Consider the following 54820-nt stretch of genomic DNA (forward strand, 5'->3'; position numbering starts at 1 on the left):
GTGAGTCACGCTTCTTCACGGACACGCGCCGGGTGCTGGGGCCGCTGGGCGTGTCGCTCGCGGCGATGATGGCGGTGGTGGGCCCGAGCGTCTTCCGCATGGACCTGCGGATGGACCTGCCCAAGCTGGACCTCTTGCGCGCACTGCCGCTCGCGGGCTGGCAGGTGGTGGGCGCGGAGCTGACTGCGTCGGCGCTGATGGTGGGCCTGCTCCAGCTCGGGCTCCTCGCGGTGGGGCTCTTGAGTGGCCCCGGCGCCGAGGACCCGTGGCTGCTGACGTGGTGGTGGCCGGGCGGGGTGGCGCTCGCGGTGCTGCTTCCCTCGGTGTCTCTGGCCGGGCTCTTCGTGCAGAACGCCGCGGTGGTGCTTTTCCCCGCGTGGGTGCCCGCGGACCGGACGGGCAGCGCGCGCGGAATCGAAGCGCTGGGCCAGCGCCTGCTGACGTTGATGGGCTCGCTGGTGGTGTCGCTGGTGGGCCTGCTGCGGGCGGCGCTGGCGGGCGCGGTGGTGGGCTTCCCCCTGTGGTCCTCGCTGGACGTGTGGGCGCTGCCCCTGGGCGCGGCGGCGGCGTCCGCGGTGCTGGCGGGGGAGGTGGTCCTGGGCGTGCTGCTCCTGGGCCGCGCTTTCGAACACCTGGACGTCTCCGAGGACCGTCCGGAGTAGGGCCGGGCGTTTGCTCCTGGACGCGCGGGGACAGGGTGCTTGCGGCGCCTGGACGCGAAAGCGCAGGGTTGCGCGGACCGAACGGACGGGAGCGCGACATGAAGCTGGGTTTCGTGGGACTGGGCAACATGGGACTGCCCATGGCGAGGAATCTGCTCTCCGCGGGGCACGAGGTGGCGGTGTGGAACCGCTCTCCCGCGCGCGGTGAGCCCCTGGTGAAGCAGGGCGCCCGCGCGGTGGCCTCGCCCGCAGAGGCGGCGAAGGACGCGGAGGTCGTCTTCAGCATGCTCGCGGACGACCGCGCGGCGGAGGGCGTGGCGCTGGGCCCCCAGGGCATCATCTCTGGGCTTTCGAAGGGCGCCGTGCACGTCTCGTCGAGCACCATCTCCGTGGCGCTCTCCCAGCGCCTCACGGACGCGCACGCGAGCGCGGGGCAGGGGTACGTGGCCGCGCCCGTGTTCGGCCGTCCCGAGGCCGCCCAGACGAAGCAGCTCTGGGTGGTGGCGGCGGGAGCGAAGGCGGACGTGGAGCGCTGCCGGCCGCTGCTGGAGGCGCTGGGGCGGGGGCTCACCGTGCTGGGCGAACAGGCGTCCATGGCCAACGTGGTGAAGCTCTCCGGCAACTTCCTCATCGCGTCGATGCTGGAGGCGCTCGCGGAGGCGTTCGCCTTCACGCGCAAGTCAGGCGTCGAGCCGAAGCAGTTCATGGAGCTGTTCCGGGCCGTCTTCGCCAACTCGCCCATCTTCGAGCGCTACGCGCAGGCCATCGCCGAGGAGAAGTACTCCCCCGCGGGCTTCGCGATGCGGCTGGGGCTCAAGGACGTGGGGTTGGTGCTGGAGGCGGCGCGCGCGGCGGAGGTGCCCATGCCGCTGGCCAGTCTCGTGAGGGACCAGTACCTGGGGGGCGTGGCCCAGGGGCATGGAGACCTGGATTGGTCCGCGCTGGGGGCGCTCGTGGCGGAGCGCGCCGGGCTGCCCAAGGGCCGCTGAGCTGAAACGACGAAGGGCCTCCAGGTTTCATCCCTGGAGGCCCCTTCTTGCGTCTGGCTTGCTACCGCGTGCTACTGCCGCGCGTTGATTTCGGCGACGGGGATGGGGTAGCGCTCGTGCGGCCCGTAGCTGTCATCCAGGTTGCGGGGCAGCTCGTTCAGCTTGCCGTAGCGGCGCATGTCGATCCACCGGTGCCCGCCCTCGAACAGGAGCGAGTAGCGCTTCTGCACCAGCAGCTCGTCCACGGCGTTCGCCGCGGTGATGTCCGCGCGGGGCGCGAGGCGGCCGGAGCGGGTGCGGATGTAGTTGAGGTCATCCGCGGCCGGGCCAATCTGGCCCAGGCCGATGTTGGCCTCCGCGCGCAGGAGGATGAGCTCCTCGTTGCGGATGATGGGCACCGGCGACTCCGCCGAGGGGTAGATCGTGAAGGCCAGGTCCGTCGTCAGCCGGCCACCCGCCGCGCTCGCCGGCGCCGACAGCTTGCGCGTCTTGCGCGTCACCCGGTCATCCAGCGCGTCGTTCGCCTGGCGAGGCGCATCCGTCTCGATGGAAGGGTGGGCGAAGATGGTGACGCTCAGGAGGTTGTTGTCCACGTCGCCGGAGGCCGCCCGGAACACGTGGTAGACGCCCACGTTGAGGGACGAGAGCGCCGCCGCCTTCGCGCCGTCGTCCGCGGACGCGGTGGCGTCGATGAACGACTGGCTCAGTGCCGTCAGCGCGTCCTCGTTCCTGCCCATGTACACCGACACGCGCGCCTTGATGGCGCGGTTGAACCGCCGGAACGTGGCCGGCGTGTCGAAGCCCGCGAAGCCCGTGCTCAGCCGGAACGAGAACGCGTCACCCGCGTTGTCCAGGTGTCCCGCCGCCTCGTCGAGCAGCGTCGCGATGCGGGTGAACACCTCGTCCTTGCCGACGATGGGCGCCAGCTGGCCCAGGGGCAGGTCCACGTCGATGGGCGCGCCGTTGGTGTCGTGGGTGTTGATGACCACCAGGAAGTCCAGCGCCTGGATGGTCTTCGTGAAGCCCCGGATGCCCTCCTTCTGCTCGTCCGTGAAGGCCGCGACCTTGTCCAGCGCCGCCAGCACCGTGTTGGCGTTGCGGATGTTGGAGTAGGAGGCCGCCCAGAAGTTGCCGCCGAAGGCACCAGCGCCCGGGTCCAGCGTCGGCCCGAGAATCTCCTCCACCGTGCGAGGGTCCGCCGGGTCGAAGACGTACGCCTCGCGGCCGATGGTGCCCAGCTGCGCGACGTAGCCGTTCTGGATGGCCACGCCCGCGCGGTGTCCGATGAGCAGGCCCGTGGACGCGCTGTTGACGGCGGAGCTGGTGGGGTTGTTCTTGAACTCGTCCAGGCTCGGGTTGTTCAGGTCGCCGATGTCCAGGCTGCCGCAGCCGCCCAGGCCCAGCACGGCGCAGAGCGCCACCACGGTCTTCTTCGTCTGGTTGATATTCATGGCCTAGAACCCGACGTCGAGCGACGTCCAGAAGCTGCGGCTAGGGGGGAAGGGAGCGACGTCGATGTTGCGAGCGATGGCCTGGTTGCCGAAGTTGCTCACCTCGGGGTCCAGACCCGAGTAGCTGGTGAACATCAGCAAGTTGCGGCCGCTCAGGCTGAGGCGCGCGTTCTGCAGCTTCGGAATCGCGGACACCCAGCTCTTGGGCAGGTTGTAGCTGAGCGTCACCTCGCGCAGCTTCACGAAGGACGCGTCCTCCACGTAGATGCCCGCGTTGTTGCGGCGGTCCTGCAGGCGCTGACGGCCGGCCGTCTCGTAGTCCACGGACGTGCCCGCGCCGTCATACAGGAAGCGCGTCAGGTTGATGACGTCGCTGCCCTGCTGCCAGTGCCACAGGAAGGACAGGGTGAGGTCCGAGTAGCGCAGGGTGTTGGCCCAGCCGAGCGTGAAGGTCGGCTCGGTGTCGCCAATCTTCTTCACGATGGGGACGCCGTTCTCGTCGCGGCCCACGTTGCCGACAATCTGCGTGGCGGACGAACCCTCCTCGATGAAGAACGCGCCCAGGGAGTTGCCGAAGCCACCCGCCTGGAACGGCCCCGCGGGCAGGCTCGTCACCTTGCTGCGGTTGAGGGCGAACGTCGCGGAGCTGGTCCACTCGAGCGCCCCGCGCACCGGCGTCACCTGGAGCATGGCCTCGATGCCGCGGTTGCGCAGCGAGCCGCCGTTGACGAACTGGGTGGTGAAGCCCGTGGAGCTCGGCAGGGCGCGCTGCAGCAGCATGTCGCTGATGGCGCGCTGGTACACCGACAACTCCACCGTGACATCGCCGCCGAACATCAGCGCGTCGATACCGGCCTCGATTTCACGCTGGCGCTCCGGACGGATGTTGGGGTCGCCCGCGACGCCCGTGCCGACGAGGCCCGGCGTGCCCTGCACGTTGCCCAGCGCGCTCATTCCGCTGAACTTCATGCCGTACAGGGGCTGGTTGCCCGTCTCGCCGTAGGCCGCGCGGACCTTGAGCTCGTTGAGGGCGGCGATGTTCGTGGGGATGCGGTAGGCGGACGCCAGCTTCGGGTAGAAGAAGAGCTTGTTCGGGTTGCCGTTGGCGCTGCTCTGCTCACCGCGGATGGCGCCGACCAGCGTCAACCGGTCATCCAACGTGACGATTTCCTCCTGGACGTAGTAGCCGCGGTCCCGGATGTGCGTCGACTGGTCGCGCACGCCAATCACGGTGCCGTTGTCCACGCCGGGCTGACCGGCGTTGAGGTTCTCGGAGACGACGTACGTGGAGTCGATGCGGCGCTCCTCGAACTGCACACCGGCCGACGTCGTGGCGGTGAGGAACTTCGAGGCGGGCTTGTACGAGTGCACCAGGTTGATGCCGCTGTTGATGTTGCGCACCTGGCTGGTGCCGAACAGCGACGTGCCCGGGAAGGTGTCGTCCACCGGCTCGAAGTTGAGCTCTGGCGGGAACAGCAGCCGGTTCTCCTGCTGGAAGCGGTCCACACCCGCGTTGGCGAGCAGGCGCAGGTGGTTCTCGTCGTTCTTCCACAGGTGGAAGGTGGCGTCACCGGAGCCGATGAAGCGCCACACGTCCTCGTCGTTCTTCACCAGCGCGGACGTCTGCAGCGGGTTGGCGCCGTTGGAGAGGAACGGGTTGACGGGGTACACGCCTTGCGCGTTCGGTTCCATGTTGAGGAACTCGGGCACGTTCGGCAGCACCATGTAGTTGGTGATGGTCTGGTTGTCGTTGTTGGTGAGGCCGCGCTGGCCCAACGTGTGGATGAGGTTGGTGGCGACGTTGATCTCCACCGCATCGCCCAGGGACTGACCCAGGTTCAGGCGGAACGACTGCTTGTCGTAGCCCGTGTTGGCGATGATGCCCTCGTCGCTGCGGAGCATCGCGGAGGCGAAGTACTTGGTGTTGCCCGACGCGCCGCTCACGCTGGCGAGCGTCTCCGTGGACAAGTCCCGGCGGCCCGCCAGCTTGGCCTCGTGGTCGTACGTCTTGCCCGTGTAGTACTGGGCCGCGTCGGGGCCGAACTGCTCGACGGCCTCTTCGACGGTCTCGAAGCGGCGGGTGCCGAGCTTGTTGGCGAGCGTGTACACGCCCACGCGCTGCGTGATTTCGAACTTGGGCTCACCGGCGCGGCCGCGCTTGGTGTTGATGATGACGACGCCGTTGGCGGCCTTGGAGCCGTAGATGGCGGCGGCGGACGCGCCCTTGAGGACCTCGATGCTCTCGATGTCGTTGGGGTTGATGTCCGCGATGCGGTTGACCTGGTTGTCCTGCGTGGGGTTCGGGTTGGAGCCGCCCACGGAGTCCGTCACCACGTACACGCCGGACGCGATGGCCACGTCGCTGACGAGCACGCCGTCGATGACGTAGAGCGGCGCGGTGGAGCCGTTGATGGTGGACACGCCGCGCAGGCGCATCTGGATGCCGCCGCCCGGGGCGCCGGAGTTCTGCTGGATGTTGGCGCCGGCCACCTTGCCCTGGAGGGCCTGGTCGATGGTCTGCGCGGGGGCGCGGTTCATCTCCTCGGCGCTGACGGAGGCCACCGAGTTGGCCAGGTGCTTACGGGCCAGCTCGGAGGCGCGACCGACGACGACCATCTCTTCCGAGAAGATGTTGTCGAGCGCCACCGTCACGTTGTTCTGCGTGGCGCCGACGCGCACTTCCCGCTCGCCGTAGTCCTGGCTGGAGAAGAGCAGCGTGATGGAGCCCGGAGGGACGTTGGGCAGCGAGAAGGTGCCGTCCAGCTCCGTCTCCACGCCCTGCGTGGTGCCCTTGATGATGACGCGGACGAGCGGCAGGCCCTCGTTCGTCAGTCGGTCCGCGACGCGCCCCTTCACGGTGCGGCCCATCGCGGGCGTGGCGGCGGGAGCGGGAGTCGTCGGAGTGGTGCTGGCCGGGGCCGCCTCCGCGGGCGCCGGTGTCGCGGGAGCTTGAGCCGCGGGTGCCGGCTGCGGTTCCGCGGCGGGCGGGCTCGCTTCCTGCGCCATTGTTTCCAACGAGAAGAGTGCGATCACGCACCCCGGAATCAACGCTCTCTTAAGCGTCATTCGGATCTTTCCTCGCAACGTGGGAACGGCCCCCCCAGCAGGTGCCGTGGGCGCGAATCGTCACCGTCTGAACTGAACCAGTCAATGGCGAGACTTGTTTTTCAAGAATGTTGGCCAAATCCATCCAAACGGAAATATTCCGATCTCGTACCGAGTCAGCGATGACGCGGGGCGCGCTACGCCTCGCAACCCGGTGCAATCAGGGCCCTACCTGCCTGGGGACATCGTGGATCTCCCGGAGGCCGACCCCACGAATCGGGTGGTGGCCTGCCCGCTGGCGCGCCCGCACGTCGGTTCTTGCCAGCCCGCGTTGGCGAGAGCAGTCAGGCGTGGGCGGCACGGGGGCGGGCGGACGGGGGCTCGCGCGGGGACAGAAGTGGCCGGGCCCAGCGGTTCTCTCAGGTCAGTCGGAGGAATCTGGCCCCGTCGGCCTGAGACGAGGGGCCTTGCTCACAGGGGCAGCCCTCCCATAAGAGGCGCAGCGGACATGGCGATGAACGAGCGTTACGAGCCGCAGTCGATTGAAGGTAAGTGGCAGGCCCGTTGGGACGAGGCCGGCATCTTCCGGGCAGGCAGGCGCCCGGGCGCACCGAAGAAATACGTGCTCGAGATGCTGCCGTACCCCAGTGGCAAGATGCACATGGGGCATGTGCGCAACTACCTCATCGGGGATGTGTACGCGCGGTACTTCCTGATGCGCGGCTTCGACGTGCTTCACCCCATGGGCTGGGACGCCTTCGGTCTGCCGGCGGAGAACGCGGCCATCAAGGACGGCGTGCACCCGGCCCTGCGCACCGCGGAGAACATCGTCTCCTTCAAGCAGGAGATGAAGAGCCTGGGCTACAGCTACGACTGGGAGCGCGAGGTCAACACCTCGAACCCCGAGTACTACCGCTGGAACCAGTGGTTCTTCATCAAGATGCTGGAGCGCGGGCTCGTCTATCGCCGCTTCAGCAAGGTGAACTGGTGTACCGGCTGCCACACCGTCATCGCCAACGAGCAGGTGAAGGACGGCGTGTGCGAGCGCTGCTCGTCGCCCGTGGTGGACCGGGAGATGCCCGAGTGGGCGTTCCGCATCACCCGCTACTCGCAGGACCTGTTGGACAAGCTGGACACGCTCAAGGAGTGGCCGGACCGCATCACCTCCATGCAGCGCAACTGGATTGGCCGCTCGGACGGGGCCGAGGCGGACTTCCGCGTCCAGGGCCATGAGGCCTCCTTGCGCGTCTTCACCACGCGCATCGACACCATCTACGGCTGCACCTACGTGGTGCTCGCGCCGGACCACAAGCTGGTGGCCCAGGTGACGACGCCCGAGCGCCGCGCGGACGTGGACGCCTTCGTCAAGCGCATGGCGGCCCAGTCCAAGACGGAGCGGACGGGGGAGGACACGGAGAAGGAGGGCATCTTCACGGGCGCCCACGCCGTCAATCCCTTCACGGGCCAGCAGGTGCCCATCTGGATTGCCAACTTCGTGCTGAGCGACTACGGCACGGGTGCGGTGATGAGCGTGCCCGCGCACGACGAGCGGGACTTCGCCTTCGCGCGCAAGTACGCCTTGCCGGTGAAGGTCGTCATCCAGCCGGCCACGGGCGACAAGCTGCCCGCGGGTGACGCGCTGGAGGCGGCGTACACCGAGTACGGCGTGCTGGTGGACTCGGGCGAGTACACCGGGATGACGTCCGAGGCGGCGCGCACCGCGATGGCCGCGAAGCTGGAGAAGGACGGCCAGGGCCGCGCGACGGTGACCTACCGCCAGAAGGACTGGGGCTTCAGCCGCCAGCGCTACTGGGGCACGCCCATCCCCATCGTCTACTGCGAGAAGTGCGACCCGGAGCGCCACGGCATCCCCGTGCCCGTGGAGCAGCTCCCGGTGAAGCTGCCGGAAATCGACGTCCAGGAGGTGCTCACCGGCAAGGGCGAGCCCCCGCTGGCGAAGGTCGCCTCGTGGGTGAACACCTCCTGCCCGAAGTGCGGTGGCCCCGCCCGGCGTGAGGCGGAGACGATGGACACCTTCGTCGACTCCTGCTGGTACTTCGCGCGCTACCTGTCGCCGCACTACGACGCCGCGCCGTTCGACCCGAAGGAGGCCCAGCGCTTCCTGCCCGTGGACATCTACGTGGGCGGGCCCGAGCACGCGGTCATGCACCTGCTCTACTTCCGGTTCTGGACCCGGGTGATGAAGCTGCTCGACTTGAGCCCGGTGGACGAGCCCGTCAAGCGCTTGATTACGCAGGGCATCGTCAACGGTCCGGATGGCCGGAAGATGTCCAAGCGCTGGGGCAACGTCGTGGCCCCGGCCTCCATCGTCCAGAAGTACGGCGCGGACACCGCGCGCGCGTACGTCATGTTCGCCGGCCCGCCGGAGCGCGACTTCGACTGGTCCGACGCCCAGGTGGAGGGCGTGTTCCGCTTCCTCAAGCGCGTCTGGGTGCTGGCCTCCACGCACCACGCCTCGTCGGCGGGCGCCACGCATGACGGCCCCTTCGAGGGCAAGGCGCTGGAGATCCGCCGCGCGGCGCACAAGGGCCTGAAGCGGGTGGGGGAGGCCATCGAGCGGCTGTCCTTCAACACCGCCATCGCCGGCACCATGGAGTGCCTCAACGCGCTCTACGACGCGGGGACGCCGGAGACGGCCGCGGAGAAGGCGGCCATGGCGGAGGCGGTGCGCCTGCTGGCGGTGATGCTCACGCCCTTCGCGCCGCACATCGCGGACGAAATCGCGGAGGCCTACGGGAGCAAGGAGTTCACCGTCGCGCAGCCGTGGCCGGACTTCGACCCGGCGCTGGTGGTGGACGACGTCATCCCCTACGCCGTGCAGGTGAACGGCAAGCTGCGCGCGGAGATTCGCGTGGCGGCGGACGCGGGGGAGGCGGACGTGCGCGCCGCGGCGGAGGCGGACGAGCGGGTGCAGTCCGCCCTGGCCGGCAAGACGCTGCGCAAGTTCGTCTTCGTGCCCAAGCGACTGGTGAACTTCGTCGTCGGCTGAGCGGAGACCCGGGTGCCCGCGGAGGTCCTCGTCATGTGCACCGCGTGCGGCCAGCCCCAGAAGGCGGGCGGCGCGCGGTGCCTCGCCTGCGGGGCCCCGCTTCCGGAGGCGCCCGTGCCCACGCCGCTCGGGCCCTTCCTCTCCGCGGACCTGGGCGGAGGCCGCTCTCTTGTCGGTGAGAGCGGGAAGCTCACCTATCGCGCGGCGGAGGCGGTTCCACCCCTCGTCGTGGAGCTCATCCAGCTCCGGGCGTTGACGCTGGAGTCGCGCCCCTTCTTCGAGGCCCTGGTGCTGTGCGGGTTCGCCCTGTTGGGCCTGATGGCCGGGGGGCTTCCGCTGAAGCTGGTGATGTTCGCGCTGGCGGCGCTGGGCGTGCTGCTGGCGGCGGTGTGCCAGGTGCACGCCCTGGTGCTGGAGACGTCGACGGGCGGACGGCTGCGCTGGCCGCTGGGGCTGGCGCGACGGGGCTCCGAGCGGGACGCGAGACTCTTGGGGGCCTGGCACACGCTGGCGGGCGCGATGAAGGCCCGGGGCGTCGTGGTGAGGGACTCGAGCGGGGCGGTGCTCACCGGGCCTGCGTCAACGCCTTCCGAGGGCGAGCCACCCGAAGGCCCTCGCGCTTGACGGAGTGGTGCGGGCGGGTAGGGTGCCGGCCCATGTCGCTTCCCTTCAGGACTGCCTCACGGCGTCTCCACCTGGCCGTGTTGCTGACGGGCTGGGGGGCCTGCTCGGCGTTGCTTTCGGGGTGTGGCTATCGCCTGACGCCGCGCGGCTCGGGACTTCCTCCCGGCGTTGAAACGGTGTGCGCGCCCATCTTCGGCAACGACACGTCGGAGCCCGCGCTCGAGACGGTCTTCACGCGCTACTTCCGTCAGGAGCTGACGCGGGTGGGGCGGCTGGGGAGCGGGGCTTCGTGCGACGCGCGCGTCGAGGGGACGGTGCTGTCGCTGTGGAGCTCGCCCACGATTGTGGGGCGCTTCTTTCGCATCGCCGCCACCGTGAGGCTGCGGCTGGTGAAGGAAGGGCTACCGCCCCAGGAGACGGTCATCTCGGGCACCGAGGACTATCTGCCGGGGACCGGAGACGTTCTGGAGGCGGAGTCCAACCGTCAGGCGGCGATGGACCGGCTGGCGGAAGTGCTCATGCGTGACGGGTTCGAGCGGCTGGCCAACACCTGGTGAGGAGGCGGGTGCCTCCTCCCGGGGAGCCTGCTTCGAGGACGACGGAGGGGACTCCGAGGAGCCCCCAGGTGCATCAGGCCTGACGCGCGCTCTTGGCGGCGGCCTTGGCGAGGCGGGAGATGCGGCGGGACGCGGTGCGCTTGTGCAGCACGCCCTTGGTGGCGGCCTTGCTCAGGGCCTTGGAGGCCGCCTTGAGCGCGTCCGTCTTCTTGGCGCCATCCTTGGTGCCAATGGCCTCCCGGGCGGACTTCACCGCGGTCTTCACGTCGGAACGGACCGTGACGTTGCGGGCGCGGCGCTTCTGGGACTGACGGTGACGCTTCTCTGCGGACTTGGTGTTGGCCAAGAGAAATCTCCAGCGAAAGACAGGCTAAAAAGAGGGGCCGTCCTTACTGCGACGCCTCGAAAGCGTCAAGGCGCGCGTGCTCGTCCAGCCGGGATTTCCGGACTCTGGACGCGGATCAGCGAGGTTCGCGGGGGGAATCATCCGGCGGAGGGGTGTATTCCCAGACCAGCCCGGCGGGATCCTGGAAGGACAGTCGCCCGGCGACGGAGCTTGAGGTTCCTCCAGGGCGGATCTGCTCCACCACCCGCCGCAGGCGCTCCACCGCGAGGGCGGAGGGGGCCTCCAGGGTGAAGGTGGCGCCCGCGGCCGACGTGGGTGCACGCTGGAAGACGAGCCGCAGCGAGCCGTCCTCGTATCGGGCCTCGTCTGGCGTCGGGCGGTGGGTGAGCCACCCCAGGGTGGGGGCCAGCGCGTCCCAGAATGCCCGCTGGGCATCCAGGTCCGCCACTCCCAGCCGCAGCGTGGAGACGGGGGCACGGGGCAGCGACTTGGGGGGCGGGAGGGACTTCTCCTTCGCCTTGGCCGCCTGCCAGTGGCGCTCCATGTGCTCCAGGGTGGCGCCGCCGAAGGGGACTCCCTCGGCGCGCAGGGCGGCCTCGATGTGCTGGAAGCGGGTGGTGAAGCGGAGGCTGGCCATGCGCAGGGCGTCCTCCGCGGGCGTCTTCACGAAGCGCGCGAGGTTGGCCAGGGAGAAGAGGACGTCGCCCAGCTCGTGTTCAATGGCGTCGCGGTCTCCGGAGGAGATGGCCTCGTCCAGCTCCACCAGCTCCTCGGCCAGCTTGCCGCGCACGCCGGCCAGGTCGGGCCAGTCGAAGCCGATGCGGCTGGCCTTCTCCGTCAGCCGCTCGGCGCGCAGGAGGGCCGGCGCGGCGGTGGGGACACCGTCCAGGACGGAGCCCTCGTCGCCCGTCTTGAGCTTGCGCTCATCGGCCTTGAGCTTCGCCCAGTTGGCCAGGACCTGCTCGGAGCCATTCACCCCCCTCAATTCGCCGAAGACGTGGGGGTGGCGGCGGGTGAGCTTGTCGCTGATGGCCTTGCTGACGTCGGCCATGGTGAATTCGCCCAACTCGGCGGCGAGCTGGGCGTGGAAGACAATCTGGAAGAGCAGGTCGCCCAGCTCCTCGCACAGGGGGTGCCAGGGCCCGCCCGAGCCGACGCGGTCCATCTCGTCCAGGACCTCGAACGCCTCCTCGACGAGGTAGGGACGCAGCGAGCGGATATCCTGCTCCCTGTCCCAGGGGCAGCCATCCTGGGCGCGCAGCCGCCGCATGATGTCCACCAGACGCTCCAGCTCCGTCCCGGGGGTGCCTGCTTCGCTCACGTTCGCCTCCTCGCGGGGACAAGTCCCGCGACGTGCGTCCCTGTAACACGCGGCCCGTGCGTCACATCCGGAAACGCGGCGACAGGACGGGGCAGGTGGCGTTCCGTTTCGTGGTTCGGCCGGGCTCGCCTATCATCCGAGCCCTGGATGATCCGCCTCCCGCTTTCCTCCCTGATCCTCTGGGGCCTGTTGCTCCTGACTCCGGCGTTGGCATCCGCTCAGCTCGAGGCGCCCACGCGGCTCCAGGAGGTGGACCCCGGTCCACTGGAGCCAGACCTGCAGGACGAGTCCCTCGACACAGCGGACCCGGTCTATGACGGCCCCGCCGACGACGGTGAAGTCGAGGCCGAGCAGGACGACGTTCCCCGCAGGGCGCCGCGTGGAGGGAAGGAGAAGGCGTCGGCACTCCCGGCGCCCTCGAAGCCCTCGGTGACGCCGCCCCCCGTCGAGCCCCCTCCCGTCGTCATCGTGCCCAGGCCGGTGCTCAGTCCCATCCTGACGCCTCGCGTGTCGGATGAAGAGGTGTTGGCGGTATGGGACCGGTGGCGGCAGGCGCGAGCGACGAACGACACGGCCACGGCGGAGAAGGCCCAGCAGGAGCTGGTGACGCTGAAGCGCGAGCTGCTCGCGGCGGACCTGGAGCCCATCAGCGTCGGCTTCCTGCGCGAGGCGGAGGTGCGCGGGCGCGCGGGAGACCTGAGCGGCGCCATCCGGTTGGCGGAGCTGGCGGTGGAGCTGTCTCCCCGACTGCCGCTCGCGCGCTTCGGGCTGGCGGAGCACTATGCGATATCCTCCCCGGCCGAGCCTGGCCGCTACCTGGGGGCGCTGCGCGCGGCCTTCGTGTCCATGGCCCTGGACCCGCGCTATCGCGGCCCCGCTCTGGCGGACCTTGGCGCGCTGCTGTTGCTGGCGTGGTCCGCCACGGCGGTGGCGCTGGTGGGATTGCTGTTCCTGCGGAGGGTGCGCTACGCGCTGCATGACTTCCACCACCTGCTTCCGCGCGCGGTGGCCCGCTGGCAGTCCGTGCTCCTGGGGGTGTTGCTGCTCGGCCTGCCGCTGACGCTGGGGATGGGGCTGGTTCCCCGGTTGCTCGTGTTGCTGGCGGTGGTGGTGCCCTACCTGACCCGGCAGGAGCGGGTGGTGTCCACGGTGCTGGTGGCGGGGCTGGGCCTGGCGCCGCTGGCCGCGGGACAGCTCACCCGGCTGACGGCCTTCGCCGGAACGCCCGCCGAGGACGTGTATCTGCTGGAGCGCGGCGGCCTCTCCGCCGAGGGCGCCATGGCGCGCGTCAAGGCCCGGCACGAAGCACGCGCGGCCACCTTCCCGGAGCTGGCGGCGCTGGGCCAGTACGAGTCACGCCGGGGCCTGCTGGAGGACGCGCGGGCGCACTTCAAGGCGGCCTCGTCGGTGCGCAGCGGGGATGCGCGGCTCCTGACCCGCTTCGGCAACACGCTGGTGGGGTTGGGGGACGAGGACGGCGCCGCGCAGCTCTACGTGCAGGCGTCCCAGGCGGATCCGAAGATGGCGGCGCCCCACTACAACATCGCGCAGATCTACCGCCGGCGGGCCAAGACGCTGCCGGACGCGGAGGTCGGCAAGGCGATGGAGCGCGTGACGACGGCCACCGCGTCGGCTCAGGCGCTGGACGGTGAGCTGCTCCGGAGAGAGCCACCTCCGGATGATCGCCTGCTGCTCAACCTCCTGATGCTGGCGCCGACGATGCCGGAGTCGGAGTGGCTGTCACTCGCGGACGGAGCGGAGTCGGGGCGCCGGGTGGAGGCGCAGTTGGAGCGCTGGCTGTTGCCGGGGGTGGAGCCGGGGCCGGTGGCCTGGGCGCTGCCGGCCGTGGCGGCGCTGCTGCTGGTGGGCTGGGGCCTGCTGACGCAGCGACTGAAGGCCGCGAAGGTGTGCGAGCGCTGCGGCCGTCCGGTGTGCGTGCGGTGTGACCCCGAGCTGGGCGTGGGCAGTCAGCAGTGCGGCCAGTGCGTGAACGTCTTCTCCCGTCGAGGGCTGGTGCCGCAGCAGCTGCGGCAGCGCAAGGCGGACCAGGTGCAGCGCCATCAGGCGTGGGCGGGCCGGGTGACGTACGCGGCGGGCGCGCTGCTGTCGGGCGCGGGCCACGTGTTCTCGGGACGGGCGGTGCGCGGCGCGCTGTATGCGTTCCTGTTCCTCTTCGCGCTGGCCGCGACGCTCCTGCACCACGGCCTGGTGCGAGCGCCCCATGGGGACGCGCCGCTGTACCTCAAGCTGGTGCCGGTGGTGTTGCTGCTGGTGAGCGTCTACGTGCTGTCGCTGCGCGGCCTGCACCGGCTGCGGCAAGGGGAGGAGTGAGACCATGTCCCTGAAAGGCACGCTCAAGGACTTCGGCATCGGCGACATCCTTCAGCTCATCGGGCAGCAGCAGAAGACGGGCTCGCTCCAACTGGACAACAAGGACCAGGAGGTCCGCATCGGCTTCCGGGACGGCCACATCATCAAGGTCGAGAGCATCACCCGGAAGCGCAAGGACCTCATCGGCGCCATGCTCGTGCGCGCCGAGCTGATCACGGAGACGCAGCTGGAGGCGGCGCTGGAGACGCAGCGGCGCACCCTCAAGCGGCTGGGGGACGTGCTCGTCTCCAGCCAGGCCCTCACCGCGGACCGCTTCCAGTCGATGATGCAGCTGCAGGCCACGGAGACGCTCTACCGCCTCTTCACCTGGAAGGCGGGCACCTACGAGTTCATCCAGGAGCCCGTCGAGCCCGACGCCGAGGCCATCCGCCCCCTGCGCGCCGAGACGGTGCTCATGGAGGGCTTCCGGATGGTGGATGAGTGGCCCGTCATCCGGAAGTCCATCCACCGCGACGACCTCTCTTTCGAGCGCATCAAGGCGCTGCCTCCGCCGCGCGAGGGCGAGGAGGGCGGGGAGCTGGGCGTCATCGCCACCACCGAGCGGCGCGTGTACGACGAAATCGCGCCGGGCCGGGACTTGCGCAAGCTGGTGGACGTCTGCTGCCTGGGCGAGTTCGAGACCTGCAAGGCCCTGCACAACCTGGTTCGGGGCGAGTACGTGCGCGTCATCCACCCGGAGGGGGCTCGGGCCCCCGCGCCGGGGGACGAGCGCCTGCTCTCCCGCATGGGGGGCGTGGTGGGGCGCGTGGTCGCCACCATGGGCGTGCTGGCGGTGCTGGCCGTCGTGGTGTCCCGGGTGGCGTTGGCGGATCCGGAGCGCACGCGCGCGGCCACCGCCTTCGCCGATGCCGCGGCGCAGCGTCATGTTTCAGATGCCCAACGCATCCGCATCGAGTCCGCGCTGGAAGTGTTCCGTCTGGAACGCGGTGAGCTGCCAGAGCGATTGGATGCTTTGGTGCAAGCTGGTTTGTTGAGTGCGGACGAACTCAGATACCCCTGGCGGGAGGAGTACTACTACCGGCGGCTGGCTGCTCGGCGGTTCGTCCTCCTGCCACCCTTGCGCTAGCCTTCACCCAAAGTCGTCTTTCGGAGCCGGGGGGGCGGCGTTACGTTGCAGACAAGCGGTACCGACCGAGGAACGACACGCATTGCGAAATCCCGCCACGTTGGAAGCGACCGCAGCCGTTTCGACGACCTCCGCCAAGGTGGACGTCCGGGACAATGAGACGGCCATGGCGCTGTGCGGCAACCAGAACGAGAACCTCAAGCTGATGGAGCGACGCCTCGGTGTCCGGGTGGGACAGCGGGGAACGGAGTTCCATCTGTCCGGACCTTCCGACGCGGTGGCCTTCGCCGTGCGCCTCCTGGAGAACCTGGAGGGGATGATTCGCGCGGGCCGCCCCCTGTACCGCGAGGACGTGGAGCAGGGCATCAAGGTGCTCGGACGGGGCGCGGAGTCGCTCCAGGAAGTCATGCTCGGCACGGTGCTCAAGAGCTCCGGCAACCGGCAGATTGCTCCGAAGAGCATCGCCCAGAAGCGCTACGTGGACGCCATCCGCGCCCACGACATCGTCTTCGGAGTGGGCCCCGCCGGTACGGGCAAGACGTACCTGGCCATGGCCATGGCCGTGGCCTTCCTCCAGGAGCGCAAGGTCAAGCGCATCATCCTCGCGCGTCCGGCTGTTGAGGCGGGTGAGAAGCTGGGCTTCCTTCCGGGCGACATGCAGGAGAAGGTGAACCCCTACCTGCGTCCGCTCTACGACGCGCTGCACGACATGATGGCCGTCGAGCGCGCCGCGGCCCTGGTGGAGGAGGGCGTGGTGGAGGTGGCCCCGCTGGCCTTCATGCGCGGCCGCACGCTCAACGACGCCTTCGTCATCCTCGACGAGGCGCAGAACACCACCGTGGAGCAGATGAAGATGTTCCTGACGCGCCTGGGCTACAACAGCAAGGCCGTCATCACCGGCGACGTGACGCAGGTGGACCTTCCCACCGGGAAGATGTCCGGCCTGAATCATGCCCGGACGGTGCTCAAGAACATCGAGGGCATCCACTTCGCGGAGTTCTCCGACGTGGACGTCGTCCGCCACCCGCTGGTGCAGGAGGTCATCCGCGCCTACGACAGGGCAGAGCTGGCGCAGAGCGAGGCGAAGCTGGCTCGCGAGGCCGCCCACGCCGCTCAGGCTCCGGACAAGGGCGCCGCTCCGGTGCCTCCTGAGGCCCCTGTCGGCTGATCCTCGGGCTCTGGCCTACCTATGCCCACCCGCCCGTACCCTGGCGGGCGGGCATTCGTATTTCCGCCCCCGTGAATTTTCCGGGGCGCTGCGGCCTTGATGGAGCCACGGCCCCTATCTAGGGTGAGGACCTCCATGGACGAACCGGAACCGCAGTCCCCCGCGCCCAGTCCCTTGGACGCGCTCGCAGCACGCCTTGGGTTGGGAAAGGGCGTCTGGGGGCGGCGTGCGGTCCAGGTGTTCCTCCTGTTGACCGTCTCGGTGGGCGCCGGCTTCGTCATCTCCCCCGGTCTCTACAGCCAGCAGATTCCCGCGCTCTCGGAGGAGAACCTCGGCAAGCCCTTCCGGGCCAGCTCTCCGGCGGGCTTCAAGGCCGCGCGCGACTACGAGGTCGTCCACCGCGCCATGACGACCCAGCGGCGCCAGGACGCCCGGGCCGCCGTCAAACCCGTCTACGACTTGAACCCCGCCGTGGTGGGACATCTGCGCACTGTGGTCCGCGCCTCGTTCGCGACGATGCGGGAGCGGCTGGCGGAGCTGGCGGATGCGCAGCCAGAGGTCGAGCCCGAGGAGGGCAAGAAGCCGCGCCGTCACCCCGCGCCCACGCCGGAGCAGGTGGAGCGTGAGCGCCGGGGCCGCGAGTCGATGCAGGCGGAGCTCCAGGAGCTGCTCTTCGGCCAGCGCGACGCGGGGCTGGAGGCGGAGGACTTCCTGGCGCTCTACGGCAAGGGCTTCTCGGAAGAGGTGGAGGCGGCGACCCTGGTTCTCCTGGAGCGGGCCTACCGCTCCGAGCAGGGGCCGGTGCACGTGGCGGGCTCCCGGGAGGAGCTGGCGCGCGAGGCGCCCCAGGGGCTCACCGTCAGGGACGTGGTGAACAAGGGCGAGGACACGCTGCCCAACGGCGCGCCGCAGGTGGTGGACATTCGCGAGGCGCACCAGGAGATGGACCGCTTCGCCTCCATCCCCGGCAATCTCCTGCCGGACGCGCCCGGTGTGCAGCGCCGCGCGGTGCTGCGGCTGGCCAAGCGGCTGGTGCGGCCCAACCTCACCATCAACATCGCGGAGACGGACGCGCGACGTCACCAGGCCGCGCAGGCGGTGAAGGACGCGGTCATCTCCATCAAGAAGGGGCAGCGCGTCATCGGTGATGGCGAGCTGGTGAACGAGGGGCACCTCGTCGTCCTGCGCGGCATGCGCGCGGAGACGGACCGGTTGGACCTGGTGCAGGTGCAGCTCGGTGGCACGGGGCTGGTGGCGCTCCTGGTGGTCGCCTCGTACTTCTTCTGCCTCAGTGCGTTCCGGCGCTTCCGGCCCACGCGCAAGGACGGGCTGCTCCTGGGCATCCTGCTGGTGGGGACGCTGGCCCTGTTGCAGCTCTGGGTGTCCATCGCGGACGCCATCCAGGACCGGTACACGGCGCTGCCCATCGAAGCGCTCTACTATGTATTCCCGGTGGCGGCTGGCGCCATGCTGGTGCGCTTCATCCTCACGCAGGAGCTGGCGCTCTTCTTCGCCATGGTCTTCGCGTGCCTGGCGGGCGTGATGCTGGGCAACTCGCTGGCCTTCGGCATCTACACCCTGGTGGGCTCGCTGGTGGCGGCGGACCGCATCGTCAAGGCGAAGGACCGCGTGGGCATCTTCCGGGCGGGCCTGGTGACGGGCGCGGCCAACACGGTGGCCGTGCTCTTCCTGTTCCTCGTCGAGGGCAAGGGGCTGTCTGCGGACACGGCCGTCACCGCGGTGAGCGCGTTCATCGGCTCGTCCCTGGCGGTGCCCGTCATGGTGATGGCGCTCACGCCGCTCATCGAGATGACGTTCGGCTACGCGTCCGACATCAAGCTGTTGGAGCTGGCGAACCTCAACCACCCGGCGCTCAAGGAGCTCATCGTCCAGGCGCCCGGCACGTACCACCACTCCATCATCATCGGCACGCTGGTGGAGAACGCGGCGGAGACCATCAGCGCCAATCCGCTGCTGGCGCGCTCGTGCGCGTACTACCACGACATCGGCAAGGGTCGGAATCCGCTCTACTTCGGGGAGAACCAGAAGGGGGAGAACCGGCATGACGCGCTCGCGCCCGCGATGAGCGCCGTCATCATCAAGCGCCACGTGACGGAGGGGTTGGAGATGGCGCGGCAGTACCGGCTGCCGAAGCTGGTGGCGGATGCGATTCCGCAGCACCACGGCACGCGCACGGTGGGGTATTTCTACCACAAGGCCCTGAAGGAGCAGGAGGGCAAGGAAGGCGCGCCGCCCATCGACGAGAGCATCTACCGCTATCCGGGACCGAAGCCTCAGTTCCGCGAGGCGGCGCTGGTGATGATCGCCGACGCGGTGGAAGCGTCGACGCGGTCCATGACGGACCCCACCACGACGAAGCTGCAGGCGCAGGTGCAGAAGATCATCAACCTCATCTTCTCCGAGGGGCAGCTCGACGAGTGCGACCTGACGCTGAAGGACCTGAATCTCATCTCGCAGTCCTTCCTGCACACGCTGGAGGGCATCTACCACACGCGTCCCGTCTATCCGGCCGGCGCGGTGGGGGGTGGCAAGGCTCCGCCGCTGGTGGTGGCGGGAGGCAAGGCCGTGGAGGCGAAGGACAAGCCGCGCTCGGCGGGGGCGTTGTGAGCGGGACGCGAGGGGTGACGGCGTGAGACTGCGCAAGGGCAAGGTCATCCCCCGGGATGACGGCAAGCGCATCGAGGAGTTCGTGGGCGCGGCGACGACGGGGACGGATGCGGCGTCCGTGGCGCGGATGCTCGCGCCGCCGGGCTGGGCCGAGCCGGCTCAGCGTCCCGAGTTCGACGAGATGGTCATCGTCCTCAAGGGAGAGCTGACGCTCGTGGTGGAAGGCCGTCGCGAGCGCATCTCCGAGGGCGAGGTGGGCCTGGTGCCGCGCGGCAAGCGCGTCGTGTATCGCAACGACGGCAAGGGCGCGTGTGACTACTGGTCCATCTGCGCGCCCGCTTTCCGTCCAGAGCGCGCACACATGGAGGCGCCTGCGCCCCGCGAGCAGGAGAACGTGGTGACGGTGCAGCTGGCGCACGGGCAGGGCAAGGAGTTCGGCCGGCTCCTGACGACGTGGGCCCGGGACTACCTGAAGCGCCTGTCACTCACCCACTGCGAGCTGTCGCTGTCGCTGGTGGATGACCGCGCCATCCGGCGGCTCAACCGCACCTGGCGGGACAAGGACAAGGCGACGGACGTGCTGAGCTTCCCCGCGGGCGACCAGCCCCGGGGCACGCCGGGGCCCCGCCCCCTGGGCGACGTGGTCATCTCCCTGGACACGGCGAAGCGGCAGGCGAAGGAGTACGGCCGCACGCTGGAGTCGGAGATGGCGCGCTACCTGGCGCACGGGTTGCTCCACCTGCTGGGGCACGACCACGAGCGACCGCGCGACGCGAAGCGGATGGCGGCGCTGGAGGAGGAACTCTTGGGGGAGCGGGGCATGGTGGCGGACTCGCTCCAGGTGGACGCGAAGGCCCGCCGGGCTCGCAGCCTGATGTAGGGGCCTCGCACGGCACCCTGGCGGACAATCCGGCATCCTGTCGATTGAGTCGGCCGACGTGCATGATAGGTAGGCCGCCTCCCGCGTGTTGGACAAAGCCATGCCTCGCTTGTCGCTCATCGCCCTCTGCCTGCTCGGCCTGTTGCTCGCGGCCCCCGCGCGCGCGGCCTCTGACTTCGTGCCTCCCTGGGGAACGGGCGAGAGCCAGGGAGACGACCTCGTCATCTCGCTGGCCACCTTCAGCCCCGGCGACGACGTGCCGTCCTGGTGGGGACATGGCTCGCTGGTGGTAGAGGACCGCCGGCTCGGCGTGGCGCGCGTCTACAACTACGGGATGTTCTCCTTCGACGAGGCGATGCTGGCCCGCTTCGCGATGGGACGCCTGGAGTTCTGGGTGGGGCAGGCCCGCGTCGAGAACACCTACCGCTTCTATAAAATGGAGGACCGCGACGTCCGCATCCAGGAGCTGAACCTCACCCCGGAGCAGCGCCAGCAGGTCGCCAAGCGGCTGGCCGACAACGTCCTGCCGGAGAATCGCGAGTACCTGTATCACCACTACAACGACAACTGTGTCACGCGTCTGCGGGACATGATTGACGGGGCCACGGGTGGGCAGCTCCGCGAGGCGGACCGGGCCCCGGGGCGGATGACGCTGCGCGAGCACACGCGGCGCTACACGTCGGTGAATCCGCCGATGAGCGTGCTGCTCGACTACATGATGAACGACGAGATTGACCACCCCATCACCCGCTGGGAGGAGGCCTTCCTCCCGGACGAGCTGGAGACGCAGGTGGCCACGCTCCAGCTCGTGGACGGGCAGGGGCAGACGCGGCCGCTGGTGGCGAAGAGCTGGAACTACTACGCCTCTCCCGTCCGCGCGCGTCCTCCCGCCGAGCCGCCCCCCTGGGGGCCCTGGATTCTCGCGCTGGGCCTGACGCTGGGCGGTGGGGCGCTGGGACTGGCCGCCTGGGAGCGCAAGCGGGGGAGCAAGGTGGCGCGGGTGCTGCTGGGCCTGGAGACCTCGGTGCTGGGGCTTGTGCTGGGCATCCCGGGCACGGCGCTCTTCGTGATGTGGCTGGTGACGGACCACACGGTGGTCTACCGGAACGAGAACCTGTTCCTGGCCAACCCGCTGACGCTGCTGGCGGTGCCCCTGGGCGTGTCGCTGATGCGGGGCACCCCGAAGGCGCGCACGCGGCTCTTCAAATTGTGGGGCGCGCTCACGGTGACGGCGGTGCTGGGCATCGTGCTCAAGCTGCTGCCCCCGTTCGACCAGGACAACTGGCGCCTCATCGCGCTCATCCTGCCCATCTCCCTGGGGATGGCGGGGGCGTTCGGCCTGGACCGGGTGCTCGCGCGCTTCACCGGGACACATCGCGCGTCAGCGGAACGACGCGACACCGTCGCTCGGCTCAAGACGCCCTGACGCACTTCGTTTTCAACCTGCTTCCACGCGGTGGCCGCTGACGGCACCGCGCGCCCTCAGAGGAACAAGACATGGCGAACGATTCGATGGAGAAGATCAACGGCCTGCGGGAGCGCGTGTTGGCGCTCCGGGGGCATCTTTGACCTGGACCGCAAGCGGTCCCGCATCGCGTTGATTGAGCGTGAGAGCACGCTGCCCACCTTCTGGGACGACAACACCAAGGCGCAGTCGATGTTGAAGGAGAAGTCCGCGCTGGAGGCGGGCGTGGCCTCCTACGACAAGGTGATGCGCGGGCTCGACGACGCGCAGACGCTGCTGGAGCTGGCGGCGGAGATGAGCGACGAGGACACGGCCCGAGAGGCGGAGGCGTCGCTCGCGGGGCTGGACGGCGACGTCGCCAAGCTGGAGCTGGCGCGCATGCTGTCCGGTGAGCAGGACCGCAGCAGCTGCTTCATGGACATCAACGCCGGCGCCGGTGGCACCGACTCGATGGACTGGGCGGCCATGCTGTTGCGCATGTACACGCGCTACTGCGAGACGAAGGGCTGGAAGGTGGAGATCAACGACGAGGTGCCGGGCGAGGAGGCGGGCTTCAAGAACGTCTCGCTGCGCATCGAAGGCGACTTCGCCTACGGCTACCTCAAGGCCGAGGTCGGCGTGCACCGGCTGGTGCGCATCTCCCCGTTCGACGCCAACGCCCGCCGGCAGACGGCCTTCGCGTCGGTGGACGTCTACCCGGAGGTCGATGACGCCATCCAGATTGACCTCCCGGAGAAGGACATCGAGCTGAAGTTCATCCGAGGCAGCGGCGCGGGTGGACAGAAGGTCAACAAGACGTCCTCCACCGCGCAGCTGCGCCACCTCCCCACGGGCATCATCGTCACCACGCAGACGGAGCGCTCCCAGTCGGCCAACAAGGAAATGGCCTTCAAGATTCTGCGCGGCCGCCTGTACGAGCTGGAGATGAAGAAGCGCGAGGCCGCGCGCGACGCCGCCGAGGCCGCCAAGAAGGACATCTCCTTCGGCTCGCAGATTCGCTCCTACGTGCTGGCCCCCTACCGCATGGTGAAGGACCTGCGCACCGGCGTGGAGACGGGCAACGTGGACGCGGTGCTGGATGGTGACCTGGAGGAGTTCATTACCGCGCAGTTGTTGGGGGTGAAGAACCCCAACCGCAACGCGGCGATGGATTAGCCGCGGGCCCCGGGAACCTTTTTCCGCGCCTTGCTGTCGGAGGCGCGGTGGGGCAGGGGAACGGGATAGGCTCGAGGAGCAGTGGCCCTTCCTTCTTGGAGGGGCTGTCGCGGGAGGACATCGGTGTCGCCGGGCGGCGTGCTCGAAATCGGAGAGGACGGGCCGGCCGCGGATGCGACCGCGTCACGGCGCGAGGACGCGGCCCTGCTGGCCCGACTGCGCCAAGGCGAGCCCGAGGCCTTCGAGCAGCTGGTGCGCACGCACCAGGACCGGCTCTACGACTTCTGCGTCCGCATGGTGGGGGACCGCGAGGAGGCCCACGACCTGGTGCAGGAGATCTTCGTCAGCGTGCACCAGAACGTCCGCCGCTTCCGCGAGGACGCGAAGCTGTCCACCTGGCTGTTCCGCATCACCAAGAACCACTGCATCAACCGGCTCAAGTACCTCAAGCGTCGCGGCAGGGGGCGCTCGGAGGAGTACGACGAGACGAGCGACCTGTGGGTGGACGGCCCGGGGGCACCTCCCGCGCCGGATGCCGCCCTGGACGCCGCTCGGGAGCGGGCCCGGGTGCAGTGGGCCATCTCCCAGCTGGAGCCGGATGCCCGCATGCTGGTGGCCCTGCGCGATATCGAGGGCCTGAGCTACGACGAAATCGTGGACATCACGGAGCTGCCCGAGGGCACGGTGAAGAGCCGGCTCCACCGGGCGCGCGAAAAACTGGCGAACCTCCTGGGGCGGCTTGAGCCATGAGTGGATTCCATCGCAGACTCCCGGACGTGGACCCGCACCTGAACCACCGCGAGGCGAAGGCCCTCTTCTTCGCGCTCGCCGACGACGAGCTGCCCGCCCCCCAGGCGCAGGCGGTGCGTACGCACCTGGACGGCTGCGATGAGTGCCGCCAGGGGTGGGAGGGATATTCGCGCACCGTACGACGTCTCCAGGGCGTGGAGCGGGAGAAGGCCCCGCCCGCGCTGGCGTCGCTGGTGATGACTCGCGTGCGTCGTCAGCGCCGTTTCGGCCTGAAGGGCCTGCACATGGCCCACATGCAGCACCGCTTTCCGGTGGAGATCCTCATCCCCCTGCTGCTCGCCGCCGCGGTGGCCGCCTTCCTGGTGATGGCCGCCCCCTGAAGCTTCCCGATGTGTTGCGTTGCGTCCTGAGGGAGCCTTGGCTACGGTGCCGCGCCTCTTGGAAGGGCGCGCGATGGCTGACGACCAGAACAACGACCTGGGCTCGAAGGAGCAGGAAATCTACGACCAGCGGCTGGAGAAGGCCGCGAAATGGCGTGAGGCCGGCTTCAACCCTTACGGCAATGGCCACCGCCCTCAGCACCTCGCGGCCGACATCCTCGCCAAACACGCGGACGCCACCCCGGAGGCGCTGGAGCAGACGCCCGCTACCTATGAGGTCGCCGGTCGGCTCGTGGCCATGCGCTCGTTCGGCAAGGCCGCCTTCATCAAGCTGAGAGATCGCTCCGGCGAAATCCAGGTCCACATGAAGAAGGACGCGCTCGCGGAAGGCTACGAGGTCTTCAAGCTGTGTGACATGGGCGACTTCCTGGGCGTCACCGGCACGCTGTTCCGCTCGAAGACGGGCGAGCTGACGCTGGCGGCGACGAAGTTCACTCCGCTCACCAAGTCCCTGCGGCCCCTGCCGGAGAAGTGGCACGGCCTGACGGACGTGGAGATCCGCTACCGCCAGCGCTACCTGGACCTCGTGTCCAACCCGGACGTGAAGCAGACCTTCCTCCGGCGCAACAAGCTCATCCGCTTCATCCGCTCCTTCCTCGACGGGCGTGACTTCGTCGAGGTGGAGACGCCGATGATGCACCCGTTGGTGTCGGGCGCCGCGGCGCGCCCTTTCACCACGCACCACAACGCGCTCGACATCGACCTGTACATGCGCATCGCTCCAGAGCTGTACCTGAAGCGACTGGTGGTGGGCGGCCTGGAGCGCGTCTACGAGGTGAACCGGAACTTCCGCAACGAGGGCATCAGCACCCGGCACAACCCCGAGTTCACCATGCTCGAGTTCTATCAGGCGTACGCCACGTACGAGGACCTGATGGACCTGAGCGAGGAGATGATTTCGGAGGCGGCCAAGGCCGTCACCGGCGACTCCAAGGTGAAGTACGGCGAGCACGTGCTGGACTTCGGCAAGGGCTGGAAGCGCATCTCCATGGTGGAGGCCATCCGCGAGGCCGTGGGCGGTGGGACGCTCACCGACAAGGACATGGCGGACGCGGACAAGCTCCGCCACGAACTGCTCAAGACGGCGCACGCCGAGTCCGAGCGCCGCGCGATTGACACGATGAACCACGGCGAGCTCGTGGGCGCCCTCTTCGAGGCCCACGTCGAGCACACCCTGATTCATCCCACCTTCATCACCCATTTCCCCACCGCCGTCTCCCCGCTGGCCCGCAGGAACGACCAGAATCCGGAAATCGCGGACCGGTTCGAGCTGTATGTGGCGGGGCGGGAAATCGCGAACGCCTTCTCCGAGCTGAACGACCCGCTGGACCAGAAGGGCCGCTTCCAGGCCCAGCTCGACGCCAAGCAGCGCGGACAGCAGGAGACGATGGACTACGACGAGGACTACATCCGGGCACTCGAGCACGGCATGCCTCCCACCGCGGGTGAAGGCATCGGGATTGATCGGCTCGCGATGCTGTTCACGGATGCGCAGAGCATCCGCGACGTCATCCTGTTTCCCCTCCTCAAGCCACTGGCGAAGTAGCCAGGAGGCCAAGTGCACTCGGCAGAACGGCAGACCGTCCACCGCTGGATTCTCCTCTGGGCCGGGGCCCTCGTGGCCCTGGTGGGATTCATCCTGCTCGCGTGGTCCATCTCCGCGTCCGGCGCCTGGGCGGAGGTCAGCTCCGGTTTGGGGTTGTCCCTGTTCGGCTGGGGCGGGGTGCTCCAGGCCATCAACGCAGGCTCCCTCCTGCCGGCGCATGCCGCGGTGAAGGACTCGCTTCCTCCGGCCGGGACGTGGTCGCTCGTCTCCGGCACGCTCATCTGGTTGCTGGGCTGGGGACTGGTCGCCGCCGGGACCCGCCGCGCGCCCGCGACGACGGAAGGTCCGAGCCTCGCGGCCGGGGCTCCGCTGTACCCGCGCCTGGCGCGCTACCGGGACTTCTACTGGAGCACGCTGGGGGCCTACGGCGGCGGCATCCTGCTCGCGGAGCTGGTGCTCGTCCTCCTCCAGACCGTGCTCTCCAGCGGCGTGCCCTCCACGGACCTGAGCGCGGTGAAGGACTCGGGTGGAGGGCTGTCGCTGCCTCCCACCGGCGCGTTCGCCATCTCCCTGGTGATTGCCGCCGCGGTGGCCTTCATCTCCGGCTTCGTGGGGGCGTCTCGCGCGCAGCGGCTGTCGCTGCCGGAAGCCACCATTGGCGTGCTCTACCTGGGGCTGCCCGTCCCCCTCCTCCTCACCTTGATGGAGCGCATCCCCTGGCTCCAGCTCCAGCTGGGCTACCGGCTGCGCGAGGTGACGTACGTGGCGAGCCTGCTCGGCCGTCCGGAGCTGGCTTACTGGCTGACCTTCACCGGCCTGGTGCTGGCGCTGGTGCTGGGCATCAACACGGGCTTCGTCGCCGCCGGCAGCGGGCGCGTGGACCTGAAGCTGGGCTTCGAGCTGTTCGTCGCGCGCCGCCATGTCGCGGTGTTCCGCCCGTCGCTGCTCTTGGGGACGCTGGCGGTGCTGATGTTCGGCATCATCCCGCCCCTGCTCGTGTACTTCATCATCCGCGCCGCCGAGGCCGCGGTGGAGCGCACCCGCATCCGCGCGCTGGGCCTGTCGGATCCGCTGGCCGCGTCGGAGGCGCTGCACTCGCTGAAGCTGCGTGAGCAGTCGCCCACCATGATGATGACCGCGCTGTCGGTGGGCGGCGTGGGCGTGGGCGTCATGGCGCTCATCATCGTCCTGTCGGTGATGAGCGGCTTCGAGGCGGACCTCCAGAAGAAGATTCTCGGCACCAATGCCCACGCGGTGGTGACGCGGTACGCGGGGGACCTGCCCGAGTACGCCAAGGTGATGGAGTCCATCCGCAAGGTGCCCGGAATCGCCGGGCAGACGCCCTTCATCATCAACCAGGTGATGATCGCCTCCGAGGGCAACGTCGACGGCGTCATCATCAAGGGCATCGACCCGGCCACGGTGGGCGAAGTCACGGACCTGCCCCGCAACATCCTCGGCAACGGCTCGCTCGACATCCTCTACACGCCAGAGAAGATCCTCTCGCGCGGCCTGGATGAAGAGGAGACCGAGGCTCCCGAGGGCGGCGGGGAAGGGGAAGCGGGCGGAGACGACATCATCCGCCGCTCCGGCAAGGCGACGAAGCCGCCCGTGCTGCCCGGCATCGTCATCGGCCGCGAGCTGGCCGCGTCGCTGCGCGTGGTGGTGGGAGACCGGGTGAACGTGGTGTCACCGCTGGGCACGGAGCTCGGGCCCACGGGGCCCATCCCCAAGAACCGGGCCTTCCGCGTGGCGGCCGTCTTCTACTCGGGGATGTACGAGTACGACTCCAAGTTCGTCTACATCCTGCTCAAGGAAGCGCAGGACTTCTTCAACATCCAGGGCGCGTCCGGCATCGAGCTGAAGGTGCTCGACATCGACGACGCCCGGCGCATCTCCGGCCAGGTGGTGAAGCTGCTCGGCGGGTATCCCTACCGCGCCCGGGACTGGGGCGAGATGAACAAGAACCTCTTCTCCGCGCTGCGCCTGGAGAAGCTGGTGATGGGCATCATCCTCTCCATCATCATCATCGTGGCCGCGGGCCTCATCGTCGCCACGGTCATCATGCTGGTGCTGGAGAAGCGCAAGGAGATCTCCGTCCTCAAGGCGCTGGGTGTCCCCGATGGCGGCATCGTGAAGATCTTCCTCGCGGAAGGCCTCCAGATTGGCGTCGCGGGAGGGCTTCTGGGCCTGTTCTCCGGCCTTGCCTGGTGCTTCTTCATCGAGAAGGTCGGCATCAAGCTGGACCCGGAGGTCTATTACATTCCCGCGCTGCCGGTGCGCATCGAACCTTTGCAGACCGCGCTGGCAGTCGTCATCGCGGTGCTCGTCACCTACCTGGCGTCCATCTATCCGGCCCTCAAGGCCAGCAGCGTGGAACCGGTGGAAGGGCTGAAGGCGGAGTAGCCATGACGCTGTTGTCCATCCGCAACGTCTTCAAGAGCTACTTCCTGCACGGCAAGCGCATCGACGTGCTGCGCGCGGTGTCGCTCGACATCGGCAAGGGAGAGCTCGTCTCGCTCGTGGGGGCCTCCGGTGCGGGGAAGAGCACCTTCCTGCACGTGCTGGGCACCCTGGACGCTCCCGCCGCGGGCGAGGTCTTCTTCGAGGGCCGCTCCGTGTTCGACATGAACGACGCGGAGATCGCCGAGTTCCGCAACCGCACCATGGGCTTCGTCTTCCAGAGCCACTACCTGCTGCCGGAGTTCACCGCGCTGGAGAACGTGGCCATGCCCGCCCTCATCCAGCGCCAGGAGCGCTCCGGGGCCTACACCTATGCCCGGGAGCTCCTGGAGCGGGTGGGCCTGGGGCAGCGGGTGGACCACAGGCCGGGGGAACTGTCCGGTGGCGAGGCCCAGCGCGTGGCCCTGGCGCGCGCCCTGGTGCTCAAGCCCGCCGTCCTGCTCGCCGACGAGCCGACCGGCAACCTGGACCCGGCCACGGGCGAGGGCATCCACCAGCTCCTGAGGGACGTCAACCGGGAGCTGGGCATCACCGCCGTGGTCGTCACCCACAATGAAACACTCGCCCGTTCCATGCCCCGCCGCCTGCGGCTGGCTGGCGGGCAGGTGTCGGAGGCTTGATGGCTCCGCGCTTTTGGATTGAGGGCGTCGCGCCCCTTCCCGTACATTGCCCCGCCTTTCTCTGGCCGGTCTCCCCTTGAGGCACCCCGTTCTGTCCCGCAAGTCACTGCTCCCGCTGCTGGCGGTCGTCCTGTGGTCGCTCGTGCCTGGCTCCGTCCAGGCGCAGGTGAACGGGGGTGCGCCCTCAGCGACCCCGGTTCCGAGCACCCCGGCCCCCGCTCCTGAACGTCCTCAGGACGCCCCTGTCGACACCGCCCCCGCCGACGAAGCCCCCGCGTCCGAGGATGACCTCAACCGGGTGGTGGAGGTCCGCGTCGAAGGCAACAAGCGCGTGGAGGCGGAGGCCATCCGTCGCGCCTTGCGCACCAAGGTCGGCCAGCCCCTGGCGTCCGCGCGCAGCGCCGAGGACCTCCGGGCCGTGTGGGCCCTGGGCTACTTCCAGAACGTGGAGCTGCTCGTGCAGCGGCTGCCGCGCGGGGTCGCCTACGTCGTCCGCGTCGAGGAGCGGCCCATCGTCCGTTGGGTGACGCTCCAGGGCAACGAGGAGCTGAGCCGGGACGACCTGAAGGAGGAAATCGAGGCCAAGCCCAACACGATTCTGGAGCTGGAGACCGTGCGCAGCACGGTGAAGAAGATCCAGGCCAAGTACGTGGAGAAGGGCTTCTTCCTCGCCGAGGTCAAGTACCAGATCAAGCCCAACGAGGGCGGCAGCGTCGACGTGCTCATCATCATCAACGAGCACGCCAAGGTGATGGTGAAGCAGATCACCTTCATCGGCGCGGAGAAGGTCTCCGCGGCGGAGCTGAAGGAGACGATGATCACCCGCGAGGGAGGCTTCCTGTCCTTCTTCACGGGTGAGGGCACCTACCGCGAAGAGGCCTTCCAGCGCGACCTGGCCGTCATCCAGATCGCCTACTACGACCGGGGCTTCATCAACGTCAAGATTGACAAGCCCACCGTCCAGCTCAGCGCGGACAAGCGCTACATCTACATCACCCTGCGCATCACCGAGGGCGAGCCCTACGACATCGGGAAGATCGACTTCTCCGGAGACCTGCTCTCCGACGTGTCGAAGGAGCAGATGTCCAAGCTGATGAAGTCGACGCCGGGCCAGCGCTTCAACCGCTCGCAGCTGTCGCAGGACATCCTGGGCCTGTCGGACGTCTACTTCGACCGCGGCTTCGCGTACGCGAACATCAACCCCGTCACCAGCGTCAACGCGGACAACCGCACGGTGGACCTGACCTTCGACGTGCAGAAGGGCCCCCAGGTCACGATTGAGCGCATCGACGTCGTCGGCAACAGCAAGACGCGCGACAAGGTCATCCGCCGCGAGCTGCGAGTGTACGAAGGCGAGCTCTACAGCGGCACCGGTGTGCGCCGCAGCAAGGAGCGCGTCACCGCCCTGGGCTTCTTCGAGACGGTGGAAATCACGCAGCGCGCGGGAAGCACCGACGACACCATCGTCCTCCAGGTGGAGGTGAAGGAGAAGGCCACCGGCACCTTCCAGGTGGGCCTGGGCTTCTCCAACGTGGAGAACTTCATCTTCACGGCGCAGATCTCCCAGAACAACTTCCTGGGCTGGGGCCAGAGCGTCTCCGCGTCCGCGCAGATTTCAGGCCTGCGCTCCCTGGTGCAGCTGTCGTTCTATGACCCGTACTTCCTGGACACCAACTACCTGTTGTCCGCGGAGTTCTTCCGCGTCCAGGCCGACTACGACGGCTTCATCCGCAACTCCACCGGTGGCACCGTCTCCATCGGCTACCAGTTCATCGACGACCTGCTCGGCACCGTCGGCTACACCCGTGAGTGGGTGAACGTGGAGGCGGGCTCGAACCTGGGCGCCGTGCTGCTGGCCAACCAGTTCCTGTCCGGCACCACCAGCGCGGCGCGGCTGTCGCTGTCGTTCGACCGCCGCGACAACCGCCTGTTCCCCTCGCGCGGCTTCATCCACTACGGCTCGGTGGAGCTGGCCCCGGACTTCCTGGGCGGCACGTTCCTCTTCAACCGGTACACGGCCTACTCGCGCCTGTACTTCCCGATGCCGCTGGGCTTCGTCTTCAAGACGAACGCCACCATCGGCTACATCCAGCAGCTCGACTCGAACAAGCCGCTGCCCATCTCCGAGCTCTACTACGTGGGTGGCATCAACAGCGTCCGCGGCTACTACCTGCGCAGCATCAGCCCCTCGGTGAAGGTGCCCCGCTCCGGCAACCCGGACGCCACCGTCACGGACTTCCTCGTCGGCGGCAACAAGCAGCTCGTCTTCAACTTCGAGCTGGAGTTCCCCATCTTCGAGAAGGCCGGCCTCAGAGGCGTGCTCTTCTATGACGCGGGCAATGCTTTCGGCTCGAACGAGCGCTTCTTCCAGGACCGACAGGACAAGCTGCCGCTCGGCCTCTTCCACTCCGCGGGCTTCGGCTTCCGCTGGTTCAGCCCGATTGGCCCATTGCGCTTCGAGTGGGGCATCCCGCTGACCAGGCGGCCGGAAGACGACCGGATTCTGTTCGAGTTCACTATCGGCAACTTCTTCTGATAAGCCGTCGTCCGTCGTCCCGGCCCCGCCCTGGCGGGAAGGGTTGAACAAGCCCGGGCGTCTGACGTCGGACCCTGTACCCTTCCCTGAGGAGCTGTTGAACATGTCGCTTCGCACCACTGTCGCGGCCATGGCCGCCGTCCTGTCGCTTGCCCTGCCGGTGGCCGCCTCGGCCGCCGACCTGAAGGTCGCCTACGTGGACCTCCAGCGCGTCCTGCTCGAGGTGGATGACGGCAAGGCCGCCAAGGCCCGCCTCCAGAAGTGGCTGGAGGAGAAGCAGAAGGAGATCGACAAGGAGCAGACCGCACTGCGCACGGAGAAGGAGACGCTGGACAAGCAGGCCAGCGCGATGACTCCCGACGTCCGCGCCCAGAAGGAAGCGGACCTGCAGCGCAAGGTGATGGTGCTCGCCCAGAAGTGGGAGAAGAGCCGCGGCGAGGCCGCCACCAAGGAGCGCCAGGAGATGGAGCCCATCATCAACAAGATCGACCAGGTGGTGGCGTCCATCGCCCAGCGGGACGACCTGGGCATGGTCCTGGACAAGCGTGACTCGGGCATCGTCTTCGCCAAGGCCCAGTACGACATCTCCAACGAAGTGATTCGCTCCTACAACAGCGCGAAGACGACGAAGACGACGGCGGCGAAGGACGCCCCGACGAAGTAATCGGCGCCACGTGAAGACCTCCCCCGCACCCCGACGGCTCGGGGAGCTCGCCGCCCATGTCGGGGGAGAGCTTCTCGGTGACCCTGAGCAGCTCATCCACGGACTCAACGGGCTCGAGGAAGCCAGCCCGGGAGACGTGTCCTTCTACGGAAACACGCGCTACCGCCGCCAGTTCGAGTCCACCAAGGCCTCGGCCGTGCTGGTCGGCGATGACGCTCCGCCTCGCGAGGGCGTGGCGCTGGTGCGGGTCACCAACCCGCACCTCGCCTACGCGAAGCTGCTGCGGCTGTTCCATCCGGCCACCCGTCCCGCGCCTGGCGTCCGTCCCGGCGCGCACGTCCATCCGGAGGCCACCATCCACCCCGAGGCCACGGTGCTCGCCGGGGCCTGCGTGGAAGCGGGCGCCCAGGTGGGTGCTCGCAGCGTGCTGTACCCGGGGGCCTACCTGGGCGAGCACGCCACGGTGGGTGAGGACAGCGTGCTGCACCCCAACGTCACGGTGCGCGAGCGCTGCGTCATCGGCAACCGCGTCATCCTGCACGCGGCCAGCGTGGTGGGCGCGGACGGCTTCGGCTTCGCCTTCAATCCCGAGGGCGAAGAGGGGCCGGAGCACTTCAAGATTCCCCAGGTCGGCAACGTCCGCATCGAGGACGACGTCGAGGTGGGCGCCTGCACCTGCATCGACCGCGCGACGGTGGGCGAGACGGTGGTGGGGCGGGGCAGCAAGCTCGACAACCTGGTTCAGATTGCCCACAACGTGCGCGTGGGGCCCATGTCGCTCATCTGCGCGCAGGCGGGCGTGTCCGGCTCCGCGGAGATTGGCACCGGCGTGATTCTGGCCGGGCAGGTGGGCGTGGTGGGCCACATCCGCGTCGGTGACCTCGCCAAGGTCGGCGCCCAGTCGGGCGTGGCCCATGACGTCCCGGACGGGCAGGTGGTGAGTGGCAGTCCCGCGATTGCCCACCGCGAGTGGCTGCGTGCCAGCGCGGCGTCGGGGCAGGTGGCGGACATGCTCAAGGAAATGCGGGCCCTGCGCCGCAGGGTGGAGCAGCTCGAGAAGGCGAAGGGGGAGTGATGGACATCGGTGAAATCCAGAACCTGCTGCCGCATCGGTATCCGTTCCTCCTGATTGACCGGGTGGTGGAGATTGTTCCCGGCCAGAAGATCACGGCCTACAAGAACGTCACCATCAACGAGCCCTTCTTCAACGGGCACTTCCCGGGGCACCCGGTGATGCCCGGCGTGCTCATCCTGGAGGCGCTCGCCCAGGCTTCGGCCATCCTTGCGTATAAGAGCGAGAACATGGACCCGACCCAGAAGGTGACCTACCTGATGGGCGTTGACGGAGCGCGCTTCCGCAAGCCGGTGGTGCCGGGAGACAGGCTGCAGCTCCTCATCGAGGTGCTGCGACACAAGGGCGCCGTGTGGAAGACGAAGGGCACGGCGACCGTGGATGGCGTGAAGGTCGCCGAAGGCGAGTTCCTGGCCACCGTGGTGGACAAGAACAAGGACGCTGGAGCGGCAGAGGGCGCGGCGTCCTGACCGCGAGCTGGCGAGGCAGAGGAAACGACATGGCTCAGGTTCATCCCTCCGCGGTGGTTCATCCCGATGCGCGTCTGCACGACACGGTCGAGGTGGGGCCCTTCTCGGTCATTGGTCCCCAGGTGACGATTGGCGAGGGCTCCCGCGTGGGGCCCCACGTCGTCATCGAGGGCCGCACCACGCTCGGCGCGCGCAACCGCATCTTCCAGTTCTCCTCGGTGGGAGCGGACCCGCAAGACTTGAAGTACGCGGGCGAGGACACCGAGCTCACGCTCGGCGACGACAACACGATTCGCGAGTTCGTCACCCTGCACAAGGGCACGGCGGGCGGCGGCGGGGCCACGCGGGTCGGCAACGGCAACCTCTTCATGGCCAACAGCCATGTGGCCCACGACTGCATCGTCGGGGACGGCTGCCGCATCGGCAACGGGTCCGCGCTCGCGGGCCACGTGACGATGGAGGACCACGTCATCATCAGCGGCCTGGCGGCGGTGCACCAGTTCACCCGCCTGGGCAGGTTCGCCTTCATCTCCGGCGGCGCCATGGTGACCATGGACATCCCCCCGTACGCCACGGCGCAGGGCGACCGGGCGGAGTTGGTGGGACTGAACACGGTGGGCCTGGAGCGCGGCGGCTTCTCCAAGGAGCAGATTGAGCGCATCAAGGAGGCCCACCGCATCCTGTTCCGCTCGAAGCTGGGACTCCAGGAGGCGCTGGCGCGGCTGCGCGCGGAGCTGGCGGGCCACCCGGAGGTCGACCATCTGGTGGCCTTCATCGCGCAGAGCAAGCGTGGGCTGACGCGCTGAGCTTTGTGACGCGCTAAGCTGTGAACATGGCGCTTGTACCCCAGGACAGTAGAATCGGCCTCATCGCGGGCAACGGGCAGCTCCCGTTCCTCTTCGCTCGCGCGGCGAAGGCGCGGGGGCTGGAGGTGGTGGCCGTGGCGCACCGGGGGGAGACGGACCCGGCGCTCGCCTCCGAGGTCGCCTCGCTCACCTGGGTGCGCGTGGGGCAGGTGAACCGCATCCAGAAGGCCTTCCAGGCCTCCCAGGTGAGGCAGGCGGCCATGGCGGGCGGCATCGGCCGGGTGAAGGCGCTGAAGGACGCGCGGCCTGACCTGGGGGCCATGCGCATCATCTCCCGCCTGCGCAGCTTCCGGGATGACGCGCTCCTGCGCGCGGTGGCGGCGGACTTCGAGTCGCGGGGCATCACCATCATCGCCCCCACGGACTTCCTGGGCGAGGTGCTGTGCCCGGAAGGTCACCTCGCGGGGCCTCCGCTGCGCTCGGCGCAGGCCCGGGACGTCGCGCTGGGACGCGAGGTCGCCGTGCTGCTGGGGCAGGCGGACGTGGGCCAGACGGTGGTGGTGCACGAGGGCCACGTCCTGGCGCTGGAGGCCGTGGAAGGCACCGACGAGGCCATCCGTCGCGGCGGCCGGCTGCTGGGGGGCGCGGGCGCGGTGGTGGTGAAGCGCTGCAAGCCGCAGCAGGACATGCGCTTCGACCTGCCTGCGGCGGGCCCCCGCACGCTGGAGGTGATGAAGGAAGTGGGCGCGAAGGTGCTGGCGCTGGAGGCGGGGCGCACCGTGCTGCTGGATGCGCCGGAGCTCTTCGCGGGCGCGCGCGCCGCGGGCATCACCCTCGTCGGCGTGCCCTGAGCGTGGCTCCACGGAGCAGGTAGGAAGCCGGAGCACGCCTCCCCGGCTGCCCGTGGGAATGGGCGCGCGCGGGTGAATTCCGTCGCGCCCGGCGCGTCTTGCTCGCGAAGCATTTCCTCGCAGGAAGCATCCGCCTACCCTGTCGCGGTGGAATCCACCCATCCGGACCGCTGTTGCACGCGGCCCGTGACGCCGGAGGTCGACGCCGCGCCATGAATGCCCGCCTGGTACTAGTGCTCAGTCTCGTCGCCGCAACTCCGCTTCCCGCGTTCGCGGACGCCATCCGGGTGTCCCTGGAGGGCCGGGCCGCGGTGGGTGAGGCGCTCCCGGCATTGCTCGTGCACATCGACGAGCCCATCGCCGGCTTCGAGCTGAAGCTCAAGCGCGGCGACGGGAAGGTGGTCGAGGTGAAGGGCGGGGGAAAGCCAGGCATCACCCGGCGCATCGAGCTGGAGCAGCCCGAGGGCCGCTTTCATTACGAGGGCGAGCTGGTGGTGCGCTTCTCCAACGCCGAGTCGGGCAGCATGCCGTTGTCCTTCGACACGGAGCTCAACGGGCCGCTGCGGTTGGACGTGCGCCCGGAGGACGTGGACGTCGCGGGGCGCAAGCTTCGCTTCCAGCTCTCGCGTCCCGCGGGCCGCGTAGAGCTGACGGTGCTGATGGACACGGGAAAGAAGGCCTTCGAGGGCGAGGTGCCCTTCAAGGGCGAGCCGGCGGGCACGCCGCTTCCTCTGAGCTGGCCACCCGCCGAGGGCCGGGTGATGAAGATTTCCCTCCGAGCCTTCGACACATCGGACTTCTACACGGGCGTGGACCTCTTCCCCTGGCGCGTGGACATTCCTCACGAAGAGGTGAGCTTCGCTTCGGGCCGCGCGGACATTCCCGCCGCGGAGCGCGGCAAGCTGGACAGGAGCCATGCGTTGATTGCGGAAGCGCTGGCGAAATACGGCCGCTTCGCGGCGGTTCGTCTGTACGTCCTGGGGCACACGGACACGGTGGGGGCCACGGCGGACAACCGTGAGCTGTCGCTGAAGCGGGCCCGGAGCATCGCTTCGGCCTTCCGACAGCGCGGGTTGAAGGTGCCGATTTTCTACGAGGGATTCGGGGAGGAGTCGCCAGCGGTGCGCACTCCGGACGAGACGGCGGAGGCGGGCAACCGCCGGGCCGAGTACATCATCGCGGTGGAGGACCCGACGCTGGAAGGGGCGCCCTTCTCGCCGCGGTGGAGGAAGCTGTAGCGGACGCGAAGACGTGACGAGGAGGCGACGGATGGACGGATTCCAACGGTGGGCCTGGGGCGTGGTGGGTATCTCGCTCCTGGCGGGGGCGGGCTGCGCGCATCAGGCGCCGCTCGCCGTGAGGCGGGAGGTGGAGGCGGACAAGTGCACGCTGATTCAATCCGTGTTGAAGGAACCGACGCCGTCGCGCGTGGTGGAGGAAATTGCCGCGCAGGGCCGCCACGAGCCCACCCCGGTGCGGGTGTACGTGCGGCGCCCCGAGCAGTCCATGCTGGAGCGCTTCTTCGAAGGGGACGAGCCCCGTTGCGGCGATGCCACCTTCAAGGTCGTCCAGGAGAGCGTCCTCGACGCGGTGGTGGTGTACCTGCAGGAGGTGCGAGAGGGCTACGCGTACGACGCGCGCCGCTCCGGCCCTGACGAACTCACCCTGGAAGGCACGCCGCAGGGCACGCTGAAGCGCGCGGGCCCGCAGTGGGTCGCGGGCAAGTGAGTTACTTGAGCAACTCCTTGGCGCCGTCCGCGATGAACTGCACGGCGATGGCGGCGAGGATGAGCCCCATGACGCGCTCGACGATGGCGACCCCGGACTGACGCAGCACCCGCTGCACGAGGCCGGAGGCGCGCAGGATGAAGTAGCTGGCCACGAAGGTGAGGATGATGGCCGCCAGCACCGGAAGGGTGGCGGTCATCGAGTTGCCTCGGGCCATCAGCACCATGGCGGTGGCGATGGCCCCCGGGCCCGACAAGAGTGGAATGGCCAGCGGGACGATGGCCACGTCCTCCTTCACCGCCCCCTCCTGCTCCTCCGTGGGCGTGGTGCGCGTCGCCGAAGGCCGGGCGCGCAGCATGTCCAGCGAGGTGATGAGCAGGAGGATTCCGCCCGCGACGCGGAAGGCCCCCAGCGACACGCCGAACACCTTGAAGATGATGGTGCCGAAGAGGGCGAAGAACGTCATCAGCCCGCACGCCACCAGGCACGCGCGCAGGGCCGTGCGGTGGATCTTCTCCTTCGAGTCCCCGGACGTCATCGCCAGGAACAGCGGCACCACGCCGATGGGGTCCACCACGAAGAAGATGGCCGGCAGCGCGACGAGGAATTGCGCCAGGTAGACCTTCATCTCCGCACGCCCTTCCTGGCTACACCGTGAGGCGCAGCTTCCACACCATGGTGAGCGCTTCGGCGAAGATCTTCTTGTTCATCTTCGAGTGTCCCACACGGCGGTCCTCGAAGATGATGGGAACCTCGCGCACGGTGAAGCCGTTCTTCAGCGTGCGGTAGGTGAGTTCAATCTGGAACGCATAGCCGGTGCTGTGCACGGCCTCGAAGTCGATGGCCTCCAGCACCCGGCGGTGGAAGCACTTGAAGCCGCCCGTCAAATCGGAGACGCCCACGCCCAGAATCGTGCGGGCGTAGAGGCTGCCGCCGCGGCTGATGAGCTGCCGGCCCACGCCCCAGTTCACCGTGCCGCCGCCGGTGACGTAGCGCGAGCCCAGCACCAGGTCGGCGCCCGCCTCGGCCGCGTCCAGCAGGCCGGGCAGGTAGCGCGGGTCATGGCTGAAGTCCGCGTCCATCTCCAGGATGTACGTGTAGCCCTCGGCCAGGGCCCAGCGGAAGGCGGCGAGGTAGGCGCGACCCAGGCCCTCCTTCTTCTCGCGGTGCAGGACGCGCACGCGCGGCTCCCTGGCCGCGAGCTGGTCGGCGAGCTGCCCCGTGCCGTCGGGCGAGTTGTCGTCGACGACGAGGATATCGACGCGGGGGTCGGCCTTGAGCACCGCCAGGGTGATGGCCTCGATGTTTTCCCGCTCGTTGTACGTGGGGATGCAGACCAGCGCAGGATTCATGGCCGGGCCGACATACCCTAAATGGCGCGCGGGGGCAGTAGCTCCATCACCGACTCCGCCGCCCGGGTGGCGGCCCCTGCCTCGCCCAGCCGCCCCCGCACCTCCGCCAGCCCCTTGAGCATCTCCTCTCGGGGCGCCCCCGGGCTCCACACCCGGCGGACCTCGTCCGCGATGCGCTCGGGCGTCATCTCCCCCTGGATGAGCTCCGGCACCACGCGCCGGCCCGCCAGCAGGTTGATGAGGGACACGAAGGCCACCTTCAGCATCAGCCGGCCCACCCAGTACGTGATGAGGGACACCCGGTAGATGACGACCAGGGGGCGCTGCATCAGTCCTGCTTCCAACACGGCTGTACCGGAGGCGACGATCGCCGCGTCGCTGGCGCCCACGACTTCCGGCGCGCGTCCGTCCACCAGCACGGGGGTCAGCCCGCTGCCCACGAAGCGGGAGGCCACCTCCTCGCGAGGGATGGTGGGGGCCACGGGGACGACGACCTGGAGTCCGGGGCGCTCGGCGGACAGGCGCTTCGCGGCCTCCACCATGGTGGGCAAAAGCCTTCGAATCTCGCTCATCCGGCTGCCCGGCAGGAGCGCGAGCGTGGGGGCGTCCTTCGCCAGGCCCAGCTGTTCGCGGAAGGCGACGGCGGTGTCGGGGGCGGGGACCTGCTCGACGACGGGGCTTCCCACGTAGCGGGCGCTGACGCCGGCCTCGCGGTAGAAGTCCTCCTCGAACGGGAGGATGCACAGCATCCGGTCCACCAGTCGCTTGATGGTGCGGACCCGGCCCCGGCGCCACGCCCAGATCATCGGCGAGATGTAATAGGCGACGGGGACGCCCTGGGCCTTGAGCTTCTCGGCCAGCCGCAGGTTGAAGTCGGGGATGTCCACGAGGATGGCGACGTCGGGGCGGCGCTCGGCGGCGGCGTTAGCCAGGCCCTTCATGATTTGAAGGATGCGTGGAATCCGGGGGAGGACCTCGGTGATGCCCATGACGGACACCTCGCGGGCGTCGAAGAGCAGCTCCACCCCCCGAGCGGCCAGGCGCGAGCCGCCCATGCCAAAGAAGGTGAGGTCCGGGCGTTTTGCCTGGAGGGCGGCGACGAGCTCTGCGGCGTGTGCGTCGCCGGAGGCCTCGCCTGCCACGACGAGGATTCGGGGCGGGGGCGTCATGTGAGGGGGGCGCATCGTACCCTGATGCAAGCCAGGATGAAGGTGTAGACTGCACTACCCTTGAAGACGCTTCTGCTCGCCGAGAGCCATCCCCCCACGCTCGAACACCTGACGGGTCTGCTCTCCCAGGCCGGGTATTCCGTGCGCGCGGTGAATGACCCTATCGCGGTGCTGGAGCACTTCGCGGCGGACAACCCGGATGTGATGGTGCTGTCGGTGGACCTTCCCCGAGTGGAAGGCACGCACGTGGTGCATCTCATCCGAGGGCACAGCCAGGGCGGACGGGTTCCGATTGTCGCCATCGACAAGGGGCACCTGGGCCGGGCGCGCGGTGTGAGCTCCGTGCTGGACCTCAAGGTGAATGCGTACGTGGCGGACCCGCTCAAGCCGGGCGAGCTGGTGCCGCGCCTGGAGTCGCTGGTGCGCGCGGCGCAGGCGGTGGCGCTGACGGGGCTCGCGTCGACGCTGTCACGTCCTGCGGTGAACAGCGGCGACTTGAAGGGCTATCCGCTGCCCGGGCTCCTGCACTCCATCTACCGACTGCGGAGGGATGGTGTGCTGGTGGCGGCGCACCGAGGCCTGAGTCGGCGGGTGTACTTCCTGCGCGGCGGGCCGGTGAGCTTCGACTCGTCGGCGAAGGAGGACTCGCTTCCGCGCTACCTCGTCGAGCGCAAGCTGGCGACGGCGGCGCAGGCGGAGCGGGTGTTGGAGGCGCTGGCCACCGGGCTGCGCATCGGCTCGGCGCTGGCGGACGCGGGGGTGGAGGCGGCGGGGGAGGAGTTGTCGCAGTTGTTGCGGGACTACACGCGCGACAAGCTGGCGCGGGTGCTGGGCATGCGGGAGGGCCGGTATGCCTTCTACTCCGGCGACGAGTTCACCACCGAGGTCGCCTCGGTGGACCTGCCGCCGCTGGCGCAGGTGCTCGAGGGCGCGCGGCGCTGCTTCCCGTTGAAGGTGATGGCGGCGTCGTTGCGAGCGAACCTGGGGGAGTACCCGGTGCGCTCGGCCGACTTCGGTCGCGACTTGCAGGCCATGGCGCTGGACACGGACGACATCAAGATCGCCATGCAGGTCAATGGCCGCATCGTCCTGAAGGAGCTGCTCGCGCATGGCCGGGGCGAGCTGAGCGCGGCGTACTCGCTCTTGTGGTTCTTGAAGCTGACGGGTGGGGTGACGTTCTCTCCGACGCCGGTGGCGACGGGGGCGGACGTGCTGTCGGCGGCGGTGGTGCCGGACAGGATTGGGCCGCGCAAGCGCAAGTCGTTGCCGGTGGAGACGGCGGCGTCGTTGCGTGAGGAGGCGGTGCGCATCATCACCCGCAGCTACTTCGGCAGTCTGGGGTTGGACATCGCGGCGGACGCGGAGGCGGTGGAGCGCGCGTACCACGAGACGGCGATGCGCTTTCATCCGGACACGCTCGCCGAGTTCGACATCTCCGAGCTGAAGGACCTGCTGGACTCGGTGCAGGAGAAGCTGTCCGCGTCGTACCGGGTGCTGAGCGTGGAGGAGAAGCGCAAGGCGTATCTCCAGTACCTGTTCAGCAAGCTGGACGTGGGGCGGAACACGGCGGTGGTGGTGGACGCGGAGATTGCATTGCGGCGGGGCGAGTCCGCGCTGAAGCGGCGCGACTTCCTGTCGGCGATGCATGCGTTCGAGGAGGCGGTGTCGCTCAACCCGCGCGAGCCGGAGTACTACTCCTTCCTTGCCTGGGCGACATACCAGGCGTCGGGCGGTCCCCTGGTCCAGCGGGCGCAGAAGGCGCAGAAGGTCTTGAAGAAGGCGCTGTCATTGGGGCCGTATGTGGAGCGGCTGCACATCATCGCGGCCATCATCGACACGGACCTCGGGGACGCGCCGTTGGCACGGAAGAAGCTGCTGAAGGTGCTGGAGTACAACCCGTACTCGCAGCTGGCGAAGGCGGCGTTGCGCAAGGTGGGACGGTAGGGAATGCGGCGGACACTGTTGCGACTGTTGCGCTATGCGCGCCCGCATGTGGCGGTGCTGGCGGTGGCGTTCGTGGGCATGGCGGTGGTGGGCCTGGCGACGGGGGCGTACGCGTACCTCACGGGCCCCGCGCTGCGCTTCCTGTTGTCGGGGGGCGAGGACGGCTTCACCGGCGCGAACAGCGTGCCGTGGCTGTCAGGCCTGTCGCGCGACGCGGCGCTGTGGGGCTTCCCGCTGATGATGGTGGTGGTGGGGGCGGTGAAGGGCGTGGGGTACCTGGGCCAGTTCTACTTCATGGGGCTTTTCGCGCAGCGGGTGGTGAAGGACGTGCGGCGCGACCTGTTCACGAAGCTCACGTCATTGTCCCCCGCGCAGCTCGCGCGCGAGCGGCAGGGCGACCTGCTGAGCCGGTTCACCTCGGACGTCACGGCGGTGGAGGCGGCGGCGATGTACACGGTGGGCTCGTACCTGCGCGACAGCCTCCAGGTCATCATCCTGGCCGCAGTGGCGCTGTCGATGAGCCCGCTGCTGGGTGGCTTGATGCTGGTGGTGATTCCGCTGGCGGCGCTGCCCGCGTCCAAGCTGACGCGCAAGGTGTTGAAGGGCACGCGAGAGGGGCAGACGCAGCTGGGCCACCTGGCGGGGCAGCTCCACGAGGGACTGGGCGGGCTGCGGACGATTCAGGCCTTCAACGGGCAGTCCGCGGAGCTGGCGCGCTTCGCCTCGCACGCGAAGGCGCACGAGGACGCGGTGGTGGGCGCGGCGTGGGCGCGAGGCGCGGTGCCTGGGGTGATGGAGGTCCTGGCGGCGGCTGCGCTGGCGGGGGCGCTGGCCTACGCGGCGAGTGCGCGGCTGATGGAGCCGGAGGCCCTGCTGTCGCTGCTGACGGCGGTCATCCTGGTGTACCAGCCCGTGAAGGACCTGGGACGGGTGACACAGTTCGCGATGCAGGCGGGGGCCGCCGGTGAGCGGCTGTTCGCCCTGTTGGACTTGAAGCACCCGGTGCTGGATGCGCCGGACGCGGTGCCGGCGCCGCCCCTGTCGAAGTCCATTCGCTTGGAGGACGTGCGCTTCGCGTATGGCGACCGTCCCGCGCTGGATGGGGTGACGCTGGAGCTGAAGTCGGGCCAGGTGACGGCGCTGGTGGGTGGCAGTGGTGGTGGCAAGAGCACGGTGACGACGCTGCTTTTGCGCTTCGAGCGTCCGCAGTCGGGCCGGCTGTTGCTGGATGGCGTGGACATGGACCGCTACACGGCGGCGAGCCTGCGTGAGCAGCTCGCGTTGGTGACGCAGGAGCCGCTGTTGTTCCAGGGCTCGGTGCTGGAGAACCTGCGTTACGCGAGGCCGGATGCGACGCGCGAGGACGTGGAGGCGGCGGCGAGGGTCGCCAACGCGGACGGGTTCATCCGGGCGTTGCCGCAGGGCTACGACACGCGAATCGGTGAGCGGGGCGTGACGCTGAGCGGTGGGCAGCGGCAGCGCCTGTGTATCGCGCGAGCGGTGTTGGCGCGCGCGAAGGTGCTCATTCTGGACGAGGCCACGAGCAGCCTGGACCCGGAGAGCGAGCGCGAGGTGCAGGCCGCGCTGGCGGCGGTGCTGCCGGGGCGTACGGCGCTGGTCATCGCGCACCGGTTGTCGACGGTGGTGAACGCGGACGTGCTGCACGTCATGGAAGCGGGCCGCGCGGTGGAGAGCGGGTCTCACGCGGAGCTGCTCCAAAAGGGTGGTCGCTACGCCGCACTGTGGCGGATGCAGACGGAGGGGCCTGTCGAGCGAGGCGCCGCGTGAGCGGGTCGAGGGTTTCCGGCGGCGTCGCGCTGCCCAAGGGAGAGGGCGCGACGATGAGAGCTCAGTCGGCTGCGAGGATGAGTCCACGCCGTGGAATCACCGTGCCAGCACACGCGAGCCCGGTGCGGTGCTCCACGCGGCATGGGCGGATGAGCCCGCGCCGTAGAGTCCCTGTTCCGGAACACGCGAGCCTGGTGCGGTGCTCCGCGCGGCATGGGCGGATGAGCCAATGCCGTGGAAGCCCTGCCGAGGCGCTTGTGGGCGCCGTGCGATGCCACCCGGCAAGCTCAGGTGGTGGTGAAGATGCGCCAGGGCAGCAGATGCCTTGCGTCGCGGCATGCGCGCTTCACGCAGCTGGCTCGGTCGGTGGTGAGGCGCCGGTGCTGGAGGTGAGTCCTCCTCGCGAAGCGGCAGGTCCCGTCAGACGGGTCCACGATGAAGTGCCTGGGCGGAGCCGCGCATGAGCCCGCTTCGCAAGTACACAGGCAAGGCGGTCCGTGCACTGGCTGGCCTGCTGTTGCTGGTGCTGGGACTCTGCGGCTTCTTCTCGCTGCCCGCCTCGTACGTGACGTACCCGGTGATTCCGCCGAAGGAGGGCGCGCCGAAGTGGGTCCGGGGCGCGTTCCACGTTCACACCACACGCTCGGATGGGCGAGGCACGCCCCTGTCCGTCGCGCTCGCCGCGAAGGCAGCGGGCCTCGACTTCGTGCTGCTCACGGACCACAACGACTTCACCCCGCCCGCGCCCACGTGGGTGGACGGCGTGTTGCTTGTCCCAGGCATTGAAATCTCCACCTCCGCGGGGCACCTGGTCGCCTTCGGGATGGAGCGCCCCTTGGAGGGCATGAAGCGGTGGATGCCGGCGGGAGACGCCGTGCGCGCCGTGCACGCCGCCGGCGGAATGACGGTCCTCGCGCATCCGGTGCAGCGTCACAACCCGTGGACGGACGCCCAGAGCGCGAGTCAGGCGAAGGGTTTCGAGTTGTACTCGGCGGACACCTTCTTCCGGCACGCGCTGCGCAATCCGGTGAGCCGGTTGCTGCCGGCCGTGGGGGCCTATCTGGCGAACCCGATGCACGGGGTGATGGTGCTCGTGGCGCCCGAGCCCGAGCCGGGTGAGCGCCTCCTGGAGCTGTCCCGAGAAGCGCCCCGCCTCGCGTTCTGCGCGCACGACGCCCACGGCCTTCCGTCGTACGAGTCCGTGTTCAGCTCACTCGCGATGTACCTGCCACCGGAGCAGGTCCCTTCGCCCCTGCCCTCGGATGCGAAGGCGGCGGCGGCGCTGGTGACGGGAGCGCTGCGGGGTGGTGGGGCCGTGTGTTCCTTCCGCGCCCTGGGAGAACCCGAGGGTTTCGCCCTCGAAGGGGTGACCTCCGAGCGCAGGGAGGCCAGGGTGGGGGACGTGCTCAAGGTGCGCCTGCCCGGCATTCCGGACGTGGACACGGTCCGAGTCGAGGTCTGGGGCGCGGGCCGCCTGGGGCCAGACGGGACGTCGGTGGAGCTGACGGGGGAGGGTGTGGTGCGGGTAGAGGTGTGGGCAAAGGGGCCGGGGCGGTTCTTCGGCTCTGAATGGCGACCGTGGATTGTCCCGAGCCCCGTGCGTGTACTGCCTCGGGGGCCTGGCATCTGATAGAGGGCCGGGGAGCCGTCCATGCGACTCCTGTACATCCTCGCTACGTATCTTCTCTTCCCGCTGCTCTTCCCGGCGCTCTGTCTGCACCGGAAGACGCGTCATGGCCTGTGGCAGAGGCTGGGGTTCTACGCGAGGGGCTCGCTGCCTCCACGAGGAGACGGGCCCGTGGTGTGGTTGCACGGCGCCAGCGCGGGAGATCTGCTGGCGCTGTCCCCCATGTTCGGCCCCCTGCGGGCGCGCTTTCCGGGGTGCCAGCTCATCCTGTCGACGATGACGGACAGCGGTTATGCGATGGCGACGGGCCGGCTTGCCAAGGACATCGATGGAGTCGTCTACGCGCCCTACGACTTGTGGGGAGCGACGCGTCGGGCGGTGAAGGCGCTCCGGCCGGACGTGTTGGTGCTGGAGTACACGGAGGTGTGGCCCAACCTCATTCGCGCCGCGAAGCGAGGTGGGGCGCGAGTGGTGATGACCAACGGCCGCTTCTCTCCCGCGAACGTGGAGCGCTACCGTTGGCTGTTCCGGCTCATCGGCAACCCGCTGAAGGACTTCGACCTGATGTTGATGCGTCACGAGGACGAGGCGCAGAGAGCAAGAAGCCTCGGGGCGCGGCCGGACTGGGTGCGGGTGACGGGGAACACGAAGTTCGACTCGTTGGCCTCCGGGCCGGCGGCGGAGGACAACGTGTTGCGAGAGGTGCTCGGGCTCCCGGTAGGTGCACGGGTCTTGATTGCCGGCAGCACGCACGAGGGCGAGGAGGACGTGTTGCTCGGCGTCTATCGGCGCCTGCTCGCGCGGTGGCCGGACCTGCGACTGGTGATTGCGCCTAGGTACGTGGACCGTGCGCCCCGAGTGGTGGCGCTGGCGCGTGAGGCGGGCCTGGGTGTGGGCCTCCGCTCGCAGGGGAATCCCGAGCGAGGACAGGTGGTGGTGCTGGACACCATTGGCGAGCTGTCACGGGCGTACCGCCTGGCGACGGTGGTCTTCGTGGGCGGCTCGTTCACGAAGCGCGGTGGGCAGAACATCCTGGAGCCCGCCGGGCAGGGCAAGCCGGTGTTGTTCGGTCCGCACATGGACAACTTCAAGGACAGCGTGGCTGTGCTCGCGGGGCACGGAGGAATCCAGGTGGAGGACGCCGAAGCGCTGCACGCGAGGCTCGCGGAGTTGCTCGAGGCACCGGGTCGAATCGAGGAGCTGGGGGCCCAGGCGCTTGAGACCGTGGGCCGGATTTCGGGTGCGAGCGAGAGGAACGCCGAGGCGATGACGACGCTCTTTCCCCACGGAAGGGCTGGCCCGCGATGACGCTCATCGTCCACCCGCATTTCCACAAGCGGTACACGGGCGTCACGCGCCACGTCGAGTCGGTCGTCCCGGCGTTGGTGAAGGACACGGGCTCGGAGACGCGAGTCATCGGCTCGGGGCTGAGCGATGGGCTGCCGCGAATCTCCTGGCCGGAGCTGTTGCGCCGGGCGCGCACGGAGCCGGTGGTGTGGCATGCGCACCGGAACAACGAGCTGCTCGCGGGGATGTTGCTGAAGCTGGTGGGGCGTCAGGTGCGGCTGGTCTTCACGCGGCACACCTCGATGGCGCCGAGCGGCTTCACGCGCTTCATCGCGAGAGGCGCGGACGCACTGGTGTCATTGACGCGGCAGGTGGCGGAGGTCATCGCGCTGCCGTCGACGGTCATCTCGCATGGCATCGACCTGTCGCGCTTCCATCCGCCGGAGGACCGAGCCCAGGCATGGGAGCGACTGGGGCAGGGCGGGCGTTTCGGAGTGGGGGTCATCGGTCGCATCCGGAAGGAGAAGGGGCAGGGCGACTTTCTCGAAGCCGTGCGTCCCTTGTTGCCCGAGCATCCCGAGTGGCAGTCGGTGTTGGTGGGCCTGGCGAAGGGCGCGGACCTGGACTGGGTGAACGGCCTGCGAGCTGGCATCGAGGACAGGGTGTCCCTGGCCGGAGAGCAGTCGGTCATCGAGCCCTGGTACCGGGGGCTCACCGTGCTGGTGCATCCGTCCTATGCGGAGGGGTACTCGCTGGTGCACGTGGAGGCGATGGCCTCCGGCTGCTGCGTGGTGGCATCGAAGCTGCCGTACCTGGACACGCTCATCGAGCATGGCCGGACGGGCTTCTTCTTCGAGCCAGGAGACGTGAAGGCCTTGCGCGAGCTGCTGGACATGCTGATGCGAGAGCCGGAGCGGGCGCGAGAAGTGGGGCGCAACGCGGCCGAGGAGGCACGGCGTCGGTGTGGCGTGGAGCACGAAGCGCACGCGCTGGAATCGCTGTACCGAACCCTGGTCGAGCGGTAGCCGGATGCGAGTCCTTCACCTGCTGGCGAGCCCCTTTTTCAGCGGCCCTGCTGAGAACGTCGCATTGCTCGCGCTGGCGCAGCGGGAGGCCGGCCACGAGGTGACGGTGGCGGTGGACCGTCGGCGCGAGGAGGTGCTGGCGGAAGAGCCCGCGGTGCCACGGCTTCGGGAGCTGGGGTTGTTGGATGACGAGGGCCTGGAGCTGTCAGTGAAGTCCCCGCCCTGGCGTGTGTGGCGCGACTTGCGACGGCTGCGCGCGCGGCGAGTCGACGTGGTGCACTCGCACTTCAGCCACGACCACTTCCTGGCGAGGTGGGGACGGCCCGAGGGCGCGGTGTTGGTCCGCTCCCTTCATGCACCGCGCTCCATCCGCTCCTCGTTGCCAGCGGCGGACGCGTACACAGTGCCAGCGAACTCATTGCTCCCCCTCTTGTCGGAGCGAGGAAAGGTGGCCCGGGTACTCCCCGCGCTGGTGGATCCACGCTTCAGTCCCGTGTCGGACCGTGAGGTGTTGCGACGCAAGCTCGGACTGAAGGGCGCGCCGCTGGTGGGGATGGTCTCCACGTTCCAGCCGTCGCGACGGCACGCGGTCGGGGTGGAAGCCTTCGCGCTCTACCGCAAGCATCGGCCTGAGGCGCGCTTCGTCCTGGTGGGAGACGGCGGGTTGCTGGAGGCGACGCGGAGTCAGGTGGCGTCACTGGGGCTGACGGAAGCGGTGGTCTTCGCCGGCTATCAGCAGGGTGCGGACTTCGCGCGGTGGCTGAAGTCCTTGGACGAGGTCTGGCTGTTGGGGCTCGGGAACGACTGGAGTGCGAGAGCAGCGGCGCAGGCCCGAGCCTGCGGGGTGCGAGTGGTGGCGGTGGAGGAAGGTGCGCTCCCCGAGCTGGCGGATGCGCGAGTCGCCGAGCCCACGCCCGAAGCAGTGGTGGCCGCTTCGCTGTCAGGGCAGCGGGCACCCGTAGCACACCCGACGAATGCGAGCATCGCCGCCGATGTCCTCGCCCTCTACGCGCAAGTGACGCGCACGCGCTGAGTCGTACGTGATGGCATGGACTGGTAGCGTGTCGGAAGCATGTTGACCCTCGACGATGCCCGACGATTCGTGTCGGGACGCGCCATGTGTGGAGCCTCCAGGTCTTGAGCATTCCCGCTCCCGAGTCTCCCACCGCCATCGAGCGGGTGTTCTACCCGCCGTCGCCCGAGCCCTGGGGCCGGCGTGTCTTGCTGTCCCCGCTCACGGCGATGTCATGGACCTATGCCGCGGCGGTGCATCTGCGAGGCGCCCTGTATGGCCTGGGCCTGCTGCGCGCCGAGCGGGTGGAAGGACTGCGGGTTGTCTCCGTGGGCAACCTCAACGTGGGAGGAACGGGGAAGACGCCCGCGGTGCTCCACCTGGCGGACCTGCTGGTGCGCGAGGGCCGCAAGGTCGGCATCCTCACGCGGGGCTACGGGCGTCGCTCGCAAGAGCCGCTCACCTTCACGGGGGCGGAGTCGCAACCGTCGGTGGAGGACGCGGGAGATGAGCCCTTGCTGCTCGCGCGCCGCTGCCCGAGCGTCAGGATTTTCGTGAACGCGGACCGGGTCTCCAGCGCCTACCGGGCGCGAGACGAGTACGGCCTGGACACGGTGCTCCTCGACGACGGCTTCCAGCACCGACGCCTCGCGCGCGATGAGAACCTCGTCGTGGTGGATGAAGCCGTGGGGCTCGGCAATGGCCACATGTTGCCGAGAGGCCCGCTGCGAGAGCCCGCTTCGTCCCTCCGGAGGGCCACGTTGCTCTGGGTGCGAACGTCCACCGCCTCGGGCGCGAGCGAGTCCCCGCCCGCACCGTTCGATGCGAGGAGCCTGGGGCTGCCGCGTGAAGGCGAGGGACTTCCACGCGTCCGTGCACGCTATGGACCTTCGGCCTGGGTGGACCCGTCGGGAGGGCTGCATCCCACGGGAGCGCTGAGGGGCCAGGGGGTGCTGGCATTGGCGGGCCTCGGTCGGCCGGGGGGCTTCTTGAAGACGCTGAGGTCCCTCGGAGTGGAGGTCCTGGATGCGGCACTCTTCCCGGACCACCACCGCTTCACGATGGACGAGTTGCGTGACGTGGAGGCGCGGGCCGCGAAGCTGGGGGCGGTGAAGGTGGTGACGACCGAGAAGGACGCGGTGCGTCTGCCCGTGGGGTTCTCGGCCTGGAAGGTCCGGTTGGGGGTGGACGTGTTGGAGGGCGAGTCGCATCTGCGTCGAGCGCTCGGCCTGTCGGGCGCGTCTGCCGACTTGTGAGACGCGGGGGGCTGTGGGACAAACCGCCGCCATGGCCGCAGTCTCGCCCGTTCGCTCGTCGCCTCTGCCCACTCGCCTGCCGCTCGCGTTCGCGCGCCGCAGGGTGTTGCTGGTGGGGGACCTGGTCGCAGACCACTACATCTACGGGCAGACGGACCGGGTGAGCCGCGAGGCCCCGGTGCTCATCGTCCGCTACGAGTCCGCCGAGGTGAAGCTGGGCGGCGGGGCGAACGTGGCGGCCAACGTCCGCGCGCTGACGGGGCAGGTGACAGCCGTCGGCATGCTGGGCGCGGATGAGATGGGCCGCGAGCTGCGCCGCCTGTTCTCCGAGTCGGGAGTGCGCCTGCACGCGGTGGGCGGACGGGGCCTGGCGACGGAGACGAAGACCCGCATCCTCGCGGGTGGCGTGAGCACGACACGGCAGCAGATGTTGCGCCTGGACCGGGGCCAGCGCTCGGCCTTTCCGCCGAGTGTGCGCAAGGCCCTGGCGAAGCACGTGGCCGAAGCGGCGAAGGACGCGGACGCGGTGGTCGTCTCGGACTACGGCGCGGGAGTGCTGAGCGACGAGGTGCGCGAGGTGCTTCGGAAGCTGGCGGCGGATGGATTGCCGGTGTGCGTGGACAGTCGCTATGCGCTGTCGTCGTTCTCGGGGCTGACGGTGTGCAAGCCCAACGAGCCGGAGCTGGAGGCGTTGGCGGGGCGCCCCGTGCGCTCGCAGGAGGACTTGCTGGCGGCGGGCCACGAGGCGGTGCGCAGGCTGGGGTGTCGCGCGCTGCTGGTGACGCGCGGCCGGCACGGCATGGCGCTCTTCGACGCGGACGGAGGGGTGGACCTCATTCCGGTGCACGGCGCGAAGGCGGCGGTGGACGTGACGGGCGCTGGCGACACGGTGATTGCGACGTTCTCCCTGGCGCTGGCGGCGGGCGCCTCGTTCGGCGAGGCGGCGCGGCTGGCGAACGTCGCGGGTTCGATGGTCGTGCAGAAGTCGGGCACCGCGACGGTGTCACGAGACGAGCTGCTGGCGGAGCTGCGGAGCGCGCGATGAGCACCTTGGAGAAGATTCAGTCGCTCGAGCAGGTGGCGGAGGCGAGGGCGCGCTGGAAGGCCGAGGGCCGCACGGTGGCGCTCGCGAACGGCGTGTTCGACCTCTTGCACGTGGGGCACGTGCGGTACCTGGAAGGTGCCCGGGAGCTGGCGGACGTGCTGGTGGTGGCGGTGAACTCGGACGCCTCGACACGGGCGTACAAGGGCCCTGGTCGGCCACACATCCCCGAGGGGGAGCGCGCGGAGTTGGTCGCCGCGCTTGCCTGTACGGACCGAGTCATCGTCTTCGACGAGCCCAACGTGCGCGGCATCATTCGCGTGCTGAAGCCGGACGTGCATGTGAAGGGCACGGACTACACACCGGACACCATCCCCGAAGGAGACGAGGTCCGGGCCTACGGTGGGCGCACGGCGGTGTCGGGAGACCCGAAGGACCACAGCACGACGGAGCTGGCGCGCCGGCTCGGCCGTGAGAGCGCGAAGTAGGGCATGCCGACCCTGGATGAGGGGCTCCTGGCGGTGCTGGGCTGTCCCCAGTGCAAGGGCCCGCTCACCGTCATCGAGCAGTCGGAGCAGGTGAAGGTCCGCTGTTCCCGGTGCCAGTGTGAATGGCCCGTGGAGGAGGGAGTGCCGCACCTGCTCCACGAGCGGATGTCTCGATACGACGGGCCTGGCGAGTGAGCCGCTTTTCAGCGGCTCGAGCCTTCATCCCTGACCGCCGGCTTCGTCGACAAGGCGGCTGCGGTCGCTCATCGCCTATCGGGCGAGCTGCGCCGCGAAGGAGCGGGCCTCTTCGGCGGCGCGAGCCTCCAACCCCTGACCCCCTGCACCATCGACGAGGCTGGTGAGGTCGACCATCCGGTGAGGCGCATACGCATGGCCCCACCGCTCCATGTCCATGCGGAGGAAGTACGCCAGCGTCGGAGCGCCCACGGACACCGACAGGTGCATGGGCCCGGTGTTGTTGCAGATGGTGAGGCCGGCGGCGCGCATGAGCGCGGCGAGCTCGTCCAGGTTCGTGGCGGGCGCGAGTCGCGCGCCGGGAGCAGCCGACACCACGGAGCGGGCGAGGTCCTCTTCTCCGGGGCCCCACGTGACGATGGGAATACGGCCGGACTCGAGGAGCGCGCGGGCCGCCGCGGCGAACGCCTCGGGAGGGATGCGTCGAGGTCCCAGCCGACCTCCGGGATTGATGACCGCCTTGGGCGTGCTGGCGTCCGCGTCCAGGAAGGCACGGAACGAAGCCCCGATGTTGGGCTCGCGGAAGGAGAGTCCCCGAGCCAGCGAGCCGCCCGTGACTGGGGTCAGCAGGTGGGTGCGCTGAAGCGCCTCGCTCCGGCTGTCGGCACGGGCAGGGACGGACAGGGAGTGGAGGCTGGACACCGGCCAGACGCTCGGCCCGATGACCACGGCGCGAGGGCCGGCGAGGCGTGACACCAGGGCGCTCGTCACCGACGGGGCTTCCCAGTTGGCGCAGTCGACCACCAGGTCATACCCGGCGCGGCGGAGGGCGCGGATTCCTGGAGCCAGAGGGCCCATCCAGATGCGCCGCCGGTCGAACGCGATGACCTGGTCCGCGTCGGGGTGGCCGGCCAGGACGCGGGCCACCTTGGCGTGAACGAGCACATGCACCTCGGGGGTGGGGTGCACGTGGGCCTTGAGGGTGCGCAGGAGGGGGGTGGTGAGGAGGGCCTCGCCCACGCGGTTGTCGGGCCGCACGAGCAGCACCTTCCGGGGGACGGGGAGGGAACTTCCAGGACGGAGCCGGCGGCCGGGGCGCCAGAACAGCACGGACGCCACGAGCGCCAGCGCCAGCTTCGCCCACAACTCGAGCCGCTTGTGCCAGACCATCGCGGCGCGGACCCTACACAGAACTGAAAGGGGTGCAAGCACGCTGCTTGACCTGCGGACGGAAAGCCCCTAGCAACCGCCCAATGCTGAAGAGCATGACCGGGTTTGGCGCGGGCCGTGCGCGCGTGGGGGACGAAGAGGTCTCCGTGGAGTTGCGCTCTCTCAATCACAAGTTCTGCGAGGTGAAGGCGAGACTGCCTCGAGAACTCGCGTCGCTGGAGCCGAGCGTCACGAAGCAGGTGAAGGACCGGCTGGCCCGTGGCTCGGTCGAGCTGCTGGTGAAGCGGCAGTCCTCCACGGCGACGGGGACGGTGCCCACGGTGGACCTGAACCTGGCGCGCGAGTACCTGCGCACCTTCCGCGACTTGGCCAAGGAACTGGGCCTCCCGGCCGACGTGGCCTGGTCGCAGGTGGCCAACCAGCAGGGCGTCGTGCGCCTGGAAGAGAAGGGCGTGAATCTGGAGTCGGCGACGCCCGCGGTGACGGAGGCGTTGGACCAGGCGCTCGGGGCCCTGGAGAAGATGCGGCTTGTCGAGGGCGAGGCGATTTACGCCGACCTGGACGCGCGACTGAAGTTGCTTGAGGGTTGGAGCCGCGAAGTGGCTCACCTTGCTCCCCGCGCGGTGCAGGACTACCAGCAGCGGCTCACGGAGCGGGTGGCGGAGCTGGCGCGTGGCGTCGCGGTGGACCCGCAGCGGCTGGCGCAGGAAGTGGTGCTCTTCGCCGAGCGCACGGACATCGCCGAGGAGGTCACCCGACTGGCGAGCCACCTGGAGCAGTTCCGCGCGCTCATGGTGAGCACCGAGCCCGCGGGCCGTCGCATGGATTTTCTCGTGCAGGAGATGCACCGCGAGGTGAACACGACCGGTTCCAAGAGCCAGCACACGGAGATCTCCGTGCGCGTGGTCTCGATGAAGGCCGAAGTCGAGCGCATCCGCGAACAGGTGCAGAACGTCGAATGAGCGAACCCACCATCCTTCAGCCCGGTCTGCTGCTCGTCCTCTCCGCGCCCTCCGGGGCAGGGAAGACCACCCTTGCCCATCGGCTCCTCAAGGAGACGCCGCAGGCGAACTTCTCCATCAGCGTCACGACGCGCCGCCCCCGAGGCAAGGAGCAGGAAGGGGTGGACTACGAGTTCGTGGACGTCGCCACCTTCCAGGCGAAGATTGAGCGGGGCGAGTTCGTGGAGTGGGCGGAGGTCCACGGCCACTTCTACGGCAGCCCCCAGTCGACGGTGGAGGTTGCTCGCGCCCGTCGGGGCGTGGCCATCTTCGACATCGACGTGCAGGGCGGCCAGGCCATCAAGCGCAAGCACCCCGACGCGGTCACCATCTTCGTGCTCCCGCCCTCCATGGACGAGCTGGATCGCCGGTTGCGGGACCGGCAGACGGATTCGGATGAGACCATCCGGCGCCGGATGCTGGCGGCCCGCTCGGAGATGGAGCGGGGTATCGCCTCCTACGACTACATCGTCGTGAACGACGACTTCGAGCGCGCGTACAGCGAGCTGCGCGCGGTGGTGGTGGCCGAGGGCTGTCGCCGCGGCCGGGTGGACGTCTCGAGGTTGAAGCTGGGTGTGGGGAGCTGAGCGCGAGGGGCAGGGGAGGGGCGCTGAAGTGACAATCAGCAAACTTCTTGCGCCGTCCCGCTGCTTGGTGGATAAGCCGCCCACCTCACGGCGAGGCGCGGGTGGCCCAAAGCCCTCCGCGACGAGCAGGCAGCCGTGATTTCCGTCAGCAACTCGTGCGGAATCAGCGCTCACGGCGCTGGGGTTCTCTGAACCACGTAGAATAGGACCGTCGGTCCCTGGAGGATTCCCTACACGGGGCCTTCGTGGGACTTCGAGTGTCCGGAGCAGCTCGTGACAACGAGTTGACATTCTCCGGACAGCTCCATAGATGGTCAGCCAGCAGGAAGTGGTCCGGTGGGCGTCGCGGTGGTGGGGTTGGAGGTCGTCTCGTGCGAGACGGCACTGGAGCTGGGGCTGACGGTGGGGCGGGGCTCGGAAGCGGTTTGACTCTGGATGCGGCGGTGGTAGAAGCCGCGCCCCTCACGAACGGAGCCCGCGCACTGGCGCGAAGCACTTCGGCGCGAGGACTCAGAACGACATTGGAAATACGGCGGTCAACGAAGCGAGTTGACAGAAGGCGCGGCGGTGATAGAAGCCGCGCCCCCGACGAAGAAGCCCGGAAGCAGCAGGGCGGAGACGGCGAGGGAGTCAACGAAGCAGCGGTTGACACGGGACGCAGCGGAGAGATAGAAGCCGCGCCCCTCACGAAGGAAACAGCGGAAGCCACTGGGCGGCGCTGAGGACTTCGGAGAACGCCGAAAAGGGACGCAAAGCGAAGTTGACAGCTGACGCGGACCTGAATAAAAGATGCGACCCGCCGACAGGAAGTGGCGGGCAGCAGACAGAAGCAATGGTAGCAAGTAGTCGCGGTTGAAACAAGCGACTCGGTCTTTGAAAACCAAATAGCAAGCCCAAGAAGAAGAGAAGGATTGCGGAAACCGCAGTCAATCTTTGAGAAGGCACCAGCGAGGGAGCGCTGAGAAGCGCATACCAGCAGTGCCTGCAGTGAATCAGCGAGTTGAGGTTCCTTAGCCGGACCTCGACTGACGCCGGTTCAACCTTCAAATTAAAATTGGAGAGTTTGATCCTGGCTCAGAACGAACGCTGGCGGCGTGCCTAACACATGCAAGTCGAGCGCGAATAGGGGCAACCCTTAGTAGAGCGGCGCACGGGTGCGTAACACGTGGATAA

Annotated in this window: 45 protein-coding genes and 1 rRNA gene (1 of these 46 only partly in view); 38 read left to right on the top strand and 8 right to left on the bottom strand. The window is 68.9% G+C overall.

Annotated elements, in window-relative coordinates:
- Positions 1-662, top strand: the end of a protein-coding gene (locus LZ199_RS40170; RefSeq protein ID WP_253999098.1) for a putative ABC exporter domain-containing protein. Its footprint begins 1072 nt before the window's first position; only the last 662 of its 1734 coding nucleotides appear in the window; its start codon lies off the left edge, out of view; the stop codon is at positions 660-662.
- Between the two features lie 98 nt (positions 663-760).
- Positions 761-1651: an NAD(P)-dependent oxidoreductase gene (locus LZ199_RS40175; protein WP_253999099.1), complete on the top strand. Its 891-nt coding sequence runs from the start codon at positions 761-763 to the stop codon at positions 1649-1651.
- A gap of 71 nt (positions 1652-1722) precedes the next feature.
- Here the strand turns inward: LZ199_RS40175 and LZ199_RS40180 are convergent, their stop codons facing one another.
- Entirely contained in the window at positions 1723-3102 is a 1380-nt protein-coding gene (locus LZ199_RS40180) for a RagB/SusD family nutrient uptake outer membrane protein (protein WP_253999100.1), read from the bottom strand.
- A gap of 3 nt (positions 3103-3105) precedes the next feature.
- Positions 3106-6108 carry a SusC/RagA family TonB-linked outer membrane protein gene (locus LZ199_RS40185; protein WP_253999101.1) on the bottom strand — a complete coding sequence of 1001 codons (3003 nt, stop codon included), beginning with the start codon at positions 6106-6108 and terminating at the stop codon, positions 3106-3108.
- Positions 6109-6655: 547 nt separating this feature from the next.
- On the opposite strand from LZ199_RS40185, the gene leuS reads away from it, so the two are divergent.
- Genes leuS through lptE form a run of 3 tightly spaced genes read left to right on the top strand, consistent with a single transcriptional unit; the run spans position 6656 to position 10338 of the window.
- Positions 6656-9157, top strand: a complete 2502-nt coding sequence (gene leuS, locus LZ199_RS40190) for a leucine--tRNA ligase (protein ID WP_253999102.1) — start codon at positions 6656-6658, stop codon at positions 9155-9157.
- A 12-nt stretch (positions 9158-9169) separates the two neighbouring features.
- Positions 9170-9781 carry a hypothetical protein gene (locus LZ199_RS40195; protein ID WP_253999103.1) on the top strand — a complete coding sequence of 204 codons (612 nt, stop codon included), beginning with the start codon at positions 9170-9172 and terminating at the stop codon, positions 9779-9781.
- Positions 9782-9813: 32 nt separating this feature from the next.
- Complete coding sequence (gene lptE, locus LZ199_RS40200) at positions 9814-10338, top strand: LPS assembly lipoprotein LptE (protein WP_253999104.1); 525 nt, start codon at positions 9814-9816, stop codon at positions 10336-10338.
- A 73-nt stretch (positions 10339-10411) separates the two neighbouring features.
- Here lptE and rpsT read toward each other — a convergent pair whose 3' ends face one another.
- Both rpsT and mazG read right to left on the bottom strand, forming a co-directional pair.
- Complete coding sequence (gene rpsT, locus LZ199_RS40205) at positions 10412-10684, bottom strand: 30S ribosomal protein S20 (RefSeq protein ID WP_163869705.1); 273 nt, start codon at positions 10682-10684, stop codon at positions 10412-10414.
- Positions 10685-10799: 115 nt separating this feature from the next.
- The gene (mazG, locus tag LZ199_RS40210) at positions 10800-12005 is read right to left on the bottom strand and encodes a nucleoside triphosphate pyrophosphohydrolase (protein ID WP_323390245.1); all 1206 of its coding nucleotides are present in this window, start codon (positions 12003-12005) and stop codon (positions 10800-10802) included.
- Between the two features lie 147 nt (positions 12006-12152).
- On the opposite strand from mazG, the gene LZ199_RS40215 reads away from it, so the two are divergent.
- From LZ199_RS40215 to LZ199_RS40310, 20 genes are all read left to right on the top strand, one after another.
- On the top strand, positions 12153-14336 hold the full coding sequence (locus LZ199_RS40215; protein ID WP_253999105.1) for a tetratricopeptide repeat protein: 2184 nt from the start codon (positions 12153-12155) through the stop codon (positions 14334-14336).
- Between the two features lie 4 nt (positions 14337-14340).
- Positions 14341-15462 (top strand): DUF4388 domain-containing protein, encoded by a 1122-nt coding sequence (locus LZ199_RS40220; RefSeq protein ID WP_253999106.1) that lies wholly within the window; start codon positions 14341-14343, stop codon positions 15460-15462.
- A gap of 82 nt (positions 15463-15544) precedes the next feature.
- Positions 15545-16630, top strand: a complete 1086-nt coding sequence (locus tag LZ199_RS40225; RefSeq protein WP_253999107.1) for a PhoH family protein — start codon at positions 15545-15547, stop codon at positions 16628-16630.
- Between the two features lie 135 nt (positions 16631-16765).
- A complete protein-coding gene (locus LZ199_RS40230) occupies positions 16766-19258 on the top strand; it encodes an HD family phosphohydrolase (protein ID WP_253999108.1) in 2493 nt (830 codons plus the stop codon).
- 22 nt (positions 19259-19280) lie between these two features.
- Positions 19281-20138 carry an rRNA maturation RNase YbeY gene (gene ybeY / locus LZ199_RS40235; RefSeq protein WP_253999109.1) on the top strand — a complete coding sequence of 286 codons (858 nt, stop codon included), beginning with the start codon at positions 19281-19283 and terminating at the stop codon, positions 20136-20138.
- 100 nt (positions 20139-20238) lie between these two features.
- A complete protein-coding gene (locus LZ199_RS40240; protein WP_253999110.1) occupies positions 20239-21564 on the top strand; it encodes an Lnb N-terminal periplasmic domain-containing protein in 1326 nt (441 codons plus the stop codon).
- Positions 21565-21635: 71 nt separating this feature from the next.
- A protein-coding gene (prfB, locus tag LZ199_RS40245) for a peptide chain release factor 2 (RefSeq protein WP_253999111.1) occupies positions 21636-22758 on the top strand; the annotation gives its coding sequence in 2 pieces (ribosomal slippage) (positions 21636-21704 and positions 21706-22758; 1122 coding nt in all).
- Positions 22759-22881: 123 nt separating this feature from the next.
- Positions 22882-23508, top strand: a complete 627-nt coding sequence (locus LZ199_RS40250) for an RNA polymerase sigma factor (RefSeq protein WP_253999112.1) — start codon at positions 22882-22884, stop codon at positions 23506-23508.
- Positions 23505-23888, top strand: coding sequence for an anti-sigma factor family protein (locus tag LZ199_RS40255; RefSeq protein WP_163869713.1), 384 nt, complete (start codon positions 23505-23507; stop codon positions 23886-23888). The genes LZ199_RS40250 and LZ199_RS40255 overlap by 4 nt, the downstream gene beginning before the upstream one ends.
- A 73-nt stretch (positions 23889-23961) precedes the next feature.
- Entirely contained in the window at positions 23962-25494 is a 1533-nt protein-coding gene (lysS, locus tag LZ199_RS40260; protein WP_253999113.1) for a lysine--tRNA ligase, read from the top strand.
- A 12-nt stretch (positions 25495-25506) separates the two neighbouring features.
- On the top strand, positions 25507-27900 hold the full coding sequence (locus tag LZ199_RS40265; RefSeq protein WP_253999114.1) for an FtsX-like permease family protein: 2394 nt from the start codon (positions 25507-25509) through the stop codon (positions 27898-27900).
- Between the two features lie 2 nt (positions 27901-27902).
- Positions 27903-28577 (top strand): ABC transporter ATP-binding protein, encoded by a 675-nt coding sequence (locus tag LZ199_RS40270; protein ID WP_253999115.1) that lies wholly within the window; start codon positions 27903-27905, stop codon positions 28575-28577.
- Between the two features lie 76 nt (positions 28578-28653).
- The gene (gene bamA, locus LZ199_RS40275) at positions 28654-31113 is read left to right on the top strand and encodes an outer membrane protein assembly factor BamA (protein ID WP_253999116.1); all 2460 of its coding nucleotides are present in this window, start codon (positions 28654-28656) and stop codon (positions 31111-31113) included.
- 103 nt (positions 31114-31216) lie between these two features.
- Positions 31217-31777 (top strand): OmpH family outer membrane protein, encoded by a 561-nt coding sequence (locus LZ199_RS40280; protein ID WP_253999117.1) that lies wholly within the window; start codon positions 31217-31219, stop codon positions 31775-31777.
- A gap of 10 nt (positions 31778-31787) precedes the next feature.
- Positions 31788-32852, top strand: coding sequence for a UDP-3-O-(3-hydroxymyristoyl)glucosamine N-acyltransferase (lpxD, locus tag LZ199_RS40285; protein ID WP_253999118.1), 1065 nt, complete (start codon positions 31788-31790; stop codon positions 32850-32852).
- A complete protein-coding gene (gene fabZ, locus LZ199_RS40290; RefSeq protein WP_141648302.1) occupies positions 32852-33319 on the top strand; it encodes a 3-hydroxyacyl-ACP dehydratase FabZ in 468 nt (155 codons plus the stop codon). The genes lpxD and fabZ overlap by 1 nt, the downstream gene beginning before the upstream one ends.
- 29 nt (positions 33320-33348) lie before the next feature.
- Positions 33349-34125: an acyl-ACP--UDP-N-acetylglucosamine O-acyltransferase gene (lpxA, locus tag LZ199_RS40295; RefSeq protein ID WP_253999119.1), complete on the top strand. Its 777-nt coding sequence runs from the start codon at positions 33349-33351 to the stop codon at positions 34123-34125.
- 26 nt (positions 34126-34151) lie between these two features.
- The gene (locus tag LZ199_RS40300) at positions 34152-34976 is read left to right on the top strand and encodes an LpxI family protein (protein ID WP_253999120.1); all 825 of its coding nucleotides are present in this window, start codon (positions 34152-34154) and stop codon (positions 34974-34976) included.
- 212 nt (positions 34977-35188) lie between these two features.
- On the top strand, positions 35189-36214 hold the full coding sequence (locus LZ199_RS40305) for an OmpA family protein (protein ID WP_253999121.1): 1026 nt from the start codon (positions 35189-35191) through the stop codon (positions 36212-36214).
- A gap of 31 nt (positions 36215-36245) precedes the next feature.
- Positions 36246-36704, top strand: a complete 459-nt coding sequence (locus tag LZ199_RS40310) for a hypothetical protein (protein WP_253999122.1) — start codon at positions 36246-36248, stop codon at positions 36702-36704.
- Position 36705: 1 nt separating this feature from the next.
- Here LZ199_RS40310 and LZ199_RS40315 read toward each other — a convergent pair whose 3' ends face one another.
- From LZ199_RS40315 to lpxB, 3 genes are read right to left on the bottom strand one after another with little or no spacing between them, the layout of a single operon-like run.
- Complete coding sequence (locus LZ199_RS40315; RefSeq protein ID WP_163869724.1) at positions 36706-37332, bottom strand: MarC family protein; 627 nt, start codon at positions 37330-37332, stop codon at positions 36706-36708.
- Between the two features lie 19 nt (positions 37333-37351).
- On the bottom strand, positions 37352-38056 hold the full coding sequence (locus LZ199_RS40320) for a polyprenol monophosphomannose synthase (protein WP_253999123.1): 705 nt from the start codon (positions 38054-38056) through the stop codon (positions 37352-37354).
- A 17-nt stretch (positions 38057-38073) separates the two neighbouring features.
- Complete coding sequence (gene lpxB, locus LZ199_RS40325; protein ID WP_253999124.1) at positions 38074-39225, bottom strand: lipid-A-disaccharide synthase; 1152 nt, start codon at positions 39223-39225, stop codon at positions 38074-38076.
- A 60-nt stretch (positions 39226-39285) separates the two neighbouring features.
- Here lpxB and LZ199_RS40330 point away from each other — a divergent pair, with 60 nt between their 5' ends.
- The 10 genes from LZ199_RS40330 (at position 39286) to LZ199_RS40375 (ending at position 50889) form a co-directional block, all read left to right on the top strand.
- The gene (locus tag LZ199_RS40330) at positions 39286-41169 is read left to right on the top strand and encodes a DUF4388 domain-containing protein (protein WP_253999125.1); all 1884 of its coding nucleotides are present in this window, start codon (positions 39286-39288) and stop codon (positions 41167-41169) included.
- A 3-nt stretch (positions 41170-41172) separates the two neighbouring features.
- Positions 41173-42957 (top strand): ABC transporter ATP-binding protein, encoded by a 1785-nt coding sequence (locus tag LZ199_RS40335; RefSeq protein ID WP_253999126.1) that lies wholly within the window; start codon positions 41173-41175, stop codon positions 42955-42957.
- 460 nt (positions 42958-43417) lie between these two features.
- Positions 43418-44587, top strand: a complete 1170-nt coding sequence (locus LZ199_RS40340) for a PHP domain-containing protein (RefSeq protein WP_253999127.1) — start codon at positions 43418-43420, stop codon at positions 44585-44587.
- Positions 44588-44608: 21 nt separating this feature from the next.
- Positions 44609-45892 carry a 3-deoxy-D-manno-octulosonic acid transferase gene (locus tag LZ199_RS40345; protein WP_253999128.1) on the top strand — a complete coding sequence of 428 codons (1284 nt, stop codon included), beginning with the start codon at positions 44609-44611 and terminating at the stop codon, positions 45890-45892.
- Positions 45889-46896 (top strand): glycosyltransferase family 4 protein, encoded by a 1008-nt coding sequence (locus LZ199_RS40350; protein ID WP_253999129.1) that lies wholly within the window; start codon positions 45889-45891, stop codon positions 46894-46896. The genes LZ199_RS40345 and LZ199_RS40350 overlap by 4 nt, the downstream gene beginning before the upstream one ends.
- 4 nt (positions 46897-46900) lie before the next feature.
- The gene (locus LZ199_RS40355) at positions 46901-47929 is read left to right on the top strand and encodes a glycosyltransferase (RefSeq protein ID WP_253999130.1); all 1029 of its coding nucleotides are present in this window, start codon (positions 46901-46903) and stop codon (positions 47927-47929) included.
- Between the two features lie 110 nt (positions 47930-48039).
- Entirely contained in the window at positions 48040-49164 is a 1125-nt protein-coding gene (gene lpxK, locus LZ199_RS40360) for a tetraacyldisaccharide 4'-kinase (RefSeq protein ID WP_253999141.1), read from the top strand.
- 31 nt (positions 49165-49195) lie between these two features.
- Entirely contained in the window at positions 49196-50209 is a 1014-nt protein-coding gene (locus LZ199_RS40365) for a bifunctional heptose 7-phosphate kinase/heptose 1-phosphate adenyltransferase (protein ID WP_163869734.1), read from the top strand.
- Positions 50206-50694 carry an adenylyltransferase/cytidyltransferase family protein gene (locus tag LZ199_RS40370; RefSeq protein ID WP_253999131.1) on the top strand — a complete coding sequence of 163 codons (489 nt, stop codon included), beginning with the start codon at positions 50206-50208 and terminating at the stop codon, positions 50692-50694. The genes LZ199_RS40365 and LZ199_RS40370 overlap by 4 nt, the downstream gene beginning before the upstream one ends.
- A 3-nt stretch (positions 50695-50697) precedes the next feature.
- A complete protein-coding gene (locus LZ199_RS40375; RefSeq protein ID WP_253999132.1) occupies positions 50698-50889 on the top strand; it encodes a Trm112 family protein in 192 nt (63 codons plus the stop codon).
- A 75-nt stretch (positions 50890-50964) separates the two neighbouring features.
- On the opposite strand, the gene LZ199_RS40380 is transcribed toward LZ199_RS40375, so the two are convergent.
- Positions 50965-52059: a glycosyltransferase family 9 protein gene (locus LZ199_RS40380; RefSeq protein ID WP_253999133.1), complete on the bottom strand. Its 1095-nt coding sequence runs from the start codon at positions 52057-52059 to the stop codon at positions 50965-50967.
- A gap of 83 nt (positions 52060-52142) precedes the next feature.
- On the opposite strand from LZ199_RS40380, the gene LZ199_RS40385 reads away from it, so the two are divergent.
- The 3 genes from LZ199_RS40385 to LZ199_RS40395 form a co-directional block, all read left to right on the top strand.
- Entirely contained in the window at positions 52143-53021 is an 879-nt protein-coding gene (locus LZ199_RS40385) for a YicC/YloC family endoribonuclease (protein ID WP_253999134.1), read from the top strand.
- Complete coding sequence (gene gmk, locus LZ199_RS40390) at positions 53018-53647, top strand: guanylate kinase (RefSeq protein ID WP_253999135.1); 630 nt, start codon at positions 53018-53020, stop codon at positions 53645-53647. The genes LZ199_RS40385 and gmk overlap by 4 nt, the downstream gene beginning before the upstream one ends.
- Before the next feature lie 1051 nt (positions 53648-54698).
- Positions 54699-54820, top strand: a 16S ribosomal RNA gene (locus tag LZ199_RS40395); the annotation flags it as partial.

It is taken from the genome of Myxococcus qinghaiensis (assembly GCF_024198215.1).
GTDB lineage: Bacteria > Myxococcota > Myxococcia > Myxococcales > Myxococcaceae > Myxococcus > Myxococcus qinghaiensis.

Bases quoted from the DNA above. Each gene is read 5' to 3' on its own strand.
- LZ199_RS40305 (WP_253999121.1), top strand. From the start codon at position 35,189: ATGAATGCCCGCCTGGTACTAGTGCTCAGTCTCGTCGCCGCAACTCCG.
- LZ199_RS40175 (WP_253999099.1), top strand. From the start codon at position 761: ATGAAGCTGGGTTTCGTGGGACTGGGCAACATGGGACTGCCCATGGCG.
- LZ199_RS40180 (WP_253999100.1), bottom strand. From the start codon at position 3,102: ATGAATATCAACCAGACGAAGAAGACCGTGGTGGCGCTCTGCGCCGTG.
- LZ199_RS40355 (WP_253999130.1), top strand. From the start codon at position 46,901: ATGCGAGTCCTTCACCTGCTGGCGAGCCCCTTTTTCAGCGGCCCTGCT.
- lpxB (WP_253999124.1), bottom strand. From the start codon at position 39,225: ATGACGCCCCCGCCCCGAATCCTCGTCGTGGCAGGCGAGGCCTCCGGC.
- LZ199_RS40280 (WP_253999117.1), top strand. From the start codon at position 31,217: ATGTCGCTTCGCACCACTGTCGCGGCCATGGCCGCCGTCCTGTCGCTT.
- lpxA (WP_253999119.1), top strand. From the start codon at position 33,349: ATGGCTCAGGTTCATCCCTCCGCGGTGGTTCATCCCGATGCGCGTCTG.
- leuS (WP_253999102.1), top strand. From the start codon at position 6,656: ATGGCGATGAACGAGCGTTACGAGCCGCAGTCGATTGAAGGTAAGTGG.
- LZ199_RS40370 (WP_253999131.1), top strand. From the start codon at position 50,206: ATGAGCACCTTGGAGAAGATTCAGTCGCTCGAGCAGGTGGCGGAGGCG.
- LZ199_RS40380 (WP_253999133.1), bottom strand. From the start codon at position 52,059: ATGGTCTGGCACAAGCGGCTCGAGTTGTGGGCGAAGCTGGCGCTGGCG.
- lptE (WP_253999104.1), top strand. From the start codon at position 9,814: ATGTCGCTTCCCTTCAGGACTGCCTCACGGCGTCTCCACCTGGCCGTG.
- LZ199_RS40375 (WP_253999132.1), top strand. From the start codon at position 50,698: ATGCCGACCCTGGATGAGGGGCTCCTGGCGGTGCTGGGCTGTCCCCAG.
- LZ199_RS40310 (WP_253999122.1), top strand. From the start codon at position 36,246: ATGGACGGATTCCAACGGTGGGCCTGGGGCGTGGTGGGTATCTCGCTC.
- LZ199_RS40340 (WP_253999127.1), top strand. From the start codon at position 43,418: ATGAGCCCGCTTCGCAAGTACACAGGCAAGGCGGTCCGTGCACTGGCT.
- fabZ (WP_141648302.1), top strand. From the start codon at position 32,852: ATGGACATCGGTGAAATCCAGAACCTGCTGCCGCATCGGTATCCGTTC.
- LZ199_RS40320 (WP_253999123.1), bottom strand. From the start codon at position 38,056: ATGAATCCTGCGCTGGTCTGCATCCCCACGTACAACGAGCGGGAAAAC.
- LZ199_RS40300 (WP_253999120.1), top strand. From the start codon at position 34,152: ATGGCGCTTGTACCCCAGGACAGTAGAATCGGCCTCATCGCGGGCAAC.
- LZ199_RS40220 (WP_253999106.1), top strand. From the start codon at position 14,341: ATGTCCCTGAAAGGCACGCTCAAGGACTTCGGCATCGGCGACATCCTT.
- LZ199_RS40185 (WP_253999101.1), bottom strand. From the start codon at position 6,108: ATGGCGCAGGAAGCGAGCCCGCCCGCCGCGGAACCGCAGCCGGCACCC.
- LZ199_RS40385 (WP_253999134.1), top strand. From the start codon at position 52,143: ATGCTGAAGAGCATGACCGGGTTTGGCGCGGGCCGTGCGCGCGTGGGG.
- LZ199_RS40350 (WP_253999129.1), top strand. From the start codon at position 45,889: ATGACGCTCATCGTCCACCCGCATTTCCACAAGCGGTACACGGGCGTC.
- LZ199_RS40255 (WP_163869713.1), top strand. From the start codon at position 23,505: ATGAGTGGATTCCATCGCAGACTCCCGGACGTGGACCCGCACCTGAAC.
- LZ199_RS40365 (WP_163869734.1), top strand. From the start codon at position 49,196: ATGGCCGCAGTCTCGCCCGTTCGCTCGTCGCCTCTGCCCACTCGCCTG.
- LZ199_RS40345 (WP_253999128.1), top strand. From the start codon at position 44,609: ATGCGACTCCTGTACATCCTCGCTACGTATCTTCTCTTCCCGCTGCTC.
- LZ199_RS40315 (WP_163869724.1), bottom strand. From the start codon at position 37,332: ATGAAGGTCTACCTGGCGCAATTCCTCGTCGCGCTGCCGGCCATCTTC.
- gmk (WP_253999135.1), top strand. From the start codon at position 53,018: ATGAGCGAACCCACCATCCTTCAGCCCGGTCTGCTGCTCGTCCTCTCC.
- LZ199_RS40270 (WP_253999115.1), top strand. From the start codon at position 27,903: ATGACGCTGTTGTCCATCCGCAACGTCTTCAAGAGCTACTTCCTGCAC.
- LZ199_RS40240 (WP_253999110.1), top strand. From the start codon at position 20,239: ATGCCTCGCTTGTCGCTCATCGCCCTCTGCCTGCTCGGCCTGTTGCTC.
- LZ199_RS40335 (WP_253999126.1), top strand. From the start codon at position 41,173: ATGCGGCGGACACTGTTGCGACTGTTGCGCTATGCGCGCCCGCATGTG.
- LZ199_RS40215 (WP_253999105.1), top strand. From the start codon at position 12,153: ATGATCCGCCTCCCGCTTTCCTCCCTGATCCTCTGGGGCCTGTTGCTC.
- lysS (WP_253999113.1), top strand. From the start codon at position 23,962: ATGGCTGACGACCAGAACAACGACCTGGGCTCGAAGGAGCAGGAAATC.
- LZ199_RS40230 (WP_253999108.1), top strand. From the start codon at position 16,766: ATGGACGAACCGGAACCGCAGTCCCCCGCGCCCAGTCCCTTGGACGCG.